This is a genomic window from Thermostichus sp. MS-CIW-25 (assembly GCF_054060015.1).
Map to the genome: position 1 here is coordinate 57385 of NZ_JBSSCS010000002.1, position 55083 is coordinate 112467.

The 55083-nt window shown below is 57.8% G+C and carries 54 protein-coding genes and 1 pseudogene (2 of these 55 cut by a window edge); 17 read left to right on the forward strand and 38 right to left on the reverse strand.

What is annotated here, in order from left to right:
• From ACVWZ1_RS01185 to pyk, 3 genes are all read right to left on the reverse strand, one after another.
• On the reverse strand, positions 1-569 hold the start of the coding sequence (locus ACVWZ1_RS01185) for a RelA/SpoT family protein (RefSeq protein WP_457502318.1). The gene continues 1714 nt to the left of window position 1, outside the view; only the first 569 of its 2283 coding nucleotides appear in the window; the start codon lies at positions 567-569; the stop codon falls past the left edge of the window.
• A 150-nt stretch (positions 570-719) separates the two neighbouring features.
• Positions 720-950, reverse strand: a complete 231-nt coding sequence (locus tag ACVWZ1_RS01190; protein ID WP_414412891.1) for a DUF4327 family protein — start codon at positions 948-950, stop codon at positions 720-722.
• A gap of 137 nt (positions 951-1087) precedes the next feature.
• Positions 1088-2947: a pyruvate kinase gene (gene pyk / locus ACVWZ1_RS01195; RefSeq protein ID WP_414388286.1), complete on the reverse strand. Its 1860-nt coding sequence runs from the start codon at positions 2945-2947 to the stop codon at positions 1088-1090.
• A 170-nt stretch (positions 2948-3117) separates the two neighbouring features.
• On the opposite strand from pyk, the gene ACVWZ1_RS01200 reads away from it, so the two are divergent.
• Entirely contained in the window at positions 3118-3360 is a 243-nt protein-coding gene (locus ACVWZ1_RS01200) for a hypothetical protein (RefSeq protein ID WP_457502319.1), read from the forward strand.
• Positions 3361-3447: 87 nt separating this feature from the next.
• Here the strand turns inward: ACVWZ1_RS01200 and ACVWZ1_RS01205 are convergent, their stop codons facing one another.
• The 4 genes from ACVWZ1_RS01205 to tnpA form a co-directional block, all read right to left on the reverse strand.
• Positions 3448-4110, reverse strand: a complete 663-nt coding sequence (locus ACVWZ1_RS01205) for a hypothetical protein (RefSeq protein ID WP_414423997.1) — start codon at positions 4108-4110, stop codon at positions 3448-3450.
• A 397-nt stretch (positions 4111-4507) separates the two neighbouring features.
• Complete coding sequence (locus ACVWZ1_RS01210) at positions 4508-5254, reverse strand: GvpL/GvpF family gas vesicle protein (RefSeq protein ID WP_011433160.1); 747 nt, start codon at positions 5252-5254, stop codon at positions 4508-4510.
• Positions 5232-6353, reverse strand: coding sequence for a sugar phosphate nucleotidyltransferase (locus tag ACVWZ1_RS01215; RefSeq protein WP_457502320.1), 1122 nt, complete (start codon positions 6351-6353; stop codon positions 5232-5234). Before ACVWZ1_RS01215 ends, ACVWZ1_RS01210 begins: the two co-directional genes overlap by 23 nt.
• 54 nt (positions 6354-6407) lie before the next feature.
• The gene (gene tnpA / locus ACVWZ1_RS01220) at positions 6408-6815 is read right to left on the reverse strand and encodes an IS200/IS605 family transposase (RefSeq protein ID WP_457502321.1); all 408 of its coding nucleotides are present in this window, start codon (positions 6813-6815) and stop codon (positions 6408-6410) included.
• 34 nt (positions 6816-6849) lie between these two features.
• Here tnpA and ACVWZ1_RS01225 point away from each other — a divergent pair, with 34 nt between their 5' ends.
• Both ACVWZ1_RS01225 and ACVWZ1_RS01230 read left to right on the forward strand, forming a co-directional pair.
• Positions 6850-8043, forward strand: coding sequence for an RNA-guided endonuclease InsQ/TnpB family protein (locus ACVWZ1_RS01225; protein ID WP_457502322.1), 1194 nt, complete (start codon positions 6850-6852; stop codon positions 8041-8043).
• A gap of 10 nt (positions 8044-8053) precedes the next feature.
• A complete protein-coding gene (locus ACVWZ1_RS01230) occupies positions 8054-8878 on the forward strand; it encodes an RNA methyltransferase (RefSeq protein WP_457502323.1) in 825 nt (274 codons plus the stop codon).
• 3 nt (positions 8879-8881) lie between these two features.
• Here the strand turns inward: ACVWZ1_RS01230 and ACVWZ1_RS01235 are convergent, their stop codons facing one another.
• The 3 genes from ACVWZ1_RS01235 to pstS all read right to left on the reverse strand — a co-directional run bounded on the left by ACVWZ1_RS01235 (position 8882) and on the right by pstS (position 13333).
• Positions 8882-9841 carry a DnaJ C-terminal domain-containing protein gene (locus ACVWZ1_RS01235; RefSeq protein ID WP_457502324.1) on the reverse strand — a complete coding sequence of 320 codons (960 nt, stop codon included), beginning with the start codon at positions 9839-9841 and terminating at the stop codon, positions 8882-8884.
• Between the two features lie 208 nt (positions 9842-10049).
• Positions 10050-11942 carry a molecular chaperone DnaK gene (gene dnaK, locus ACVWZ1_RS01240; RefSeq protein ID WP_011434322.1) on the reverse strand — a complete coding sequence of 631 codons (1893 nt, stop codon included), beginning with the start codon at positions 11940-11942 and terminating at the stop codon, positions 10050-10052.
• A 290-nt stretch (positions 11943-12232) separates the two neighbouring features.
• The gene (pstS, locus tag ACVWZ1_RS01245; RefSeq protein ID WP_414329476.1) at positions 12233-13333 is read right to left on the reverse strand and encodes a phosphate ABC transporter substrate-binding protein PstS; all 1101 of its coding nucleotides are present in this window, start codon (positions 13331-13333) and stop codon (positions 12233-12235) included.
• A 439-nt stretch (positions 13334-13772) separates the two neighbouring features.
• Here pstS and speA point away from each other — a divergent pair, with 439 nt between their 5' ends.
• A complete protein-coding gene (gene speA, locus ACVWZ1_RS01250) occupies positions 13773-15695 on the forward strand; it encodes a biosynthetic arginine decarboxylase (protein WP_414407052.1) in 1923 nt (640 codons plus the stop codon).
• A 113-nt stretch (positions 15696-15808) separates the two neighbouring features.
• Here speA and ACVWZ1_RS01255 read toward each other — a convergent pair whose 3' ends face one another.
• The 6 genes from ACVWZ1_RS01255 to ACVWZ1_RS01280 all read right to left on the reverse strand — a co-directional run bounded on the left by ACVWZ1_RS01255 (position 15809) and on the right by ACVWZ1_RS01280 (position 19219).
• Positions 15809-16048 (reverse strand): hypothetical protein, encoded by a 240-nt coding sequence (locus ACVWZ1_RS01255; RefSeq protein ID WP_414329398.1) that lies wholly within the window; start codon positions 16046-16048, stop codon positions 15809-15811.
• Between the two features lies 1 nt (position 16049).
• Entirely contained in the window at positions 16050-16424 is a 375-nt protein-coding gene (locus ACVWZ1_RS01260; protein ID WP_414350220.1) for a hypothetical protein, read from the reverse strand.
• 82 nt (positions 16425-16506) lie between these two features.
• Positions 16507-16752: a GlsB/YeaQ/YmgE family stress response membrane protein gene (locus ACVWZ1_RS01265; protein WP_011434318.1), complete on the reverse strand. Its 246-nt coding sequence runs from the start codon at positions 16750-16752 to the stop codon at positions 16507-16509.
• 529 nt (positions 16753-17281) lie between these two features.
• Positions 17282-18586 carry a metallophosphoesterase family protein gene (locus ACVWZ1_RS01270; protein WP_414417917.1) on the reverse strand — a complete coding sequence of 435 codons (1305 nt, stop codon included), beginning with the start codon at positions 18584-18586 and terminating at the stop codon, positions 17282-17284.
• A gap of 123 nt (positions 18587-18709) precedes the next feature.
• Entirely contained in the window at positions 18710-18961 is a 252-nt protein-coding gene (locus ACVWZ1_RS01275; RefSeq protein ID WP_011434316.1) for an RNA recognition motif domain-containing protein, read from the reverse strand.
• Between the two features lie 69 nt (positions 18962-19030).
• Positions 19031-19219, reverse strand: a complete 189-nt coding sequence (locus tag ACVWZ1_RS01280) for a hypothetical protein (protein ID WP_414350215.1) — start codon at positions 19217-19219, stop codon at positions 19031-19033.
• A 119-nt stretch (positions 19220-19338) separates the two neighbouring features.
• Between ACVWZ1_RS01280 and ACVWZ1_RS01285 the strand changes: the two genes are divergently transcribed.
• From ACVWZ1_RS01285 to def, 4 genes are all read left to right on the forward strand, one after another.
• Entirely contained in the window at positions 19339-19515 is a 177-nt protein-coding gene (locus ACVWZ1_RS01285) for an NblA/ycf18 family protein (RefSeq protein ID WP_041437678.1), read from the forward strand.
• A complete protein-coding gene (locus ACVWZ1_RS01290; protein WP_457465452.1) occupies positions 19515-19841 on the forward strand; it encodes a DUF2499 domain-containing protein in 327 nt (108 codons plus the stop codon). The genes ACVWZ1_RS01285 and ACVWZ1_RS01290 overlap by 1 nt, the downstream gene beginning before the upstream one ends.
• A gap of 3 nt (positions 19842-19844) precedes the next feature.
• Positions 19845-20159: a DUF3593 domain-containing protein gene (locus ACVWZ1_RS01295; RefSeq protein ID WP_011434312.1), complete on the forward strand. Its 315-nt coding sequence runs from the start codon at positions 19845-19847 to the stop codon at positions 20157-20159.
• A gap of 142 nt (positions 20160-20301) precedes the next feature.
• Entirely contained in the window at positions 20302-20892 is a 591-nt protein-coding gene (gene def / locus ACVWZ1_RS01300) for a peptide deformylase (RefSeq protein ID WP_414350211.1), read from the forward strand.
• A 38-nt stretch (positions 20893-20930) separates the two neighbouring features.
• On the opposite strand, the gene ACVWZ1_RS01305 is transcribed toward def, so the two are convergent.
• Positions 20931-21284, reverse strand: coding sequence for a hypothetical protein (locus tag ACVWZ1_RS01305; RefSeq protein ID WP_414350209.1), 354 nt, complete (start codon positions 21282-21284; stop codon positions 20931-20933).
• Positions 21285-21483: 199 nt separating this feature from the next.
• Between ACVWZ1_RS01305 and cbiD the strand changes: the two genes are divergently transcribed.
• Positions 21484-22590, forward strand: coding sequence for a cobalt-precorrin-5B (C(1))-methyltransferase CbiD (gene cbiD / locus ACVWZ1_RS01310; RefSeq protein ID WP_457502325.1), 1107 nt, complete (start codon positions 21484-21486; stop codon positions 22588-22590).
• Between the two features lie 277 nt (positions 22591-22867).
• Here the strand turns inward: cbiD and ACVWZ1_RS01315 are convergent, their stop codons facing one another.
• The 3 genes from ACVWZ1_RS01315 to ACVWZ1_RS01325 all read right to left on the reverse strand — a co-directional run bounded on the left by ACVWZ1_RS01315 (position 22868) and on the right by ACVWZ1_RS01325 (position 28627).
• The gene (locus ACVWZ1_RS01315) at positions 22868-25327 is read right to left on the reverse strand and encodes an ExeM/NucH family extracellular endonuclease (RefSeq protein ID WP_457502326.1); all 2460 of its coding nucleotides are present in this window, start codon (positions 25325-25327) and stop codon (positions 22868-22870) included.
• Between the two features lie 306 nt (positions 25328-25633).
• On the reverse strand, positions 25634-27100 hold the full coding sequence (locus tag ACVWZ1_RS01320) for a hypothetical protein (RefSeq protein ID WP_457502327.1): 1467 nt from the start codon (positions 27098-27100) through the stop codon (positions 25634-25636).
• Positions 27101-27274: 174 nt separating this feature from the next.
• Positions 27275-28627 (reverse strand): hypothetical protein, encoded by a 1353-nt coding sequence (locus ACVWZ1_RS01325; RefSeq protein WP_457502328.1) that lies wholly within the window; start codon positions 28625-28627, stop codon positions 27275-27277.
• A gap of 169 nt (positions 28628-28796) precedes the next feature.
• On the opposite strand from ACVWZ1_RS01325, the gene ACVWZ1_RS01330 reads away from it, so the two are divergent.
• On the forward strand, positions 28797-30248 hold the full coding sequence (locus ACVWZ1_RS01330) for a BCD family MFS transporter (protein ID WP_457502329.1): 1452 nt from the start codon (positions 28797-28799) through the stop codon (positions 30246-30248).
• Here the strand turns inward: ACVWZ1_RS01330 and ACVWZ1_RS01335 are convergent.
• The 4 genes from ACVWZ1_RS01335 to ACVWZ1_RS01350 all read right to left on the reverse strand — a co-directional run bounded on the left by ACVWZ1_RS01335 (position 30245) and on the right by ACVWZ1_RS01350 (position 33357).
• Positions 30245-30598 carry a DUF6464 family protein gene (locus ACVWZ1_RS01335; RefSeq protein ID WP_414349734.1) on the reverse strand — a complete coding sequence of 118 codons (354 nt, stop codon included), beginning with the start codon at positions 30596-30598 and terminating at the stop codon, positions 30245-30247. The two genes, ACVWZ1_RS01330 and ACVWZ1_RS01335, sit on opposite strands and share 4 nt — an antisense overlap.
• A gap of 267 nt (positions 30599-30865) precedes the next feature.
• Complete coding sequence (locus ACVWZ1_RS01340; protein WP_457502330.1) at positions 30866-32368, reverse strand: DUF697 domain-containing protein; 1503 nt, start codon at positions 32366-32368, stop codon at positions 30866-30868.
• A 190-nt stretch (positions 32369-32558) separates the two neighbouring features.
• Positions 32559-32738, reverse strand: a complete 180-nt coding sequence (locus ACVWZ1_RS01345; RefSeq protein WP_414349732.1) for a hypothetical protein — start codon at positions 32736-32738, stop codon at positions 32559-32561.
• Between the two features lie 67 nt (positions 32739-32805).
• Positions 32806-33357 (reverse strand): fasciclin domain-containing protein, encoded by a 552-nt coding sequence (locus ACVWZ1_RS01350; RefSeq protein WP_414349731.1) that lies wholly within the window; start codon positions 33355-33357, stop codon positions 32806-32808.
• A gap of 159 nt (positions 33358-33516) precedes the next feature.
• Here ACVWZ1_RS01350 and ACVWZ1_RS01355 point away from each other — a divergent pair, with 159 nt between their 5' ends.
• The 3 genes and pseudogenes from ACVWZ1_RS01355 to ACVWZ1_RS01365 all read left to right on the forward strand — a co-directional run.
• The gene (locus ACVWZ1_RS01355; protein WP_457502331.1) at positions 33517-33834 is read left to right on the forward strand and encodes a hypothetical protein; all 318 of its coding nucleotides are present in this window, start codon (positions 33517-33519) and stop codon (positions 33832-33834) included.
• Positions 33810-35297 (forward strand): phospholipase D-like domain-containing protein, encoded by a 1488-nt coding sequence (locus ACVWZ1_RS01360; RefSeq protein ID WP_457502332.1) that lies wholly within the window; start codon positions 33810-33812, stop codon positions 35295-35297. The genes ACVWZ1_RS01355 and ACVWZ1_RS01360 overlap by 25 nt, the downstream gene beginning before the upstream one ends.
• 68 nt (positions 35298-35365) lie before the next feature.
• Positions 35366-35458: pseudogene (locus ACVWZ1_RS01365) on the forward strand (RNA-guided endonuclease TnpB family protein); the annotation flags it as partial.
• 437 nt (positions 35459-35895) lie between these two features.
• On the opposite strand, the gene ACVWZ1_RS01370 reads toward ACVWZ1_RS01365, so the two are convergent.
• Positions 35896-36873 (reverse strand): acetyl-CoA carboxylase carboxyltransferase subunit alpha, encoded by a 978-nt coding sequence (locus tag ACVWZ1_RS01370; RefSeq protein WP_414341981.1) that lies wholly within the window; start codon positions 36871-36873, stop codon positions 35896-35898.
• Positions 36874-36998: 125 nt separating this feature from the next.
• Here ACVWZ1_RS01370 and ACVWZ1_RS01375 point away from each other — a divergent pair, with 125 nt between their 5' ends.
• Entirely contained in the window at positions 36999-37550 is a 552-nt protein-coding gene (locus ACVWZ1_RS01375; RefSeq protein WP_457502333.1) for a hypothetical protein, read from the forward strand.
• Here ACVWZ1_RS01375 and ACVWZ1_RS01380 read toward each other — a convergent pair.
• The 13 genes from ACVWZ1_RS01380 to ACVWZ1_RS01440 all read right to left on the reverse strand — a co-directional run bounded on the left by ACVWZ1_RS01380 (position 37526) and on the right by ACVWZ1_RS01440 (position 52590).
• Positions 37526-38008, reverse strand: coding sequence for a hypothetical protein (locus ACVWZ1_RS01380; RefSeq protein ID WP_457502334.1), 483 nt, complete (start codon positions 38006-38008; stop codon positions 37526-37528). The two genes, ACVWZ1_RS01375 and ACVWZ1_RS01380, sit on opposite strands and share 25 nt — an antisense overlap.
• A gap of 3 nt (positions 38009-38011) precedes the next feature.
• On the reverse strand, positions 38012-40783 hold the full coding sequence (locus ACVWZ1_RS01385) for a hybrid sensor histidine kinase/response regulator (RefSeq protein ID WP_011434294.1): 2772 nt from the start codon (positions 40781-40783) through the stop codon (positions 38012-38014).
• 1 nt (position 40784) lies between these two features.
• Positions 40785-43022 (reverse strand): methyl-accepting chemotaxis protein, encoded by a 2238-nt coding sequence (locus tag ACVWZ1_RS01390; RefSeq protein ID WP_457465439.1) that lies wholly within the window; start codon positions 43020-43022, stop codon positions 40785-40787.
• Positions 43023-43070: 48 nt separating this feature from the next.
• Complete coding sequence (locus tag ACVWZ1_RS01395) at positions 43071-43520, reverse strand: chemotaxis protein CheW (RefSeq protein ID WP_240527341.1); 450 nt, start codon at positions 43518-43520, stop codon at positions 43071-43073.
• Positions 43521-43726: 206 nt separating this feature from the next.
• Entirely contained in the window at positions 43727-44101 is a 375-nt protein-coding gene (locus ACVWZ1_RS01400) for a response regulator (protein WP_011434291.1), read from the reverse strand.
• Between the two features lie 47 nt (positions 44102-44148).
• Positions 44149-45393, reverse strand: a complete 1245-nt coding sequence (locus ACVWZ1_RS01405) for a response regulator (RefSeq protein WP_011434290.1) — start codon at positions 45391-45393, stop codon at positions 44149-44151.
• A 385-nt stretch (positions 45394-45778) separates the two neighbouring features.
• The gene (locus ACVWZ1_RS01410; RefSeq protein ID WP_457502335.1) at positions 45779-46276 is read right to left on the reverse strand and encodes a bis(5'-nucleosyl)-tetraphosphatase; all 498 of its coding nucleotides are present in this window, start codon (positions 46274-46276) and stop codon (positions 45779-45781) included.
• Positions 46277-46283: 7 nt separating this feature from the next.
• On the reverse strand, positions 46284-47519 hold the full coding sequence (locus ACVWZ1_RS01415; protein ID WP_457502336.1) for a hypothetical protein: 1236 nt from the start codon (positions 47517-47519) through the stop codon (positions 46284-46286).
• Between the two features lie 129 nt (positions 47520-47648).
• Positions 47649-47864: a hypothetical protein gene (locus tag ACVWZ1_RS01420; RefSeq protein ID WP_414329987.1), complete on the reverse strand. Its 216-nt coding sequence runs from the start codon at positions 47862-47864 to the stop codon at positions 47649-47651.
• Positions 47865-47910: 46 nt separating this feature from the next.
• The gene (locus ACVWZ1_RS01425; protein ID WP_457502337.1) at positions 47911-49917 is read right to left on the reverse strand and encodes an argonaute PAZ domain-containing protein; all 2007 of its coding nucleotides are present in this window, start codon (positions 49915-49917) and stop codon (positions 47911-47913) included.
• A 232-nt stretch (positions 49918-50149) separates the two neighbouring features.
• Positions 50150-50626, reverse strand: a complete 477-nt coding sequence (locus ACVWZ1_RS01430) for a hypothetical protein (RefSeq protein ID WP_457502338.1) — start codon at positions 50624-50626, stop codon at positions 50150-50152.
• A 64-nt stretch (positions 50627-50690) separates the two neighbouring features.
• On the reverse strand, positions 50691-51740 hold the full coding sequence (locus ACVWZ1_RS01435; RefSeq protein WP_457502339.1) for a hypothetical protein: 1050 nt from the start codon (positions 51738-51740) through the stop codon (positions 50691-50693).
• 238 nt (positions 51741-51978) lie between these two features.
• A complete protein-coding gene (locus tag ACVWZ1_RS01440) occupies positions 51979-52590 on the reverse strand; it encodes a chromophore lyase CpcT/CpeT (RefSeq protein WP_457502340.1) in 612 nt (203 codons plus the stop codon).
• Positions 52591-53284: 694 nt separating this feature from the next.
• On the opposite strand from ACVWZ1_RS01440, the gene ACVWZ1_RS01445 reads away from it, so the two are divergent.
• The 3 genes from ACVWZ1_RS01445 to ACVWZ1_RS01455 form a co-directional block, all read left to right on the forward strand.
• Positions 53285-53803 (forward strand): globin family protein, encoded by a 519-nt coding sequence (locus tag ACVWZ1_RS01445; RefSeq protein WP_011434282.1) that lies wholly within the window; start codon positions 53285-53287, stop codon positions 53801-53803.
• 193 nt (positions 53804-53996) lie between these two features.
• On the forward strand, positions 53997-54479 hold the full coding sequence (locus ACVWZ1_RS01450) for a globin family protein (RefSeq protein WP_011434281.1): 483 nt from the start codon (positions 53997-53999) through the stop codon (positions 54477-54479).
• 469 nt (positions 54480-54948) lie between these two features.
• On the forward strand, positions 54949-55083 hold the beginning of the coding sequence (locus tag ACVWZ1_RS01455) for a phycobilisome rod-core linker polypeptide (RefSeq protein WP_457502341.1). The gene runs 723 nt beyond the window's last position; 135 of the gene's 858 nt are visible here — the first part of the coding sequence; its start codon is at positions 54949-54951; its stop codon lies beyond the right edge, outside the window.

Consider the following 55083-nt stretch of genomic DNA (forward strand, 5'->3'; position numbering starts at 1 on the left):
TCGGCTGCAATTTGCCGTTGCTTACTGGGGGAGAGATACTGCAGCGTGCGCATGTTGTGTAAGCGATCCGCCAGCTTGACCACGATGACTCGAATATCTTTGGCCATGGCCACAAACATGCGGCGGAAATTTTCCGCTTGCTGCTCGGTTTTGCTGGAGAAATTGAACTTAGAGAGTTTGGTAACTCCTTCTACCAGTAGGCGAACTTCAGAGCCGAATTCAGCTTCCAGGGCTTCTGGGGTAACTTCTGTATCCTCAATAACATCGTGCAAAAGGCCCGCTGCCACCGTCACCGCATCTCCCCCCAGCTCCCGCAGGAGAGTGGCCACGGCTACCGGATGGGCAATGTAGGGATCCCCCGATTTGCGTTTTTGGCCCTGATGCAAACAGTAAGAAAACTCAAAGGCACGGCGCAGCAGATCGGCTTCTTCAGCCGTGTAGGGCCGCAACCCATCGCCGGGATCCTCGGCACCGGAAAGCAGAGCACGCAGCCACCCTGGCACCTCAAAACCGAGGCTATTCAGGTCGAGACCTCCATCTGAGGTGGCAATGACAGCCGTCTGACCCATGCGAACCCGGCGAAAAGGGATGTTTAATTACTGACTATAGTTCATCCAGCTTAACCGCCGACAGATCAAGAGGGAAAAAACGGGTGGAATAGAAAGAAGCATTGGCTGTCTGCCAACGCCGACCGCTTGCCATCCTCGGCAGATCGAGAGTCAGTCTTCGCCCCACTCCTCGCAGTCGCCGATTAAATCGCAGAGAGGATCCGAGGGGCAGTAGTCTTGCAGCTCCAGCTCTTGGGCAATCGCCTGCCACTCCCGCTGGGGGAAGAAGGGTTGCAGGTGGGCAATGGCTTCGGAGCGGCGCAAGACCCCCTGCCGGACAAGGCGACGAGCTTCCTCCTGGATAGCCTCAACCGCATAGTGGGTGGCTTGTAAAGTGGGCATAGCTTAACCTACACGTGGGATGAATGGGACGCACCGAGGGGTCGGGAAAATCTTGCCCTGTCACCCCCATCATAGAACTGGGTCTCGTTTCGTAGCAAGAGATACAAGTTTGTATTGCAGATAACTTCAGAGCCCGGTTAAAAGCCTAGGCCATCGGCTCCCGCAGTCACTATGCCTTTTTCTGCATCCAAAGTGACAATAGACCCATCCCGGATTAAGCGGGTGGCATCCTTGACCCCCACCAGCACCGGCACCCCCAGCCGCAGGCCAATGACCGCCGCATGAGAGGAAGCTCCCTCTTCCTCGGTAATCACCCCGGCTGCCTGCTTGATGGCCTCCACATAGTTGGCGTCGGTGGATTGGGCAACCAAAATGTCCCCGGCGGTGATTTTGCTGGCATCGAGGCTGGATCTCAAGATGCGGGCCGGGCCGCTGACAATGCCTTTGCCAAACCCTTTGCCTTGAGCCACCACCGCTTTCACCACATCCACCTTGATCAGATCGGTGGATCCCGCAACGCCTGGCAGGGTTCCTGCACTGAGCACCACCAAGTCGCCATCCTTGAGCAAGCCATCTTCCTGAGCCAAGCTGATGGCCGCTTGAAAGGTCTGGCGGGTGGTGGCCAAATCCATAACCAACAGCGGATGAACTCCCCAAACCAACTGCAGCCGCCGTGCCACCTCCACATGGGGGGTTACGGCCAGGATGGGAGTGCGGGGGCGAAACTTGGAGACATTGCGAGCAGTAGCCCCTGTTTTGGTCAGGGTCATCACGGCTACAGCATCCAACTCTTGGGCGATCTCCCCCACGGCGCGGCTGATCGAGTCGGTGATCAGGGTTTTGGGCCGCATTCCAGCAGGACTGTTGCCGTTGTTTTGGCTCAGCTCCTGCATGGCAAGGGCGCGAAGGCGTTGTCGTCGGTCGGCGGAGGTCAGGTCAAAGTAATCGCGCTCAGTGCGCACGGCAATGCGGGCCATGGTAGCAACGGCCTCGACAGGGTATTTGCCCACAGCCGTCTCGTTGGAGAGCATGACGGCATCGGTGCCATCCAAAATGGCGTTGGCCACATCGGAGATTTCGGCACGGGTAGGCCGGGGGCTGTGCACCATGCTGTCCAGCATTTGGGTGGCCGTAATCACCGGGATCCCCAGGGAGTTGGCCAGGGCGATCACCCGCTTCTGCAGGATCGGCACCTCTTCCGCGGGCAGCTCTACCCCCAGATCTCCCCGCGCCACCATCACACCGTCGCTGAGGGCCAAAATCTGGGGCAGTTGTTCGATGGCCTCGTGTTTCTCGATCTTGACGATGATGGGTACCCGCTTGTCGGCTGAGCCGGAAGAAGGCCGTTTGGCTGAGGCAATGAGCTCCCGCAGCTCCAGCACATCAGAGGGATCCCGCACAAAGCTGAGGGCCACCCAATCCACCCCTTGGTTGAGGCCGAAGTAGAGATCTTCTTTATCCTTTGGGGTCACGGCGCGGATGCTCAGGCGCACACCGGGGAAATTGACCCCCTTGTTGTTGGAGAGGGTACCCCCGACAATGGTGCGGCAGAAGAGTTCGCCCGCTTCCGGATCCACGGCTTCCACCCGCATCTCCACTCGACCGTCGTCGATGAGGATCGTCGCTCCTTCGGGCACTTCCTGGGCCAGCTTGTCGTAGGTGACCCAACTGCGCTCTTGGGATCCCAAGACGGGCTTACTGGTCAACACAAAGGGATCCCCTGCCTTGAGGGTGATCGAGCCTTCGGCGAACTTGCCCAGGCGGATTTTGGGCCCCTGCAGGTCTTGCAAAATGGCGACCTGGATGCCCAGATCCATCGCGGTTTGGCGGATCAGGCGAATGCTGCGGCGGTGTAGCTCGTGATCCCCATGGGAGAAGTTCAGGCGAAGGGTGGTTGCCCCTTGCAGGATCATCTCCCTGAGAATGGCTGGATTTGAGCTGGCAGGGCCGATGGTGGCAACAATTTTGGTGCGTCGAAAAGAATCCCTCAAATGCATGTCCACTGTTCCCAAGGGAGAGCAGCCCAGATCCTTCCCCCACATAGGGATCTCTCTGATTACGATAACCCGTTATGTCTTTTTTGAGGCACCGCTTTTTTAAAATCCCCAGCGAGAGAGGATGGGAAAATAGGCAAAGCAGAGTGTAGAGATCCATCTGGAGTCGAGCGATGCCGGTTGCCCCCGAATACGCCTTCCCCTTCGAGCACCATCAGAAGTTCTCTCTTGACAACCCCACCATCTCCAGCCCAGGGGTTTCCAAGCGGGAATACATAGCCAGCAAGGTATTGCAAGGTATCGTGAGCAATCCCCAGACTCCTGTTGGCGATTTGTCTCCTGAGCAACGACAGGCTTTGGTCTATACGGCGGTGTTGTTGGCAGATGATTTGTTGGCCGCTCTCAGCGCCCAGTAGATCAGCACCCAGTAGAGAGGCCACCCTCTGCGGTTGAGGTTTAGGCTGAGGTTAGCTGCTTGCGGCAGCGGGCCGTAGGCTCTGCTGCTACCTACGCCGCAGCTGTTGCGTCAACTCTTCCCCCAAGCGCATCCATTTTGCTATCTCTTCGGGACTCACCTGTCGGTCATTTTGCCAAAGAATGAGGTGGGCGCCAGCTCCTTCGGCGCAATAGTTGGGATGCTGCTCCCAAAAACCAAGGACGCCAGGATGGAACCGCAGCCGAACTTGGGCTTCATTCTCTCCTCGCAAGAGATAGCTCCGGGAGAACTTAGGGTGGCTCTCGAAATTGATATCTTGCATGCCAAAAGCTTTGGCGATGCCATGGAAAAGGGCATTTTCGGGGTGCAGCCGAAAACGGGGCAGATGAAGATCCTCGTGATAGGCGTAGAAGACGGACTGGCGATAAGTGCTAGAACTCTTGCCACTGCCGCGGGTGTATTGGTAATCAAAAACGGTAATCTCAGTGCCATCGATCAGCCGCTTGGACATCGAATTATAGAAACGCCGCCCATGGCCTCGTTCAAACAGTCCAAAGCCTGCTTGCAACAAGCGAGATCGAATCTCTTCAGGCAACTGGGCAGAAAAGCGCATTCCTAGCTGTGCAGCTACCCGCTCCAGAGCTTCTCGACGTTTCTTTTCGTGGTAAAGGGCTAGAGCCAAGATCCCGGCAGCCAGAGCTAAAAACAAGATAAAAATAAGCAACCCCATACCGTCTCCCTCGGCTTACAGACTGCAGCGCCCATCCCCACAATACCTGAGCAGATTTCCAAAAGGATCCCTGCCTGGGCAACTGCTTTCGACCATTCAACCGAGCAGTCTTTTCTTATCCTTTGTGGAGAGTTGGGAGAGTTAATGTAGAGAGTTGACCCAAGACAGTAAGGGCTGTCAGCGCTCACCCAGGGTTGTAAGGCATTCAAGAATCCTCACTTTTCAAGCTGGTGAGCATGTTTGTTTCGATTTAGGTTGAGACACTTCCCAACTGCTCCGCCTTGCTTCCGCAACCACCTCCAGGCAAAGGGAGAGAGGAGCCAGGAAGCAATACAACTAAACAGTTTCGTTGCTGCTTAAAGTGATCACTATAAATGATCAGTTTTATATCATGTGTTTAGAGCTTGACGAAATTGTAGGGAGCGGTGAAGTTGTTGTAGCGAATGCGCAGCCGCCCCTGGAAGGTCTGGTCTAGCTCCTCTACTTTTTGGGCAAAAACCGGCTCATCTTCCCAATTGATCAAAAACGAGCCGTTGTAGGCCATGTTTTCGGTGAGCAGATCTCCTTCTACGCGGTCGCTGGCCAAGGGGCTGAGGGCTGCTGTAAAGGTCTGGGCAATGCGCTGACGTCGCTGCTCTAAGAGCTGCTCCAGAGCCCGTCCGATCTCGACTACCGCGTCCAGCCCCAGAGGAGCGCCGGCCATTTCGTCTCGCCGAGCTTTGAGGGCAGGGTTTTCCTCTAGCCCCAGCTTGAGCTCCTGCTCGGGATCCCAGAAGACTTTGACTCCCACCTCCCGCTTGCCCTCCAGGCGCTCCAGCAGAGCCAGCAGATCCGCCAAGCGGGGCTGCACCAAGTCCCGTTCCACCTGCTCCCAGCCGCTCACCACCAGACCAAATTGCAGGGGCAGCAGAGCCCGATGTCCCTCGTTCATCACTTTTTCCAGCACGGCTTCATGGGCAAGCAAGTTGGCCCGGCTGGCCAGGTAGCGCTCTTGTCGAGCCTGGGAATACAAGAAGGCCAGGGATCCCAGCCCATGAACCTGCACCGGCTGCTTGTCCAGCCCCACCACACTCAGATGACGCGGGCCAGGGGCAGCGACGATCCCGTAGAGGTAGAGGGCGCTATGGGGATTTGCCGTTGGCATTGCTGCGGGCATCTCCGATCAGCCACGTGAGGTTGGACTCTTCGGTGTCGATGGCATTGCCATCCGAGGAAATGCAGTAGCGACCCATCACCATCTGGTGGCGTAGGGTCACGCCTGCCGCAATCTGGGTGTAGTTAAAAATCAAGCTGCCATCCAGCGTACACCCTTCATTCAACACACATCCGTAGCCAATTGCCGTGGGGCCGATGAGTTTGACCCCGTCCGCCAAATAGCTGCTGGCCCCGATGTAGACCGGTGGCTCGATGTGGATGCGATCCCAGTTGGCGCGGATGTTGATCCCCGTCCATACGCCGGGTTGAATCTGGATCCCAGGCACCTTGACTCCCTTGATCTCGCCGCGCAGCACTTTTTGCACTGCCAGCCAGTAGTCGTGGGTGCGGCCAATGTCCACCCACTGAAAGTCAGCCGTGATCCCATAAAAGGGAGCGCCCGCTTTCACCAAGGCCGGGAAGAGATCGCTGCCGATGTCGTAGGGGCAGCCGGGGGGAATGTAGTCGAACACTTCCGGCTCGAAAACGTAGATGCCGGTGTTGATGGTGTGGCCGAGGGCCTCTTCCCGCCTGGGCTTTTCTTGGAAGGCAGTGATGCGACCCGTCTCATCGGTTACCACCACTCCGTAGCTGGAGACCTGGCTGGGATCCACCTCCCGCAACACCACGGTGGCCAGCGCTCCCTTGGCTTTGTGGAAGTTGACGATCTGCGTGAGGTTTAGGTCGATTAGCGCATCCCCACAGAGCACCACAAAGGTGCTGTCGAAAAATCCGGAGAAATCCTGGATCTTGCGCATGCCCCCTGCGGATCCCAGGGCCTGGGCCACCGGCTGGCCGTTCTCAAAGTGACCCTCGAACGAAAAGCCGATGTGAACCCCCCACTGCTGCCCATCGCGGAAGTAGTCTTCGATTTGGTGGGCCAAGTGGCTGGTGTTGATCATAATTTGGTTAAACCCATGTTCCCGCAGCAGCTCCACCAAAAATTCCATGACAGGCTTGTGCAAAATGGGGATCATCGGCTTCGGCATCATATAGGTGATGGGCCGCACTCGCGTGCCTTTGCCTGCTGCCAGGATCATGGCTTTCATGCCGTTGTCACTCCTCCGGGCTAACCGTGCTCTGACTTTATCAAAAATTTGGGTCTAAAACCCCGCCCTTGAGGGCGGCTTTTCTTGATTTTGGCTGTAAGCAACTAAGACTTGTAGAGGAGCCCCACCCACACTCGATGCAAAATAGCTAGGGCTCCACAAGGCAGTTTTGCCGTAGGGCTTGGGAAACTTAGCCTGGCCGTACCTGCGACTGGAGACTCTTGAGAGCGTTAACCATCTGGAAATAGACCACTTAGGTGGGTAGAAAATCAAAAGATGAATATGGTCTGCTCCACCGTTAAACTTTAAAATCTCAAAATCCATCGATTGGGCAACGCTCTTAAATGCTGCCGCAATTAAGTCCAAACCTTCCTGCGTTAGTATCCTGCGTTTGTATTGGGTGACAAACACCAAGTGCGCTTGCAAGCTGGAAACGCTGTTGCGGTCTCTCCTTAATCCCATATGCTAAGATGACGCGCCAACCTAACTTCAACCCATGCAAGCCCGCTATAGGTATAGGTTCTACCCTACAGACCAACAGAAGCAAGCCCTAGCCAAAGTATTCGGTTGTGTCAGGTTTGTCTGGAAGGAGGCCCTGGCCCACTGCCAAGCCGTTGGCAAGTATCCAGGGTACAACGCTTTGTCAAAGCGGCTGACAGGGTTAAAGCAATCAGTGGCATGGCTCAAGGAGGTATCCAGTGTTGTCCTACAGCAATCCTTGAGGCACTTAGACCAAGTGTACCGGCGTTTTTTTGAGAACAAAGGAGGTTTTCCACACTTCAAGAAGAAACAATCAAAGCAGTCATTGACTTTAGTGGCCAATAGCTTTTCCCTGAAAGGGGAGCGTGTGCATCTCGCCAAGATAGGAACTATCCAGCCTATCTGGAGCCGTCCGCTGCCAAGTCAACCAAGCTCTGTAACCGTAATCAAGGACTGCGCGGAGCGGTACTTTGTTAGCTTCGTCGTAGAGGTGGAGCCTATGCGTGTTCCTGCTCAGTCTCCCAGCGTTGGGGTGGATTTGGGCATCAAAACCGTTGCCGCTGTAAGTAGCAGAGCTCAGTACCACAGCCCCAACGATGAGCCTTTGTACCGGCGCATCGCTCAGTTGCAAAAGCCATTGGCCAGACGGGTCCAAGGGTCAAAGCGGTGGGAGCGGACAAGGCTGAGGATGGCCAAGTTGCACCGTCGCCTTGCTGACCTGCGGTTGGACTTCCTGCACAAGCTGTCTACCAAGCTCATCAGCGAAAACCAAGTGGTTTGTTTGGAAGACCTGAATGTAAGTGGGATGTTGAAAAACCGCAAACTGTCCAGGGCAATTAGCAGGCAAGGGTGGGGGATGTTTCGCGCTTTGTGCGAGGCAAAAGGGGGCAAGTACGGCAGGGAAGTGCGGGTCATTGACCGCTGGGCAGCAACCAGTCAGCACTGTTCGAAGTGTGGCTGGCATTGGGGCAAGCTTGACCTAGCTACTCGGGTGGTGGTCTGCGACGGTTGTGGCACAGTCCACGACCGGGATGGGAATGCTTCCCGAAGCATAGAGCAAGTCGGGATGGGGCAAAGCGCTCCGCGCCGCCAAGGCGAGCGCCCGACTCTAGAACGGATGTGGAGACTGTTCGCGCCAGCGGGACGGAGTCCTAGTAAGACCAGCTTGCTGGCATCGGTCTGTGAAGCGTCAAGAATCCTTGCTCTTTAGGGCATGGAGTATGTCAACCCACTCTGGCCCTGAACAACTGGCGCAGGTGCGGCTTGTGTTGGTGCAGCCGGCTGGGCCACGCAATTTGGGCGCTGTTGCTCGCATCATGAAAAACATGGGCCTCAGGCAATGGGTGCTGGTGGATCCCCAATGTGATCCCCTGGATGCCGAGGCGCTCACCGCAGCCGTGCATGGGGCGGACTTGCTCCACCAAGCCCAGAAGGTGCATACCTTGCCCGAAGCCCTGCAAGGGTGTGTGCAGGTTTTCGGGACAACGGGACGCAGCCAAACCTACCCACCCGAATGGCAAATTCAGTCTCCTCGCCAAGCCTTCCCTGCCCTGCTGGCCGCCGGCCCTGCTGCCCTCGTGTTTGGCCCCGAAGATCGCGGCTTGAGCAACGAGGAGCTGGCCCTCTGCCATCGCCAGATCCAGATCCCCACCGATGCGACCTATCCCTCTTTGAACTTGGCCCAAGCCGTGGCCATTTGTTGCTATGAGCTGTACACCCTTGCCTGCGAGAGCCCTTCTCCCGCTCCTCCTGTGCCCTCACCGCAAAGGCTTGCCTCCTTCGAGCTGCTGCAAGGCTTTTTCGCTCACCTGGAAGCGCTGTTGCTGCAGATTGGCTACCTGCGCCCCCACACAGCCCGCCGCAAAATGCTCAAGTTTCGCGCCCTGTTCCAGCGGGCCGGCCTAACCGTGGCCGAGGTGGCCTTGCTGCGCGGGATCCTACGGCAACTGCAATGGAGCCGGGGATCCTCCTGTCAAGAACCTCTAGAAGCAAATAGGGATCCTGTCCCGCCGACGCGACCGGGTTCCAGCGGGATCCCATCCTAACTGCTAGAGCTTGAGGGCGGCGCGGGGATTGTAGGATTGAACCTGCTGCAGCTTTTCGTAAAGTTCTCGCTCTTCGCCAGAGACCTGGGTGGGCAAATGGATCTGCACCACCACGTAAAAATCCCCCCGTTCTCCGTTGCCTTTGGGAAATCCCCTTTCCGCCAGCCGCAACTTTCGCCCCGGCTGCATGCCAGGTGGGATCCGCAGCTTCACCACCCCATCCAAGGTGGGCACCTCCACCTGGGCGCCCAAAACCGCTTCGCTGGGGCTGATGGGCAGATCGCAGTAAACGTCGAATCCCTCTAGGCGATAGAAGGGGTGGTCTTTCAGCTCAATTTTAAGGTACAGATCACCGGCACCGCCGTTGGGGTTGGGGTGGCCTTGGCCGCGCAGGCGAATCCGCTTCCCTGGCGTAATTCCCGGCGGGATGTTTACCTCGAGCACGCGATCCCCGCCCACCCGCAGGCGACGCTTGCCCCCCTCAAAAGCTTCTGGAATGCTGATCTGGATGGTGGCCTCAGCATCGTAACTGGTGTTGCCGCTGGATCCCGAAAATCCGCTGCTGCGGTCTGTGGTTTGGCTGCGCACCCGGCCCAGCAGTTGATCGATGAAGTCTTGAAAATCATCAAATTGGCTGAAATCGACGCCACTCCCCCCAAATCCGCTCCCCCCAAAGTCTTGGCTGAAGGGGCTGCTGCTGTAGGTGTAGGCATCGCGGCTGGAGCGAAACCCGCCCTGCTGATAGTATTGGCCAAATTGGTCGTATTGCCTGCGCTTGCTGGGATCCGAGAGAACTTCGTAGGCTTCGTTAATGTCTTTGAATTTCTCTTCAGCCGCTTTGTCGTTGGGGTTGACATCTGGGTGATACTTGCGGGCTAGGCGCCGATAGGCTTGTTTCACCTCATCGGCAGTGGCCGTTTTGCTGACCCCCAAAATCTTGTAGTAGTCCTTAAAGTTTTGCATGGAGGCGTCCGCAGGCAAATCGCTGAGAGTGGGCAGAAAACCACGAGGCTAGGCGTCCCCGGCAAGGGCTCCTTCCCTCCGACCTACTGAAGAAAATGAGGAGGCGGGCTAGACGCCATCGCCCATCCCGTCCCTCCTCATTATCGGCGCTACAAGTAAGGGCGGGATCCGCCCTGGGCCCGCAGCCCACGGAGGGATCCCTGAGCAGTCACTTGCTCTCGGTGAAGTCGGCATCGATCACATCATCGCTGCCGCCGGAGGTTTTCCCTGAGCCGGGAGTGGGGCCAGAGGAGGCCCCCGGCTGTTGATACAGCTCGCTGCTCATGGCGTAGAGAGCCTCTTGCAGCTCCCGCTCTTTGCTCTGGATGGCGCTGTCGTCCTCCCGCTGGATGGCCTCCCGCAGTTCTCGCACCAGAGTCTCGATTTGGCTGCGTTTGCTGGAGGAGATCTTGTCGCCCAACTCCTTCAACTGCCGCTCGGCTTGGTAGGCCAGCGAGTCGGCCTTGTTGCGGCGCTCGATTTTCTCCCGGCGGGCCCGGTCTTCGGCAGCGTATTTCTCCGCCTCGGCAATCATGCGCTCCACCTCTTTGCTGTCCAAAGTAGAGGCACCGGTGATGGAGATGCTCTGCTCTTTGCCGCTGCCTTTGTCTTTGGCCGTCACCTTGAGGATGCCATTGGCGTCGATGTCGAAGGTGACCTCGATCTGGGGCACACCGCGAGGGGCCGGCGGGATCCCGTCCAGCTTGAAGCGGCCCAGAGATTTGTTGTCGCGGGCCAGCTCTCGCTCCCCTTGCACCACGTGGATTTCCACGGAGGTCTGCCCATCTTCGGCAGTGGAGAAGATCTCCGACTTGCGGGTGGGGATGGTGGTGTTGCGCGGGATCAGCTTGGTGGCCACGCCGCCCAAGGTTTCCACCCCCAAGGACAAGGGGGTGACATCCAGCAGCAGCACGTCTTTGACTTCGCCCGCCAGCACACCCGCTTGGATGGCCGCCCCAACGGCCACCACCTCATCGGGGTTGACACTTTGGTTGGGTTCTTTGCCCAGCAGCTCCCTCACCAGCCGCTGCACCGCCGGAATGCGGGTGGATCCCCCCACCAGCACCACTTCGTTGATGTCGGCTTTGGTGAGCTTGGCATCCCGCAGGGCTTGCTCCACCGGCCCCTTGCAGCGCTCCAGCAGGTCGGCACAGAGGTGCTCAAACTGGGCGCGGGAGAGCTTCAGCTCCAGGTGCTTGGGCCCATCGGCAGTGGCAGTGATGAAGGGCAGGTTGATGGTGGTTTCGGAAACGCTGGACAGCTCGATCTTGGCTTTTTCCGCGGCTTCCGTTAGCCGTTGCAGCGCCTGCCGGTCTTGCCGCAGGTCGATCCCTTCCATTTGCTTAAACTGCTCGGCCATCCAATCGACGATCTTCTTGTCGAAGTCATCGCCGCCCAACTGCGTATCGCCGCTGGTGGATTTCACCTCGAAAACACCATCCCCCACTTCCAGGATGGACACGTCGAAGGTGCCGCCGCCCAGGTCGAAGACGAGGATGGTCTCGTTGTTGCGCTTGTCCAAGCCGTAGGCCAAAGAGGCTGCTGTCGGCTCGTTGATGATGCGCAGCACTTCCAAACCGGCAATGCGGCCCGCATCTTTGGTGGCCTGCCGCTGCGAGTCATTAAAGTAAGCAGGAACCGTGATCACCGCTTGGGTGACCGGCTGGCCCAGGTAGCGGCTGGCATCATCCGCTAGCTTGCGCAGCACCATGGCCGAAATCTCTTCCGGCGCAAATTCCTTGTTCAGGCGGGGGGCGTATAACTTGACATTGCCCCGCTCATCCCGCCGTACCTGGTAGGAGACCCGCTTGGAGTCGGCATTCAGCTCATCGTACTTGCGACCGATGAACCGCTTAACGGAGTAGAACGTGTTTTCGGGGTTGAGCACCGCTTGGCGGCGGGCCATTTGGCCCACCAGGCGCTCTCCATCTTTGGTGAAGGCAACCACCGAGGGCGTGGTGCGAGTGCCCTCAGCATTGGCGATGACGGTGGGGACACCCCCTTCCATTACGGCGACAACCGAGTTGGTTGTGCCCAGGTCAATTCCTACAACTTTTCCCATCGGCTCCTTATTCTCCTCTTCTTGAGTACATTGCTTCGGTTACCGCCGCCAGCCTGTGTGAAGTAGCTTGGGCAGCCAATCTGTGAAAATCCGGCAGATGCTTGGTCACTTCCTGGGTCGATCCTAACCAGCTGGTTGGCGAGGCCAGGGCGAGAATGCCGCCCATTTCTCGGGGCTGAAGGGCAGACCGGTTACGGATCTCCGTACCTGCAGCAGCCTTGCTTTCGGTGCCGCTTGGGGTATGGCCTGGGTTGGCAGCTATTGGCAACTCTTGGGGGACTGCTGCCAGGCTAGCTCTGGATAAGCTGCAGCGCCTCCAGGCCGCGGTTCACAACGGTTGCGGCCAGGGGCAGGTAGCCCATCTCCTCGGCCAGGGCTTGTCCTTCGGTAAGGGCCCAGCGGAGCACAGCTTGCAGGGCGGCGGCCATGGCGGGATCCGAGTACCGGCGGTAGGTCAGGATCCAGGTGTAGGTGACGATGGGATACGCTCCAGGGCCAGCGGGATCCGGCACAAAAGCCCGCAGGTTTTCCGGCAGCTCAATTTCGCTCAAGGCCAGGGCCGAGGCTTCCGGGGAGGGGAGAATGAACTCGCCGCGGCGGTTCTCCAGAGCTGCCACCGACAGATCCAGCTCGCGGGCATAGACCGACTCCACGTAGCCGATCACCCCTTCGCTGAGGAGCATTTGGGCGCTCATGCCCTCGTTGCCTTTCACCCCAATGCCCACCGGCCACTCCAGCGACATGCCAACACCGATTTCTGAGGCCCAAGCCGGATCGATGGCCGCCAGGTGGCGGGTAAAGGTATCGGTGGTGCCGCTGCCATCGGAGCGGTAGCAGACGGTGATGGGCAGATCGGGAATGGTTAGCTCCGGGTTCAGGGCCAGGATCTCCGGATCCCGCCACTGGTCGATTTGGCCGCGAAAGATCTTCACCAAAACGGGTCGAGACAGCTTGAGTCCAGAAGGGATCCCCGGCAGGTTGTAGCCTACGGCAATGCTGCCTGCGGTCATCGGGATCATGACCACACCCCGCTTCACCTCGGCGATCTCGGCGTCGGTCATGGCCACGTCGCTGGCGGCAAAGTCCACCGTTTGGTCGATAAATTGCCGGATCCCAGCGGCGCTGCCCACCGGTTGGAAATTGATCTCCACCTTGGGATCCACCTGGCGGTAATCGGAAAACCAGCGCAAGTAAAGAGGAGCCGGAAAGGTGGACCCGGCCCCGTTGATCAGCAAAACTTTGTCGGAGGACTGGCTGCCGGAGGCAGGAACGGGATCCCTGCCGCTGGGTTGGTCAGAACGGGATCCCCTTTGGCAGGCGCTCAAGGTAGCGCCGGTGGCCAATAAAGAAAGCAACACTTCTCGGCGACGGAAGCGGGGCAGTTGAGCCATGGTTCAGGTTCTCCGAGGTCACCGCCCCGATCCTTGTCTTGCCTGCGGGGCCCTGTCAAGGGTTGCCAGTGGGATCCCCTGCGTAGGTCCACTTGCCCCAGGTGGCTGTCTTTTCCCTCTGCGCCATCCCCGTATTCCTCGCTACGCTTCCCAGCAAAACTCAGGATCCAACCCAAGTCCAGAAAGGAAAGACAGAAAATGGAGAATTCAAGAGAAAAACAAAGAAAAACAGCGCAAACAAGAGATTGAGCGAGCTGAGTTCTGCGGCAGTTGCACAGAGATCCCCAAGCCAAAGCCTTGTCTGGCAAGGCTTAGCGGTTTTTGGGCCTGAGTCCCCCCGCACCAGAAAAATCTTGACATATTCTGGAATAAGGCAATATATTGTGGATTCTGTGCAGAAATCCTGCGCTGTTCACATCTCGGTATCTGGGGGACTACTATGCCGACTTTGACTCGTTCTCCCTGGACACTGCGAGACAGCGAAAAGCTCTATCGCATCTCAGGTTGGGGGGATCCCTACTTCCGTATCAACGCCGCCGGTCATGTGGAGGTGACCCCACAGGGCTTACAGCAGCAGGAACCGGGCATTGACCTGTACCACTTGGTGATGGATCTGGTGGCGCGGGGCCTGCAGTTGCCCCTCTTGATTCGCTTTCCCGAGATCGTGGCCGACCGCATGCGGCAAATTTGCGAGAGCTTTCAGCAGGCCATCCAGCGCTTTGGCTACCCCAACGTCTATCGGGGGGTTTACCCCGTTAAGGTGAACCAGCAGCGCCACCTGGTAGAAGAAGTGGTGAAACACGGTCGTGCCTACCACTTTGGCCTGGAGGCGGGATCCAAGCCGGAGCTGTTGATTGCCCTAGCTTTGCTGGATACTCCCGGGGCTTTGCTGATCTGCAACGGCTACAAAGACCGGGATTTTATGGAGACGGCTCTCTTGGCCCAGCGGCTGGGGCGCACACCCATCATCGTTTTGGAGCGGCTGCAAGAGCTGGAGCTGGCGCTGCAGGCTGCCGACCAACTGGGCATTGACCCCATCTTGGGGGTACGGGCCAAGCTCTCCGCCCAGGGCAGTGGACGCTGGGGCACCTCGGCTGGGGATCGGGCTAAGTTCGGCCTGACGGCCACCGAGATTTTGCAAGTGGTGGAACGGCTGCGGGAAGCGGGCAAGCTGCATTGTCTACGCCTGTTGCACTACCACATCGGCTCCCAGATCTCGATGGTGAGCGTGCATGGACGGGCCGTGCGGGAGGCCAGCCAAATCTACATCGAGCTGGTCAAGCTGGGGGCCCCCATGGGCTACCTGGATATCGGCGGTGGCTTGGGGGTTGATTACGACGGATCCCAGTCCCCCAATCCTTTTTCCCAGAGCTACAGCATGGAGGACTACGCCGCCACCGTGGTGCAGACCGTGCTGACCGCCCTAGAACCCCACGGGATCCAGCCGCCGGTACTGGTGACCGAAAGCGGACGCGCCCTGATGTCCCACCAGTCGGTGCTGGTGTTTGACGTGCAAGATGTCAACGCTGCCAGCCCCTACCCGATGCCCACCCAGCTTACTTCCGATGCAGAGGTGATCCAGAAGCTAAACCAGCTCTACTACCAAATCCAGCCCGATACTCTGGTGGTCAACTATCGCCGTTGTCAGGAGCTGAAGGAGGCTGCTCTGCGTCAGTTCACCGAGGGATCCCTCAGCCTGCAGGAGCGAGCTGAAGTGGAGCGGCTGTTCTGGAACTGCTCCGACAAGATCTGCACCTTGGCCTACGAGCAGCACCAAGCGGGGCATCCGGTGGCGGTGGATCTCTTGGATCTGGACGAGATGCTGGCCAGCATCTACTACGGCAATTTCTCCCTGTTCCAATCCCTGCCGGATAGCTGGGCCATCGACCAGGTCTTCCCCATCATGCCCATCCACCGTCTGGATGAGGAGCCACGCCAATGGGCCACCCTGGCCGATCTCACCTGCGACAGCGACGGCAAGATCAACCGCTTCTTCGGCGAAGATGGGCAGATCACCTCGGTCTTGCCGCTGCACGACCCCAACGGACATCCCTACCTGCTGGGGGTGTTTCTGGGGGGCGCTTACCAGGAGATTCTCGGAGATCTGCACAACCTGTTTGGCGATACCAACGCGGTGCATATTCGCTCCCGCCCCGGCGGCTACCACGTTTCCCAAGTCATCAAGGGGGACACCATTGGCGAAGTGCTGAGCTGGGTGCAGTACAACAGCGAAGATCTGGTGGAGACCCTCCACCACGCCACCGAGACCGCCCTGCAGCGAGGGCAGATCACGCTGGATCAAGCCCGCGCCTTGCAGCAGCACTTTGAAGACAATCTGCGGGCCTACACCTACTTGCACTGAAGGTGGTGTTCCTCGAAAAAATCCCTAAAACCAAACAGGGATCCCGGCCTAAAACCGGGATCCTTTTTGCTTCCAGATCAAACCAAATCAAAACCAGATCAAAAATTTGTCGATCACAGACGCACCGGACTGTCCAAAGCCAAGTTAATCGTTTGGTTAGGGCGCAACACCACGACTTGAGGTGCCGTGATATTGCCCACCGCCACTCCGGCTCCAGCTCCGCCAATAACCCCTAAAGCAGAAACGCCTCCTGTGAGCAAGCCCAGCACCGTACCCCCCACAGCACCAATGGCTGCATCTTGAGCAATCGCTTCGGCAGAATAGTGGCGCGGGTCTTTCTCAGTGTGGATCAAATCAGTGGATCAAATCAGAAGACATCTGCACCGAGTAAAGTCGCCCATTGGCAATCAAAGCTGTGCCGAAGAACCTGGCCCCTCCCTGAGTCGGTCGCAAGCTGCCTCGCACCTCGCTGCCTGCTGGAATCGCCAATTGGCCGCTGCCGTTGTAGATGTCCTGGGCTACCCGCAGGGTAAGTGGGTGGGTGCTGTTGGGACTGAAGTACTGGGGCTCTTCTCCCTTGAAGCTCTGGACGGGAATGATGGTGCCCGGCTGCAGTTGGCGCACTCCCAAATCAAACAAGTGCTGGGCAGAAGCAGATGGCATTGTCAACAGACCCATGCTGGGGATGGCTAAGCCAATCATCGCTGCCGAAAGAACACGAATGCTCATAAAAATTCTCCGGTAAATGTTCGATTAAATGTTCGATCAAGATCCCAACGGAAACACAAGCCCTTGCGGGCCATCTTAAAGATCAAGCCTGACGAACGAAGCCAATTAACGCCAACAAAACCAAAGCCCCAACGGTAGCCATCAACAAACTTCCCAAAAGACCTGTAGCCGACAGGCCAAGCAAATCGAAGAGGAACCCGCCAAAAAATGCCCCGCAAACACCAACGATTATGTTGCCTATCAATCCAAATCCGTAACCGCGTCGAATATTCCCTGCCAGCCAACCCGCCAGGGCTCCGATCAAGAGAAACCAAAGGATACTGTCCATAGAACCTACTTCTCCATAGTATGCTGTTTCTACAGCATACCTATTGTTGTGAGAAAATAAATTCCCTGAGAACCAACCTTCTGTACACTTGGCACACTTGACGCCCACTTGACAAATTGGTAGCCTCTGCCGAGAACAGATCGTTATTTGTCTTTTAATATACAGACTCTATAGATTTAATAGACTGACTCTATAGAAAAGAAGATGGGAATTTCATGAATGCTAGAAAGGGATCCCCTGCTTGCTGCAGCTTCACAATACCTAAACCTCAAACAAAAAAAGACTGGCAGTGTGAGGTCTACCAGTCTGAGTCAGTTCCCTGTGAGTGAGCTGATGCCGTCGTTGCCAACGTCTTCAACCCGATTCCCAGTTTGTGTTGCTTTTTGCCATTTCGAAGTGATTCAGATCACTTGAAACTTGAGGAGCCCGCAGCTTTGGCAAGCACTCCTGTCCTGATTTCTTCGTACAGGGATCCCCCATCCCCACCCCTATGAACCCTGAGGCGACAAAGAGAGCATCTCAAAACCAATCAAAACAAAGGCAACTGCTCCTCTTCCACTGGGGCAAGGCTTGAAGATCCCAGCTCCTCCCAGTTGGGGGCCCAGTCTTGTAAAGGATCCACATATTCCTCCAACAACTGACGGGCCGCGGCCAGCAAATCGTTGTGCAAGGGGGCCAGATCGCTGCGGTCGGCCAGATACTGCTCCAGAGCCGTCAGGGGCTCAAGTCGGCTGGGATCCCATCCCGGCAAACGGATACGGCTGGGGCTGACCACTTCTGGGGCGATGGTGTAGCTAAAAGCAGGGGCAAGAGCGTTGTGCAGAGCCCGCTCATCAATGCACTCTAGCTGGTCGGGCCGTATGCGGTAGATCAACCGCAGGATGGAGCCGGCCACGGGGGCCTTGGCGATGGCGGCCAGCAGCTTGGACTGCGCCTGCTGGGGTGGATCTGCGCTCAGATCCAGGCGAATGGTGTGAAAGGTACGGGTTGGCAGGGGCAAAAATTCATAGCTGGCCCCCGTAGGGGTGACTTCCACCAGCACACAGCCTTTTTCCTCTTTTTCTTCGCCAAAATCCACCCGCTCAATGCTGCCGGGATAGAGCATCAAGGGATCCCGACACAGCACCTGGTGACGGTGGACATGCCCCAAGGCAACATATTGATAGGCAGGCCGAGCCAGCAGCGAAAGGGGCACCGTAAATCCTCTGCCCACCGAGAGATGGCGTTCTGCTCCGTAGCGGGCTGTCTCCACCATGACGTGAGCCAACAAAATCGCCGGGATCCCTGGCTGCAGGGTGCGGATCTCCCCTTCTAGGGCTAGGCGGAGGCGCTGCAGGAGCTGATGCGCGAGGATTTCCCCTTCAAGCGCCAAGCTTTCCTGTTGGGCGAGTAGAGCAGAGCGACTCAGCCAAGGTAAAGTGGTCACCTGCACCGGGCCACCGCGAGTTTCGATCCGATGAGTTTCCAGTCTGTCCCCCACAATAAAGCCTGAGACCCCCAAAGCGCGGTAGATAGCCAGGCTGTTGCCTCCCTGTCCCTGCCCGTACTGATCGTGGTTGCCCACCAACAGGACGGTTGGGATCCCTGCATCGGCCAGGCGGCGAAACTGTTGGGCAAAAAGCTCTTGATGGAGAGGGGGGGGTGTCGCATCGGGGAAAGCATCGCCCCCAAACAACACCAGATCCACCGCTTGGTTGAGAGCATGGTCAATGCACAAGCGCAAAGAAGCTACAAAATCTTCCAAACGGGTATTCAGGCCGGTAGCTGGGTTAATGTGGCCGTAGGCAAGACCACTGCCCAGATGAATGTCGGAAAGATGTAGCAACCTTACCATCTTGGGCGCTCTTGGAGACTTTGCAGCTCTCCCATCTGTTGGGATAAACCTTGCCGTTCGCGTTAGCGGGACGGAGTCCTTTGGTTGTCCAGAATGGCAAACCCAGGGTTGAACAATCTTTGCTTAGGCTTGGCGGCGGGGCCTGGCTCGATCCAAACGCAGAGGCCGGCCCATGAATTCCTGCCCGTTCGCGCTCTCGATGGCTTCGTCCTCCTCAGCTTCGGTTGCCAGATCCACAAACGCGAAGCCTCGTGTCTGACCTGTCTCTCGGTCTATCGGGATTGTAACCGACTTAACGTTCCACCTCTGCTGGAAGAAAGCTTTCAGTTCTTCTGTTGAGGCTTTATAGTTTAGGTTCCCCACAAAAATGGTCATGGCAATTCAAGCAAAGTAAGTCACCAATCAGCAAGGGTGGCAACAAAGCTCCAGAGTACTTCACTTCTATCATGGAGCCTTGCTAAGTCGCACAACGTGAAAGGATGTAAAGGGATCCCTGCCGGAAAATCTTCCCCCTTCCCCATCCAAAATGCACCTTTGTCCAACTTGACGGGCCTGTACTTTTTCTGCCACTGGGTTGAGGTTCTCTGCCCTCGCCTCGGCCAAGCTCCCTTCCGGCACGTCGAGATCCGGCATCTTGTCACGTTGTTGCGATTTGTTAAGATATGTATTATCCTGCTTGCACTACCTGGCCAGATCTGCGCTGTTGGAACTCTTTGCAGACCTCTCTACCTGAGCACCCTGAGGTGATAATGATGGATGAAACGCTAGAGCTCTCTTTGGAGCAGCAATTTCGCCAGCGGGCTTTCGAGACCTTGGTTTCTCGCATGAGCCCCGAGCAGGCCAAAGACATTTTGGTCAAACTGCACAAGCAAATGCTGTTGCAGGAGGCCACTTACCGCCAACTGCTGCGTCATTCCCTCAGCGCCTGATGCACGCCCTTTCGCTTCCCACCTGGTGGATTCACATTGCCAGCGTCTTGGAGTGGATCGCTGCTATTGTGCTCGTGTGGCAATTTGGGGAGCGGGTGGGCCAGCCCGAATGGCGAAGTTTGAGCTGGGCGATGCTGCCCGCTTTGTCGGGGGCGATGTGCGCGATCACCTGGCACTGGTTTGACAACGACCCCAAGTTAGACTGGGTGGTGACTGCACAGGCCAGCTTGACCTTGCTGGGCAACTGCACCTTGGCTTGGGCTGCTTACCGCATTTGGCGGGCTGAAAGGGTGGATGAGCCTGCACAGGAGGGGGATCCCGACTAGGCGATGAACAGTTTATTTGCCCTTTCTTTGTTCCCCTACCTGGTCTTTTTATTCTTTCTGTCGCGGCTGCGCCGGATCCCACGTTTGGCTTTGGTTGGATTTTGGCTGTTGTTGCTTTTTGTGGCCGTCAGCATCCCGGCAGGGCTGTACGCTCAGATGCACTACGGCACTTCCCTGGCCAACGTGGATCCCTTGCATGGAGGGGCAGAGGCTTTTCTCACCCTCTCCAATATTTTGGTGGCCTTGGGCTTTAAGCAGGGAATTGACCAACAGGCCCAACGACTTCCAGAGGCTGGCGACGGCAACCCTGAGCCATGATCATCCCAAACAAGCCTCTACCCCCTCTTCAAAATCAAAAAGGAGAAGAGAGTTAGGCAACAGTGGTTTCGGCGCAACTGGGACTGAATGTAGAATGGGGATCCAGGCCTGATACCTGCTGTTATTCTGTGAGATCTGCCGGATGGTGGCTACCCTTTCTGTTGCCGTTCCCAAAGTGAAGCTGAAGCATCCGCCCCTGCACATTTATCGCATGGGGGACAAGGTGCTGCGGCAGCCGGCCAAGCGCATCAGCCAGGTCAACGACGAGATCCGCCAGCTTGCCCGGGACATGCTGCAGACCATGTACAGCTTTGATGGGATTGGTCTGGCGGCTCCGCAGGTTGGCATTCCCAAGCGCATGATTGTGGTGGATCTTTATCCCGATAAGCCGGAGGTGCCACCGCTGGTGCTGATCAACCCGGAGATCCGGGAGTACATTGGCGAGGCCGTTGCCGGGCAGGAGGGTTGTCTAAGCATTCCGGGGGTGTTTTGCGAGGTCGTGCGCCCAGAAGGGATTGTGGTTTCGTTTAAGGATGAAACGGGGCGGCCCCGCACCCTTCGAGCGGACGATTTGCTGGCGCGGGTGATCCAGCACGAAATCGACCACCTCAACGGCGTGTTGTTTGTGGATCACGTGGAAAACGAGCTGGTGCTGGATCAAGAGCTGCGCAAACACGGCTTCCAGATGCAGGATGTGCAACGCAAAGGCAAGCCCTCTGCTGTTCCCCGTTGAAGCCTTTCCAGACCGGTCCGGACGACTGTCGGTTTGGTTTAGTGTTGCAAGCGCTGGGCCAAGAGCTGCTCTTCCAGAGCGGCAATGCGGTTGTAGGCAGCAGTTAACTGGGCGCTCAAGCGCTGTATTTGGGCTTCGGGGGCCAACTCATGCCCCATGCTGCGGTTGCTCACCACAGTAGGTTCATCATCCAGCAGGAAGTTGTGGCTGCCATCTTCCACCAGGTCTGAGATTAGAACGCTGTAACGAGAGGGGGCGGGGGTGTTTTTTTTGGCTTCCTGGGTAGCCAGGAGAACAGCCACCACCTGCTCGGGCATCCGCTCGATGGCAGCTTTTAGCTCCTGTATTTGCGACTCCAGACGCTCAAGGTAGTGCTGCACTGCTTCGCTCATAGCTGCCCCAGTTTTCGACTACCTTCATTGAAAAAGGCAAATTTCGGATCCCCTCTTCTTCCCCCAGATCATTTAACGATTGCTTCCGGGAGGTGTTCCCCGAAACTCCTGGGTTCTCTCACAAGCCACAATTGAGGTGTGCATTTTCCGGAGATTTTGGTTTTCCGGTCATCCATTTCCGAAGCAAAAAGCTGTGCAGATGCAGGATGCTGTTCAGGGATCCCGACCGCGGGGCTATACCTTGCCCGTTTTCGCCGTTGCCTCGGCCAGGGCTGCTCTTCACCACCTTCTGGGGATCCCTTTGGAGAAGGAAGGGGGGCGCTTGGTTGTTGCGGTGCAGGCTGAGCCCCAGTCCCCTGAGGCTCGGATCCACATCCCGGTGGAGCAGGTAGCTGCCTTGGAGAAGGCAACAGCTCTGGCCATTACCCGCTCGGATCCCGGCCCCCACCTGGATCTCACCCGCGACACGCCGGTCTGGGCTTGGGTGAGGTTGGAGGAGAGGGATCCCGAGGATCCCCCCTTGATCTTGGAAGCCGGGGAAGGGCTGGGGCGACGCACCGATGGCAGCCCGGCCATTTATGCCTATGCCCGCCGTTTGTTTGAGATCAATCTTTTGCCCGGGATCCCCCCCGATTGCCGGTTGCGGGTTCGCATTATCTTGCCTGAAGGAAAGCTGCTGGCGGAGCGCACCTCCAATGCCGCTTTTGGGGTGCTGGAAGGGCTGGCCCTGTTGGGAACGCGGGCGGAGGTGGAGCCTTCCTCAAGTGTTGAGAGCTTAGAGCAAGCCCGCCAAGAGCTGCAACAAAAGTTGGAGCGGCACAAGCATTTGATCTTTTGCGTGGGCAGCCATGGGCAGCAAGTGGCGCTGCGGCAAGGGATCCCGGAAGACCAGATCCTGCGAGTAGCCAATTGGATAGGGCCGTTGCTGGTGGAAGCGGCGCTGCGGGGGGCGGAGTCCATTCATCTGATCGGCTACCACGGCAAGCTGATCAAGCTGGCAGGGGGGATCTTCACCACTTCCAGCCACGTGGCCGATGCCCGCTTGGAAATTCTGGCGGCAGCCCTGATCCGGCGTGGGGGAACGGCAGAACAGGCACGGCAAGTGCTGGAGTTGCGGACAGTAGAGGCAGCGGTGCACCATCTGGATGGCCTTGGCTGGGCAGCACCCGTGATGGAGGAGTTGGCCCGTCAAATCCTGGAGCGAGCCGCAGGCTATGTGCAAAAGTATGCCGGTCGATCCCTGCTGTTGGCGGTGACGTTGTTCGACCGACAGGGGCAAATCTGCGCCCAGGTGGGGATCCCATAATGAGGTCATTTCGATTGAGACGAGGACATTGCAATCCCCCCGGATCCTCAACCATTTTTCTCCCGAAGTGTCTTAAGCGCTCCGTGCCGCCAAAGGCAACCACCCCCGGCTCCTCTCCCTTTAGTCCGTGCTCCAAAAGTCAATCCCTCTGCTCGAAACCCGCTGAGCAACGGTGGATCCCGGCCAAGACCACATAGGAGAGCGTTACGGCTGAGGAAGCAGATCCACTTTCCCAGCCACTGCCAATCAGACTCAGGTTGGCACTAGGATCCCACACCTAGTTCCCGGAGATGTTGACACTATCCACCCGCCAGCGAGTGGCCGAGCCGGAAGCTGTACCAGAAGAGCGATAGCGGAAGGCAATGTAAACACGGTTGGAAGGCTGGATCCCAGCCAGAGAAATCGGGCCGGAGTCGACGAAGCTGCCCGTAGAGCCCGTAGAGAGAGTGGGAATCGTCAGAGCAGTCCAAGTGGCTGCATTCACTGCCGCTGGAGTGCCTGCACCGCTGTAGTTGGTGGAGTAAAGAACGCTTAGTTGTTGCGAAGGAGGAAGGCCGTTATCGCTAAAAGAACTCTGATTGCGGAAGGTCAGAACTGGGTTGCTGACGGAAGCCAGGTTCAGAGGAGGAGTGATCAGCCAGTCATTACCCGGTTGCTGACCGTTGAAAGCGTTGGCCTCGGCAAGGGAGTTGACACAACGCCAGGAACGACTGGTGTCGCCGTCCACATCCACAATCTGCCAGCCGGCTGGAGCAGGGTTGCAGTTATCAAAGCCTTCAGTCAAAGGCAGGTTAACGGAAGGAGGAGTTGGTGTCGGTGTGGGCGTCGGCGTCGGTGTGGGCGTGGGCGTCGGTGTGGGCGTCGGTGTCGGTGTGGGCGTCGGCGTCGGTGTTGGGGCCGGAGTCAGGTTCAAGCCAACGAGCACCGGATCGTGGTCGGAAGAGCGGAAGGGATCGCTGGCGTAGAAGAGGCTCTGCTGAGAGGGACTCTTGAAGCTCAGGGTGTAGTCCAAGCTCACGGGCTCATCAGCGTTGATGTGCCACTTAGCTGAGCCTGTAACTTGGGGTCTCAGACTGCTGTTGGCCAGGGCATGATCCAGAGATCCCCACTGTCCTTGGAAGCTAAAGGAGTAGCTGTTGGGGCTATTGAGGTTGGTGAACCCGCCCGCCTCCAGAGTTTTGATCGGATCCTCCATAGCGTAGGAGTTGAGATCCCCCATAATCAACACATCCGGATCGGTGGAGCCAGTTGGATTGGTGGCGAGCCAGCTCAAGAGTTGCTGAGCGGCCCGGGTGCGGTTGCCGTTGCAATTGCCTTGGAAGGGATCGTTGTCAATAGGATCGCAGGGAGAACCCTTGGACTTGAAGTGGTTGACCACAACAGTGAAGGTGGCGTTGTTGCTCCGCTGCCGGAAGGTTACAGCCAGAGGAGGACGATGGAAGCGTCCGGGGCCTTGGGTGAATTCCCCTGTGTCCAGGAAGGCCGGGTTAGTGCCGGGGGCAATTTCAACCGTAGCTGGCTTGTAGATAAAGCCGTTGGTGATGGCATCGCCGCCCAGGTTGGGCACTCCAACATTCACAAAGGCGTAGGTTCCTGCCCCCATGACCTGGTTGAGCCCGTTCACCAAATCCTGAATGGAACTATTCGAACCGTATCCATCGTTTTCTAACTCGTTGAGGCCTACGATATCGGCATCCATGCGGCGAATAGCCTCGATGAGCTTATCCCGCTGGCGGGTGAACTCGGTGGCGTTGCTGGCTCCCCGACAGGAGGAGTTATTGGGGAAGCAGGCGTTGCCGAAGGTGTTGAAGTAGTTGAACAGGTTAAAGCTAGCTACCCTCAGGGAGCCCCCTACTGAGGGTGGGTTTTGCGGGCGAGGGTTGGTGGCTGTAAACCTGGGCAAGTTGTTGGGATCATTGGGGTGGATACGGTAGTCGATGGTCGCATCCACATCGCCACTGACATTCCGGCCTCGCAACTGGGTCATGATCCCGGTGATGTTGCTGACGCGATCGCCGCCGCGCACAGTGTTAGCTGCGCTCAGGCCACCCGGAGTGGGGTAGATAACCGGATCTGGGTTTTGGGTGAGCAGCCGGTCATCAATGCGAATCCGCTTTTGGTCGTTTTCCGCTTGAATGGCAGCTGCCTGGCTGGGAGCCGCAATTTGCGTAGGAGTGAACAACCGCTCTGTGGCCACACTCAGCTCCCCGTGGCGTCCCAGCAAGAAGGAGTCGGTTACAAACAGGGGCTGATTTCCAAATGTGACCAGCATTCCTTCCAGAGCTTCCCTTTGCTCCGCAGTCAGCGGTAGAGAGATCTGCACTGGGGCCGGCAACGGATTGTCAGAGCTACAGACAGTAAAGCTGGTGACGTTGGAGAGCTGGGTTTGCTGGCGGAACTCAGCAACCGTTCCGGTCACCTGAACCCTATCCCCAAGCCTGACGTTATTAGCTGTGCCACTGAAAACGAAGATGCCATCTGATGTGGCGGGATTCCCGTCACCATCATCTTGTAGGTAGTAGCCCTGGAGATAGGTTTGGCCAGCCACCCCCTCATTTTCAAAGTCTCCTACTACGATTCCAGAAACCGTGACTGTTTGGTTCACCAGGGGGGAAGTGAAGCCAGTGCCCTGGACAGTGCCAACTGGGATCAGGTTGGCGTTGGGATCACAGCCTCCCGGCGTGGGCGTCGGTGTTGGCGTGGCTGTGGGTGTTGAAGTCGGGGTCGGTGCTGGCACAGGTGTAAGTATTGGCAAAAGAGTTCTTCTGGAGCCGCGCCCTTGCAGAGAAACCAAAAGCACCAAACCAAAAACTAGCACCGCAATTGATTGGGCAACACGACGCGAAGTAACCCTAGACCACATCTGCTTCACTCCTCCCGAAACTTCAAAGGATCCCGTATTTTTACCGTCTATATGGACTATATGGATACCATCTTCAGGAAGGAATCTGAGTAAAGGGGCAGCTAAGGTACGCTTAAGAAGACAAGAAGTTACCCCCGCCTGAGTCAAAACTCAGGGGAGAACATGGGCAGGCTTTTTCCCCTAATCCCCCAATTCGGGATCCGGTCGTACCCGCACCCCCATCTGGCGCAGCAGGCGTAAAGAGTTTTCTGGCCCATCGATCATCTGCTGCTCGTTGATCCAGTAGGTGGCAATGCCCAGGTCTTCTAGAAATCGCACATAGGGATCTGGCGGTGGCCCATCGAAAACGGCGGCCTTCTGGACGGAAAAGCCCTGCTCGATCCAGGGGCCAAGGGCAAAGCGCTCGTAGTAGAGCAACTGTCCCACCACTTCCTGCAAAGCCTCTGCCGCATCCTTGTGGTGCAGGAGCTTCACTTCGGCCAAAAGCAGATGCCCGTCCGCCACGGCCAAAAAGTCAAAGGTATGCTGATCCTCCCGGACTTCCAATCCTGCCAGGCGGAACCAGCGGCGAAACTGGTGCAAGATCTCGTTGTGGCGCTCGCTGCGCTCCAACTGACGTCGACGGCGGCGTTCTGCCATCAGCGGGTCTGTCCCGGCGCTGTGAGGGATCCCACTGCTGCGGAACTGGGGCGGCTCATCGGGATCCAAAACCACCTTGCCCCCAGCAGGTTGATGCAGGAGGGGCGGCATCTGGGGCAAGAGTTCTGTGGATCCCCACTCCACCTCTGGCTGCTGAGCCCAGGTAAGCAGGTGTCGATTCAAGGGGTGCTCAGGGTGGGTGTCGAACAACAGGTGCAGTTGAGACTGGCTAAACTGAAAATCCAGACGAAATTGCTCGATGGAGAGGCTGCTCCGCCCCTTTTGCAAAGTTTCTTGGCCAAAGTAAAGCATCACCAAGAGCGGGTAAATCGGCAGCGGACGATGGGAGGGAATGAGCATCGCCCACATGTCATCCGTCCAGTGGGGGAGCAGGATCTCGGCCTGTTTGCCTTTGCCCACCACCTGCAACATTTTGGGGTGTCCCGGCTGCCAGCCACAGGGGTGATCGTCAAAGCCGCAAGTCTGTCGCCCTTGATCCACGCTCAAGGGGTAGCGCCCATCATAAAGGCGGAAAGGACAGAGATCCCGGTCTTCGGCCAAAAAGCGCTCGTCTTGCCACAAGTGGGCCGCCAAGGCATGACAGCCGATCCCTTCCTGGCTGTTGCAGGCTTTGAGCCAGCGCCGTTCCGCCAGTTTCCCGCCCACTTTGCTCGGGGCCAGGGGCTGGATCAAGCCGTTTTCCCCCTGGTTGAACAGAGGCCACACCAAAGGCTCGCCGGTTTCGGGTAGGGTCGGCAAAAGAGGATGGGTTTTGCTGTAAAACGGGTCGCAAATGCGCTGGGCCACTTGCTGCAAGGGCAGTCCGCGAGGGGATCCCACCCAAGGCAGCAGGGATCCCGATCCGGCCTGAGCGCGGTGATACTGGATGGCCAGAGCCACCTCTAGCCCTATGGGACGGAGTTCCGGCGTGAGCTGCCGGTAGCGCTGCAGCAGCCGGGAAGCCTGCACAAACAGGTCGTAGCGCCGAACGGGAACTGCGTCAGCCATAGTGTTGCAGGAAAAACTCCCCACTGCCTTGGGCAAGAGCTGGCACAGACAAGCACCATGGCCTCAAGAAATGAGACCTTGGCACCAGGTCAGTTGTCAGTGTAGTAGAGAAACTCTAGGGCGAGAAGATGCTGCCCCTCGCTTGCAGGTTGTGGGAAGAATGCGCAGTAGGCCCTAACGCCACGGCCACCCAGGAAAGGGAAAGGGGCGCTCTGTCTCTGCATCGCGGTCGTACTCCGTAGGTCGGCCTGTGTCCCGCTGAAGCACCAAGCTGCCCACATAGTCGGCCTCTCGATAGACGCGAGCAATTTGATGGTGGATTTGGGCCATGTCTTCAGCAGAGACCACGCCATTGTCGGTGGCTTTGTAGAACTGGACCGTGACCCGAATGGGAAAGCGGGGATCCCGCTCGATGTCCAGGTTGTTGACCTCGGTGAAGGGGCCCTCTACCTCTCCATGTCCGATGACAGCGGCTTCTACATTGCTGAGGCCGGCCAGGTCGGCTGCGGGTCCGAAAAACTTGACAGAGATATCCTCAACTTCCCTTCGCGGCGGCTGCCGCTGATGAAGAGGCACTTGGATCAGCATCACCAGATTCAGGGCTTCTTCTGCTACTTCCGCCGAATGGGGATCTCTGGGGGTTGGGTCGGCGGCTTGCTCAGCCCGAAAATCGCTGAGGCGCTGCCCGGTGAGGCTGGCCCGTTCACCATTTTGATTGAAGAAAAGGCGCTGGCCCCAAATAGCTTCGCCCACCTTATCTACCTTATCTTCGGTGCGGTTCTCGATCACCGTAATGCTGGTGCCCTCGCGGGTGGCCAAAATGGCCAGTACGGCTGGGTTACCGGGATAGGATTGGTAGTTGAACAGCACCGGGTTGAATTGAGCGGATCCCCCGGCAGGGATGGGCAAAAAGGCAGCTTGGGCGCTCACCAACACATGGCTATCCCGTGGAGCCAGCAGGGAGTTCCGGTTGCCGGCCCAAGAGCCGGGATCATGTAAGTAGCGGCGCAGATTCCCCAGCAGCTCTCGCAACGACACGGGTTGCAGGGGTTTTCCTTTTTCATTGCCCACCAGCACCTGCAGGCTGTCGAGGGGCAGGTCGGCAGACAGATCGGTAAAGTTGGGGTAGCGGATCACCGGCATCAAGCTCAGCTCGTAGTGACCCGTTCTGGGGTTGAGCTGGTGTACCTGGATGGTCATGTCGCTGATGTTGGGGCCAAGGGCAGATCCCTTGTGGCGTCCGGTATCTTCCCAGGTGATGTTGACGATATCCAGCCCATACTGCTTTGCCAAGGCTCGCGCTTGCGGATCCCAGGTCATGGAGATCGTCCGGTCGATGACCTGCCTGTAGGCCAAGTACTCTGCCCACTCCGAAGGCGAGGGGGAAGAAAGGGACTGGTGGAGCGGAAAATCCATAGGGGTTGCCTGCGAGGTGGACACCATCAGTGTAGGGACGAGGGCTGCTCCGGCCAGGGAAACGCTCACCCAGCTCAGTGAACTCAGCAGCCAGGGGATGGGGGCGCGCATAGCAATATTCCTGAGGATTGGAAATTGGGGGACTATACCCTGACAATAGCTCCCAAAAGGGGAGAGGACGTGGCGGTTTCGCTTTTGGCAACCCCATGCTTTTGCCGGGATCCCAGGCCGCCTGGGCTACGATAAAAAGCTGTAGCACCCTTTCGAAATATTCCAGATCATGGCCAGTATTCGCCGGGATCCCGAGGTCAACGCTTCTGTAACTTCAACTTCTCCAGAGCCTCAGGTGCAGGTTCAGTCTTTGCCGCTGCATGTCATGTTCCGCCTGGGCCTGTTTCAAATGGGCTTGGGAATGATGTCGCTGCTCACTCTGGGAGTGCTGAACCGCGTCATGATCGACACGGATCTGCTGGCCATCCCGGCAACGGTGGTGGGGGGATCCCTGGCCATGCACCAGTTGGTCTCCCCGGCTCGGGTTTGGTTTGGGCAGCTCTCGGATGCCAAGCCCCTGTTTGGCCTGCATCGCACCGGCTATGTGCGTCTGGGATCGGTGCTGTTTGCGGTCTGCATCTTCCTGGGGGTGCAGGTGGTGTGGGGTTTGGGGGATAGCTTTGCGGCTATGGGTTGGTCTGGAGCCACCTATGGCTGGATAGGCTTGGCCTGTTTGATGTTTGCCCTCTATGGTCTCTGCCTCAGCGCCTGCTCCACGCCTTTTGCGGCTTTGCTGGTGGATGTGTCAGACGAGGACAACCGCTCTAAGTTGGTGGGGATCGTCTGGTCCATGTTGATGGTGGGGATTGCCGGCGGGGCCATTGGCTCGGCAGTTCTGCTGCGGGGCTTGCAGCCAGACAACCTGCAGAGCACCGTCAACCGCCTCTTCGTCATCATTCCAGCTGTGGTGATCCTGCTGGGGGTGATCGCCACCTGGGGAGTGGAAAAGCGCTATTCCCGCTACGGATCCCGTTCCACCTTGGCCGGACGAGAAGACCAAATCACCCTGGGTACGGCCATCAAGGTGCTGACCGCCAGCCGCCAAACCCTGATCTTTTTCGGCTTCTTGGTGTTGATGACCATGGGCCTGTTTATCCAACAGCCGATCCTAGAACCCTATGGCGGCGAGGTGTTTGGCATGACGGTGGCCCAGAGCACCCAACTCAATGCCTTTTGGAGTTTGGGCATTTTGGTGGGGATTGTGCTGACCGGATTTTTCATTGTGCCCAAGCTGGGCAAACAGACAACGGCTCGTCTGGGCTGCCTGCTGGTGGCCATCTCTTTTGGGCTGACCATTGCCTCAGGGTTTACAGGCAATCCACGGCTGTTGCAACTGTGCATGATCCTGTTTGGTTTGGCTTCTGGGATCACCACCAATGGCGCCATTAGCCTCATGTTGGACTTGACGGCAGCGGAGACGGCAGGCACCTTTATCGGGGCTTGGGGTCTGGCCCAGGCCATGTCCCAGGCGGTTTCCACCTTGCTCGGCGGGGCTTTGCTCGATCTGGGGCGCATTCTCTTCCCCACTTCTTCAGTGCTTGCCTATGCCACCGTCTTTGGGGTGGAGGCGGCGGTGATGTTGCTGGCTGTGTATTTGTTGGGGCGGGTGAGCGTGGCTGAGTTTCGCGAAAACACCAACCGTGTGCTCACCCAGGTCATGGCTCTGGAGCTGGAGGGCTAGCAACGCGGGGCCGACTCGTAGTGGGGGCAGCCCTGACAGGGCCCGCTGGGGTTGACGGCACAACGCAGCAAGGGCGAGTGAGCATTAAACCGACAGGAGGGATCCCCCAGGAACCTTCCCACTTCCTGAGGTGGGGTGACCGAACGCACCAGGGCGCGGATCCCACACAGGTGGTATTTGCCTTGCCGGAGCCGGTAGGAATGACGCTTTTCCAGAACTAGGTAGTGCTGCTCTGCCAGTTGGACGTAGGTGCCCGGATGGGGACTGCTCTCCCAAGGGCATTCTTCCACCACCTCTCCCGAATCCGCGTCGATCCACTGAATGGGCAAGGTCGGGTTGATGGAAGACATAAGGCGCAAACGGAGCCAGTTTAGGGCAGCAGACTACAAAATGATGGACTGGGCTTGACTTGTGATTAACAAATTGTGCAACTTTTTCCGGCAACACTGAGTATGGCTGGTACAAATGTTCTCTCTTGTGTGACCTGGAGCCTGCTAATCTACAGAACTTCTACAAAGTTAAGTTAGAAAAAGCTGTACTCAGTGTAATGGATTTTCTGCGGCGGGCGGAGAACGGGATAGGTTGGGCCTGCGGCGGCGAAAAGATGGATGCTTCGACTAGCTATTGGAATGGGCTTGGCGGGCCAGTTGGGTGAGAAAGGCCAGAGGATGACGGTTTTGGAGCTGCTGCCTAACCCGCTCTTGCAGGATTTCCTCTTGCCAGGGATCCCCAGAGGACAGCCACTCTAGGTAACTGAGCCCCGCCACCCGTGTCAGATAGGCCCCCGTCACTGCCTGCAGGGGGATCCCCATAACCATCAAGGGGCTGGCCTTGAGCAGAGAGCCCAAAGCCTGAGTAGCCAGCTCCAGCCCCCCCAGTTGCACCACCATTTGCGCCAAACTCTGGGCAATTTGCTGGGCCCGGCGCAAGGTAATGCGTCGGTCAAACACCTGGTGCAGTTCCCCAATCATGCGCGCCTGAATGGCTACTCCTGCCAGCACATCCAAAGCAGGAAGAGGGTTTGCCGCCAGGGCAGCAGCGGTGGCCCACTGCATCCGTTCCACGATCTGACGACCCTGCTGGCAGCGCTCCTCCTGTAGGGCCTGTTGGGCAGCTTCGGTCAAGGTTCGGGTTTGCAACAGAGCATTGGCCAAGCGCAGGTGGGATCCCTTCTGCTGCAGCAGGTGAGCCATTTGTTGAATGAGGGCCTCTGTCTCGGGGGGCTGCGGCTCCCAAGTTTCCCACACAGAGCCATCTTCGGAGTAGTAGCGAACCTTGAGGGGCTCTGGATCAGCGGCGATGGCCACCACCTGTTCGGCAGGGATAACACCGGCGGTGCGTCGGCGCAAATGGGCCAAGATGGTCTCTACATCCTCCGGCAGCATCTGATCGGTTTTGTTGAGGGCCAGGATGGCGGATTTGCCCAGCCGGGCCAACTCCAGCATTTCGGCATATTCCGAAGCCAGCAGGTCTCCGGCCACCACCAAGATCAGCAGATCCGCCTTCTGGGCCAGGGCGCGGGCTTCCGCTTCACCTGCTCCCCCAATCGTCAGCAGCCCAGGTGTGTCGGTAAGGGAAATGGGGCCGTTCCAGCCCTCCAATTGGTAGGTGTGGATGGATCCCTGCTGGGTGGTGCCCAGGGTGGGGGCTGTTTCGCCCACTGGTCGGCCCATCAAGGCATTGATCAACGAGGTCTTGCCGGCGGAACTGGTGCCGAACACCACCAGATGCAATTCCTCCTGGTTAAGCCGCTGATTGATCTCTTGCAGCTTGGCACGCAGGGCACGGCGACTGATGTCATTCTGCAGCTTCTGGATCAGGCGATCGGCATCTTCCAGATCGGCTTGCACCTGATTCCGAGTTAACTTAACCCGCCGCAGCGGTTGTGTCCGCTGACTTGGAGCACTTTGCCGTCGGCGAGCCTGCTGCCACCAATGGCGCGCTGCCAGACCTGCTGCTGCTGTCCCCCCAAGGATGGCGCCCACCACCAGATCCGCAAGAGGCTCGGAGTGGGGAGCCACGAAGCTGTAGATCCCGCCAACCCACTGCAGATATTGGCTCAGGGCCGCCAAACCCAGCCCTGCCCATAACCACACCCAAGTGGAGCGCGACAACACCATCCCAACCCACAGCCTGCCCAAATCTTCAAATCAAGCAACCCAAAATTGCTGAGCCATCCGAGTCGCTTCTCCAGCATAGGGCTTGCTGTAGCTGAGCATACAGTTTTGTCGAGAGCTTTTTTGTCGAGAGCTTTGCTGAGAAGTAGCTGAGCAAGAGACCAGAGAAGGGAGCGGGGAGTCAAAAGCGCCCTCAGCTCAACCGGCCCAATGAGCCAGGGATCCCCTCTCCCAAAATCGCCGGCGGCTCCAGCGGTGCCGGCAAAAACTCGCCCCCGCGATAATCCAACAGCTGTGCCAGCAGCAAGTAGCCCACCCCCAGAGCAATGGCCAGGATCCCTGTAACGATTGCTACCCACTTAGGCCGCTCCACGCTGAATCTCCCCAATAAAGTGCTGGATCTCGATGCTTCTATGATGCCCGAAGTGGTGGCCCAATTCCTAACGCGGCGGGATCAAGACTGCATCGATGACGTGGATGATGCCGTTGGAAGCTTGAATATCCGCGGCGATCACGTTGGCGTTGTTGATGCGAATCCGTCCGCCCTCAAGAAGCGTGACGGTGACGGGGGATCCCTGCAAAGTCGTTACCTGCTGGCCGGATCTGAGGGCACTGGAAGGAGCCAAGCCAGGAACCACGTGGTAAGTGAGAATGCGCACCAGCTCTGCCCGGTTCTCAGGTCGCAGCAAAGATTCCACCGTGCCAGGGGGCAAAGCGGCAAAAGCAGCATTGGTGGGAGCGAATACCGTGAAGGGACCTTCCCGCTGCAAAGTCCCCACCAAGCCCGCTGCCTGCAGGGCCGTCACCAAGGTACTGAAGTCGGGGTTGGCGGCGGCAACGGCGACGAGGTTGGGCAGCGGCGTAGGGCTGGGAGAGAGAGTTGGGGTAGGCGTCGGCGGGGCAATGGCCGTATCGCTGCTGGAACTGGCACAGCCTACCAAGGCTAAGCAAGCAGCCGCCGTCAGCCCAAGGGTGAGGGCTTTGTAGTTCATAACAAAAGTTAATACTCTAAAACATTTGTCATCATCTTAGGGGTAGCAGCCGCTCTCGCACGGTTAGCTGTAGAGCAGAGCAGGGATCGCCTTCGCGTAGAAGTGGCTGCGATAAAGTTCGGTATCCTGGGGGTGTGATTGCTGGAGAGGAGAAAGGCCATGAACGGGATCCCGTCGTGGTTGCGGCAACTCCGCCGCTGGCTGCCCTGGGTTGCTCTGCTTCTCGTTCTGGTCTTGATCGGCTACTGGGTGGGTCCTCGGCCCAGAGCCTACCCCCAAGAGCCGGAGCTGCCCACCCTGGCCCCTCTGCCGCAGCACCCCCGCATCCGGGTGGTGTTCAACCAAAGCCGCGAGAGCACCTATCGGGATCCCTATCGCCAAATCCGCCGCTATGGTATGGCTACAACCTGGAAGAGTTCATCATTTCCCAGATTCGCTCCGCTCGGCAGTCGGTGGATATTGCCGTGCAGGAGCTGAACCTACCCCTGATTGCCCAGGCTCTGGTGGAGCGGCGGCAGGCGGGGATCCCTGTGCGTTTTATTACTGAAAACACCTACGTGCGAGCCTGGCACCAGCTCACCCCTGACCAAGTGCGGGCGCTGGACGAGCGCAGCCGCAGCAAGTTCGAGGAGTACCGCAACCTGGTGGATGTGAACCGCGATGGACGGTTTTCTCCCGAGGAGATTGCCAGCCGAGATGTGTACGCCTTGCTGGATGGGGGGCGGGTGCCCTGGCTGGATGATACCGCCGATGGCTCCAAGGGCAGCGGCCTGATGCACCACAAATTTGTGGTGATCGACGGGCAGAAAGTCTTGACCGGCTCGGCCAATTTCACCCTCTCTGATATTCACGGGGACTTTGATGCCCCCGACAGCGTCGGCAATGCCAATCACCTGCTGCTGCTGGATAGCCCCGAGCTGGCCCGCCTCTACACCGAGGAATTTGATCTCATGTGGGGCGATGGTCCTGGCGGCCTGCCGGATAGCCGCTTCGGCGTGCAAAAGCTCAAGCGTCCCCTGGAAACGGTGTACCTTGGCGATGCCATTGTGGGGGTTCACTTTTCTCCTGCCAGTCGCTCCCTGCCCTACGAAGCCACCTCCAACGGCATCATCGCCGCCGCCCTGGCCCAAGCCCGGCGACAGGTGGATCTGGCTCTGTTCGTCTTTACGGATCCGGGCATTGCCAACCAGCTCAGGCAACTGCGCCAGGAGCGTAACGTGGAGATCCGCGGGGTGTTCGATCCCGGCTTTGCCTTCCGCGACTACAGCCGCACCCTGGAGATGTGGGGGCTGTTGCTCCCCGACGAAAAGTGCCAGGTGGAGGCGGCGCGCCTGCCCTGGACGCTGCCGGCCCAGTCTGTAGGCATACCCAACCTCGCCCCCGGCGATAAGCTGCACCATAAGTTTGCCATCATCGATCCCGGCACTCCTCAGGCCACGGTGATCACCGGATCCAACAACTGGTCGGTCTCGGCCAACCACCTCAACGACGAAAACTTCCTGATCATCCGCAATGGCCGAGTGGTGGATCACTTTGTGCGGGAGTTCGACCGGCTGATGGCCGAGGCCCGTTTTGGCCCCAGCCGCCGCTTGCAACAGCAGGCAGAAGAGGCGTCCCGTCGCTGCCCCAACCCCGTCCCCGTTGCCGCTTCCTTGCCTGAACCGGAGCCGGAGCTGCTGGAAGTCGAGGTCGTTCTTCCTCCTGAGGCGGGATCCCCTTCCCCGTCGGTTGCTTTTCCGGTGGCGTCTCCTGGGGGATCCCCTCGCGTTAACCTGAATACGGCCACGGCGGCGGAGCTGGAACAGTTGCCCGGCATTGGCCCCGCCCTGGCGCAGCGCATTATCGAGGCCCGCCCCTTCTCCTCTTTGGAGGATCTGCAACGGGTCAATGGCATTGGCCCAGCCCGGATTGAGCAACTGCGGGATCGGGTAACCTGGTAGGAGCATGACTCTAGTCAATAATAAGCTCAACTATACTGAAAATAATGTATAATATGTTCAGTACGGATTACTACCAGTTGATCTTTCTGTTTACTTTCGAGTCTGCCAGCATGGTAGCCAAAGCAAAGCAGAAAATTGGTAGTAAGACGACACGGAAACTGCGCTTTGGGTATTCTACTCAAAGCTTTGCGGGATACCGCCATTCTGTTTGGACTCCGTCCCGCTAACGCGAATGGAAACAAACAGAATGCTATCGCTGCATAGTTGAACGGTGATGTTCAGCAGTGTTCAGCGTAAATGTATCAGTTAGCCCCCTCTTGGTCAGGTTGAGGGCGCGGAGTGCTTTCGGAAGTTTATCCCAGAGCAGCTCCTAAAGGGCCTCTCCCCTCGAATAAACCCCAAATTAAACCCCAAATATAGTCATTTCAGTTCAAACCAGGACACTGCACCCGCGCCTAAAATGTTGGTCGCATCGGCGTTGCAGAGCAATAATGCAGGGGGCCAAAAGGCTTTTCAAGGACTCCGTCCCGCTGGCGCGATCAATGGCCCAGGTGTCTCACCCTAATCTGAAACGACTATAAATCAGGGATGCATAAGTCTATTCAGAAAGCTCCAGAAACGCTCCCATGCGGCGAAACTTTTGGTAGCGCTCCTCGCGCAATTCTCGCCCGCTCAGGCTAGAAAGTTCCTTGAGATGCCTGAGAAGAGCCTCTTTGAGGGTTTGAGCAGCTTCCAAGGGCGCGCGGTGGGCGCCGCCGACCGGCTCTGGCAGGATCTCGTCGATCACCTCCAGTTGCAGCAGGTCTTGGGCGGTAATGCGCAGGGCTGCCGCCGCTTGGGGAGCCTTCTTGGCATCCTTCCAGAGAATAGCCGCGCAGCCTTCCGGCGAGATCACGGAGTAGACGGCGTGCTCGAACATCAGGATGCGGTTGCCCACCCCAATGGCCAAGGCTCCGCCCGATCCCCCTTCGCCGATGACAGTGCAGATGATGGGGATCTCCAGCCGGAAAAGGGTCTGCAGGTTGGTGGCAATGGCCTCTCCTTGGCCCTCGGCTTCCGCCTTAACGCCTGGGTAAGCCCCCGGCGTATCGATGAAGGTGAGCAGGGGCAGGCCGAAGCGGTGGGCATGTTCCATTAGCCGCAGGGCTTTGCGGTAGCCGGCGGGATTGGGCATCCCAAAGTTGCGGTGGATGTTGTCTTTGGTGTCGCGGCCCTTTTGGTGGCCGAGGATCATCACCGGCTGCTCCCCCAGCTTGGCCAACCCGCCCACAATGGCTGGATCGTCCTGGCCGTGGCGATCCCCGTGCAGCTCAAACCAGTCGTCACAGATGGTCTGTACGTAATCCAGGGTGGTGGGGCGGCGGGGGTGACGGGCCACCTGGAGCCGTTCTACTGGCGTGAGCTGGCTGAAGATCTCGCGGCGCAGCTCTTCGGCTTTGGCTTCCAATTGGCGAATCTGCTCAGAAGCATCGATGTCGTTTTCTTCTGCCAAGGCCCGAATTTCCTGAATCCGTTGTTCTAGGGCGGCAACAGGCTGCTCAAACTCCAGCAGCAGGCGGTCGGTGGACTTGGTCATGACCGGTTGGCTAAATTTCGGGAGCGTGCTGTGACCGGCAAAGGCTGCACAGATTTGGGGATGGGACTTTGATCTTCTCACATGTGGATCCCTTAGGCTAGAGGGAGCAGCCCAAGAGGGATCCCTTGTCTGCTTCTGTCTCTTCTCCCCCTTCACCCCTTCCCCCCTGGCTGCGCTGGGGGGTGGTGGGATCCGTCGTTTTGGCCATCGCAGGGGGCGCCTTTTGGCACTACGGGCGGCCCGAGCGGCAAATCCGGGCCCACACCCAGAGATTGCTGCGGGCGGTGGAGCAGCGCAACTGGGATCAGGTGGAGATGTTGGTATCTGAGGCCTATAGCGATGGTTGGGGCCTGAACAAGCAGCGGGCGCTGGCCTACAGCCGCGAGATCTTCGGCCAATTTTTTCGCTTGCGCCTCCAACCCCAAGCGCTGCAGGTGCAGCTCGACCTAGGGGATCCCAGTCGCCAAGGACAGGCCACTCTCTGGTTTGTGATCGAGGGATCCGGCGGCCCCTTGGCCAACCTGACGCGAGATCAGGTGAATGCGCTGGAGCAACCCTTCCAATTGAATTGGCAGCGACGGGGTGGGGAGCCCTTTCGCTGGGAGCTAACCCGCGTGGAGAATCCAGAGCTGCAACTGCCCCTTCTCCCTTCTCAAGAACAGGCAGGCCAGAGATGAGGGTCGAACACCAACAGGGGGAGCTGGCCTTCGGCTGGCGGGATCCACTGCACAATACCCCTTTGGCGGGCCTGAGCTGCATAGCGGCTGGGGAGAGGCTGCAACTGGGAGGATGTCAGGCGGCGCAGGAGGGGCTGAGTGGGAATGGGCAGAGCCCCTGTTTCTGGGTTGTCGATCTGGTCGGACAATCCGTCCTCAGAACTGCCTGGCTGCAACAGAATAACCCCTTCCGGTTGAAAAGGGATCCCTCGGCCCAGCAACAAACGACCGGTATCCAAAAGCTGGGGGCCGCCCTCCTGAGCAAGCTGAAACTCTGCCCAGCTAAAAACTCGCCGCGCCCGATCAACAGGGAGGCCGAAGCAGTAGGAGCCCAGTTGGAAAGTAATCAAGGTCTGCCGGTTTCTCAGTTGTTCTTGCCGAGCCAGACGACGCAGGCGCAGAGGGGAAAGCAGGGGCATGGACTACCTCGCCATCAAAACGCCGGTGGAAGGTGCCGAAGAGGCTGGTTGCAGCAGTTGCCGCAGCTTTTGGATCAGCTCCTGTTCCTGGAAGGGCTTGGAGAGGTAGGCGCTGGCTCCCAGCCGCTGGGCCAGTTGGCGGTGTTTCTCGCCACTGCGGGAGGTGAGCATGACCACGGGAAGCTGGTCATACAGGGGGTGGGCACGAATCTGGGCCAGCAAGCCAAAGCCATCCAGCCGCGGCATTTCAATGTCGGTAATCACCGCTCGGATGGGAATTCCTCTCTGCAAGTGCTCGAGGGCCTCTTGTCCGTCGCGAGCCTGTTCAACCCGGAACCCTGCTCTTTCTAGGGTCATGGCCAAGAAGCGGCGCACGTTGACCGAATCTTCCACCACCAGCAGGGTGGGCTGGGCGGCAAACCTGGGCTGGGGAAGGGGATCCCTTGCCGACTGACAGGGCTGATCCCGCTGGGCGAGCAGCCAGCTCAAGAGGGCAGGCGGATCCACGAAAAGAGCGATTCGCCCATCGGCCAAAACCGTACAGCCGGAGAATCCCGACGGCAGAGGCAGACCTCCCTCCACCGGGCGCAGAGTTACCTCTTGCTCCCGCCAAAAGCGATCCACCAACAGGCCATAGGGCCGGTTGTCTTCTACCACCAGCAGCACCACAGGTCGGTCGAGAAGGGGGGTCTCGTCAATTTCCCGGCGAGGCTGCCAGCGCGCGAAGCGAAACCAGTGGCCCACAGGAATTAAAGGGATCTGCTCCCCTTCCCAGAGAAAGGAATCGGCAGGCAACTGCGGGGGGATAAGCAATTCTTCCACTGCGTTGGCCGGAAAAGCCAACATCAACCCCTGGCATTCTGTCAGCAGCACGCGGGTGACGCTCAAAGAAACGGGCAGAGTGAGGGTAAACAGCGTGCCCCGTCCCGGCCAAGATTCCACCTGCACCTGGCCGCCAATTCGTTGCAGGTTGGTGCGTACCACGTCTAGACCCACTCCCCGTCCAGATAGCTCGCTGACTCGCTCGGCGGTGCTGAAGCCCGGCTGGAAGATCAACTCCAGCAGCTCCTGGGAGCTGGCCTCAGCCAGGTCGGCAGCGGAAAACCCTATCTGCAAGGCGCGGGCCCGGATTTTATCCAGACAGATCCCTGCCCCATCGTCTCGCACCGTGATCAGAGTGCGGTTGCCCCGTTGGCTGGCGGCAATTTCGATGAGGCCCTTGGCCGGCTTGCCCTGGGCCAGGCGGGTGTCTGGAGCCTCGATGCCGTGGTCAAAGGCGTTGCGCACCAAGTGCAACAAGGGATCCGCCAAGGCCTCCAAAATCGAGCGCTCGATTAGGGTGGATCCCCCCAAGACCCGCAGCTCCACGGGCTTGCCATGGGCTAAGCTCAGCTCCCGCAGCGCTCTGGGGAAGCGATCCGTCAAATCCGATAGAGGCTGCATGCGCACCTGGTCGAGACGGGTTTGCATTTGCCTGGAGAGGCGGCTGAGCTGGCGGGCGCTGCCTTCGGTCTCCTGCAGGGTGGTGTCGATATCGTGGGTTACCTCATCAATTTGCACAACGGTTTCCATCACCTCTTGGGTCAGCAGGTGCATCTCTCCATAGCGATCCATCTCCAAGAGGTCAAAGGTATCGGCCAAGGTCAGGCCGGGATCCCCTTCTTTTTTCAAGAGCACAGAAGCAGGCACGGTGGCAGCGACGCGGTCGTAGCTGCTGCGCAGGCGGCTGTTGGTTTCTTCTAGAGTGCGAACCCGCCGTTTGAACAAGCTGACCAGCTCCCGCAGCCGTTGCAGGCGACTGTTTAAGCGGTTGCGCTCCCCTATGAGCTCTCCCAACAGCTCCCCCAACTGTTCCAGAGGGCGAGCCGGCACCCGTAGCATCTCGGCAGCGCTTTTGGCCCCGGCTGGAATCGAATCCGGCAGCTCGGTGGCTCCTGCCATTGCAGGGGGAGGGGCTTCTGGCGGGGGGGAAACTGGAGGCTCTGCCGGATCCCAGGAGCTGGGGAGAAGAGCGACCTGACCGACCAGCACCAGGGCCTGCGAGCGTCGCCAAGCTTGTAAAGCCGCCTGAGCAACGGGCAACACCTGCTCCTTGGCATTTGGCGGCAGCGTCTCCAGAGCTTGGACTACTGAGCCGCACAGGGTGGCAAAGGCAGGCAGATCCAACATTTCCCCCAGCGCCCCCAGCTCTTGGGCAGCAATGAGAAACTCCTCCCGCAAACAGGGCTGCTCGGGGTGGGCCAGCACACCTTCCAACCGCTGCAGACAGGCCTCCACCTCGGTTGCAAACAGCAGCACCCGCATATCGCCCCCGGCCTCTGCTGCCAGGACTTGGACGTTGTCCTCAGGCTGCAACTCTCCCAACTGCTCTCGCAATTGATCGAAAAGAGGCTGCACCCGCTCTGCCAGCCAAGATTCGTCCAAAAGCCGCTGCTGGCGGTGCTGCTGGGCTATTTGGCGCATGCAATCCAACGCCGCCAAGAGGTTGCGCTCCACTGCGGGGTCGGCTTTTTGGGGATCCACCTGCAAGATCTTGAAACCATCTTCCAGGCGATGGGCCAAGTCGCTAAGCACCGGAAAGCCCATCATGGCCGCCCCGCCCTTGATGGAATGAGCAGCCCGCAGCAAGCGATCCAAACGGGGGCGATCCAAACTCTGGGATCCCAGGCCCAACACCCCTGCCTCCAGGGTGTCGAGGTAAGCCTGGGCTTCGTCCAAAAACTGCAGCCTAACCTGCCACTCGCGTGGGTCAAGGGAAGTGGGATTCGGCCCCATGCTAAACCGCCTCCCCCACCTTGAAGGTGGACACAGAAGTCTGCAACTGACGGGCAACCGCCACCGTAGCCTGGAGAGAGTTGGCCACCTGCTGCGAGGCTGCCGCCGTCTGGGCGGCAATGTTGGCGATTTGCTGCATCAACTGGCGCACCGTTTGAGATGCATCTGCCTGGGCATCGGTGGAGCGGGCAATGGCCTGAAAGAGCTGGTTCACCTGCCGCGAGACTTCCACAATTTGTCCCAGGCTCTGCTTGGCTGCTTCCACCAAGCGGGTTCCCTCCACCACCTGGCCGGTGCTGGTTTCCATCGCCTGTACCACCTCGCCGGTTTCCCGTTGGATCCCTTCCACAATGCGCTCGATCTCGCGGGTGGCTTCTGCCGACTGGGCCGCCAGTGCCCCGACCTCCTCGGCGACCACCGCAAAACCTCGCCCTTCTTCGCCGGCACGGGCTGCCTCGATACTGGCGTTCACCGCCAAGAGGTTGGTTTTCAGCGCAATCTGGTTGATCAAGGACACCACCTTGGAAATCTGCTGGGAAGATTCCCCCAGCCGCTTCACCTTCTTGGCCGTTTCGGCCACCGTTTCCCGCAGTTGCAGGATGTTTTGCACTGTGCGATCCATAGTCAAGCTGCTGTTGATGGCCGTGGCGGCGGCAGATTCGGCAACGGTGGCGGCCTGTTGGGCTTTATCGGCTACCTCCTCGATTGAGAGCGTCATTTGCTCGACAGAGCGCAAGGTCTCTTCGATTTGGGTGGCCTGTCGGAGAGCGGCTTCGGCCAACTCGCGAATGGCTGCCTCGTCACGACCAATGGATTGGTTGACTTGACCGGCGGCCTGCTGCACTTGAATCACGATGTCGCGCAAGCTCTCGATAATGACGTTGAAAAAGTCCGCCATGATGCCAACTTGTCCGGCTGTTAGCTGCGCCCGCACCGTGAGATCCCCCCGCGAGGCTTCTGTGACCTCGCTGATAAGCTGCAGCAGCTCTCTTTGCAGCGCTTCCGACCGCTCCCGTTCCTGGGCGGCCACGGCTTTTTGCTCCAGCGCCCCCAGGTTACCCAAAGCTTGACCCAGGCGGTTGGCCAGCTCTGCCAAGGTTTTCTGTTCTTCGTCAGACCAGCTCTGGCTTTGGGCGCGGCCTATTGCCAAAAAACCGTAAAGCTCATCGCCACGCACCACCGGCGCTATCATCTCGGCTTTCAGTTGGGCTGTGGCCAGCCTCTGCAGGTAGTCGGCGCCCAGATCTGGCCTAGGCACCGGGCCAAAAGCGTAAACTTGCCCGCCGTGGAGAGCCTGCTGGATCGGAGCCGGGATCCTGCGGAGGAGGGTGCCCAAGGTGTCGGGCAGGCGGCTGTCGTGAGATTCAGCGATAACCTGCGCCTCTTCGGGAGCGGTCAAGCGATAGAAGGCCACTCGTTCGGCACCGAAGCGCTGGCGCATCTCGCCCAACAAGTCAGTTAGGGGATCGATCAGCTCTTGCTCTTGGCGAATCCGGGCAATATCGGCAAACCGCTGGGCCAGTCGGGTGTCGGAAACTTGTCGCTCGTAGGTGGCGTTGCGTTCCCGCACAAAGTTGCGCACCAGGATCAAAATGATCCCCCAGCTCAGCAGCAGAATCGGGAAGCTGATGCCGGAAAAGATCAAAGCCTGCAGCAGCTCTTGCTCGTAAAGCTGGACCCTGGCCTGAATGTTGCTGCGAATGGCCTCCAGGGTTTGGTTGATCCCTTCGGCGTAGATGCGCTTTTGCTCTTCGTACTCAGGGCTGTGCAGCAAGTTGAAAGCCCGTTCCTGCTCGCCGGCCCGAATCAGATCAAAAGCCTGCACTTCCCACTCCACCAGCTTGATGTTGGCTGCTGTGGTTTTGGCTGCATAGGCTTCGTAAGAGGCGGGATCCAATTGCTGAATCTCCGCCAGCACCTCATCCAACTGAGGGACATGGATGTTGTAGCGCTCTTCCCAGGACAGATCCCCGCTGGCAGCGGCCATGCGGGCAGACATGGTCAAGACTTCATCCAAATAGATCACCTGATCGCTCAGGTTTTGCAGGGTGAACTGCCGCGAGATCGCCGGCTCGAACTCGAAGTAGGTGCGGGCTACGTTGCCGGCAGAGACGGCAAACAGCAGGGAGCTGATGCCCAGAGGAAAACTGATTGCCAGGGCCAGGCGGGATCCCGCGACTTTGCGTTGGGGCCGGGAAGATGGAGCAGGCCTGAGAAAGAGGGGACGGAAGGAAACCATAGAATTTTGCCTTTAAGTGAGGGTAAGTCGGGGAAAAGGTCGCCAAGATCAAGGGTTTGCCGAGGAATCAACTGAGTTGAGCTTTTGGACAATGGCAAGAGGGTCGAGCACCCAGAGAGGCTCATCCCCTTCCAACACCAGCCCTTTGCAAGAGTCGTAAAAGTTCTCCAGTCGAAAGTTGTTTTGTGCTGCCTGGGCTTTTGTTAAGGGTTGGATCTCCTCGGCGGGCACTCGAGCTACTCCTTTCACGTGTTGGGTTGCCAGGCCCAAGCCTGTTCGCACTGGCGATGCAGAGCCCCCAAATTCTGGGCGCATCACCACCAAGTGGTGTTCGGGCTGCCCAAAGTCCAAGGGCTCTAGGCCGAGAAATTGCGGCAGATCCAGTCCCCAGAGAATGCGATTGCGATAGTTGAACAAGCCCAGCACCCATGCGGGCTGGTTGGGGAGAAGGGTAAAGTGGTGCGGGCCAACAATTAGAGCTTCCTGGGCAAATGCCATGGGCAAAAGGGCCCGACAGTCTACCCCCAACTGTAGATGTAAGTACAGCTCGCCGGTACGGGTAGAAGTAGGGCTGTGTGGGGAGAAAGCTACCGCCATTGCCGTTCTCGCTCTGCCAATTCTAAGACATCTCCTAAGAACAATTCGTGATAATCACAGGGATCCTAACTGGAGGCGCAGCTCAGCAAGGACAGGAGTGGCAAAAATCATGAGCTCGGGCTGAGCACTACTGATTTCACGGCCCGCAAAATGTCTTCGCGGGTAAAAGGCTTGGTCAGATAAAGATCGATCCCTTGCTTCATGCCCCAGAGTTTGTCCAGCTCTTGATTTTTAGAAGTACAGGCCACAACGGGCAACTTTTGGGTTTCCGGGTTTTTCTTGATTTGGCGGCACAATTCCAGCCCGCTCATGCCTTCCATGACCAAGTCCGTCAGCACCACATCGGGTTTGTCGTTGCGGATCTGCTGCAATGCCTCTTGGGCGTTGGCCACCGCTACCACCTGATAGCCTTCTGAGCGGAGGTAATCGCTGATGAGCTGTCGCTCCGAGGCCACATCTTCCACCACAAGAACTTTCACCATGATCGACATCTCCTTATCTCTTTTTCGACGAACCTTTAGAGGGATCCCTAGCTGAGATAGCGAAACACCATCTGCAGCAATTCTTCCTGCCGAAAGGGCTTGGTCAGGTAATCGGTGGCACCGGCCAGGCGCGCCTTCACCCGATCGATCAGACCTTTGTGGCCTGTGACCATCACCACCGGCACATCCTTTAACACGGAGGATTTGCGGATGAGGCTGCACAATTGGTAGCCATCCACGTTGGGCATACCCACGTCCAGCAGGATCAAATCTGGCTTGAGGGTGGTCAGCTTCATCAGGGCTTTCAAAGAGTCGCTGATGGTGTGAATGACCAGGTTGTGCCCTTCCAACAACCGCTGCAACTCGCTGAGCATGGCTTCGCTGTCGTCAATACAGGCCACAATCCAGGTTTTCGAGGCTTGGGGAGATGGGCCTAGATCTGCAAGCCCGTTGGCCAGGTGAAGAGGGACGGTGGGAGTTTCTGAGGGCTGTGATTCTGTCTCAAGCTTGGCCGAGTAGGTTTTGGGCAGCCGATCAAAGGGGGGCTGGGGATCCCGCAGGACAAGGATACCGGCTTTGACCAGAGGATGTAGGCGGCGAGCGATCTGGAGGTCGTCTTGATCGAGAAGGGCGCTCAACTGGCGGAAGCTAAACCCCTTCAGTAACCGGCCTAGCCGTTCCTGTTGCTCGGCGGGAAGGCGTTCTGCCTGGGCCCGGCTGGCAAAGTAGGGCCGTTGGTAGGGGGAGGTGATCTCAGGCCCCAAAGATTGCCATGCCCGTAGCCGCTTTTGGATCAGGTCGAGCAGGGATCCCCCATCCCACTGGCCCAGGGTGGGCACGTTGTCCAGTGGGATGATCTCCTGCTGAAAGCCCCCTGGAACCAGCAACAGATTTTGCAGCACCTCCTCGCCGATCCAAGCATTCAACCTGCGCGCAGCTTCCCAAGGCAGCAGTTGCTCCGTTACCATCCAACTCAGCCCCAGAAGGTCTGCAGGTAGAGGCCCAGTCTCCTGAGCCAATAGCGCCTCCACCTGCCGATGGATGCGTAGGCAATTTTGGCGAGTCAGAGAAAAGACTTGATGGCTGAGCCGACGCAGGTGGCGATCCAAGCGCTCCAAGGGCTCCAAGCTGTGGTGAGCAAACCCCAGGCGACCTTGGTGAAACACCAATGACCAAGTGCCCAGCCCCTCCCCTTTGTCCAAGGCACTGAAATACCGAACAACTCCTGTGAAGCTGACCTCTGCGTTCAGCAGATGGGCCGAGACTTCTGTACAGACGGGGGGACGGTTCATGGGTCGAGAGGACGTGCTCGGACAATTTCCTGCGCTGAGGTTGATGACACGACTGAAGTCTTAGCTACCCCACAAGCCGGTGAAAAAATGCTTTCCAGAATACAGTTCAAGCCCAGCCCTGACCCAGACGAGATCTTTAGATGAGCCAAGCCCAACAAGACGGCCAAGGCTGCACGAACTCAAAGGCAGTTTCAGCGTTCAATCCGTATTCAGAAAAACTCTCCTCCTGGGGAGATCGATGACTATTGCTCATCAGCCAATCTCTAAAGGTGAAGGCTAGCCCTCAGATTGTCTGCTGGCTTTCTTACTCGGGAACTTCCCACGGAAAGCCTGCAAGACAAGATAAAGGTAACCCCGATAAACCTCTTCCGTAAAAATACGGAACTTAGGTCTTCTCCAATTTCCAAAGCTGCTCCAGGTGGGCTTGGCAGCGGCGCAGCAGTTGCCGACTTTCTTCAAAGCTGATCTGCTCCAAGGCTTCGGGGTAGGAGCACCAGCGGTAGGCGGCCACCTCCTCTGGTTGCACCTGTAGCTCAGGGGGAGGAAATTGGGGCGGCAGCAAGGCCACGTAGTAGGTAACGGTTTTGGCCACTCGGTTCCCCTCTGGATCCGTAAAGGTGTAGGCTTCCTGCAGCGTCAGAGGGTCAGACTGGCCGGGCAGGGTCAGAAGCTGGTAGTCGGTCAAGCCGGTTTCCTCTCGCAATTCTCGCTGCGCCGCCTCCAGGTCGCTTTCGGAGCTATCCTTGTGCCCTTTTGGGAAAGCCCAATGCCCCTTCTGGTGCTGGATGAGCAGATACAAATGAGAAGAGCCCAGTCTGGGAGCTTCCTGGACGGGTGGGTGGGGCAGGATGGGGATCACCCCATAGGCAGCATCTATCAGCATTGGGGAGCTAATCTCCAAAGAGTTTGATGGCTGGCGGCTTAGGAGCGAAGACCTCATTGGGATCCACCCGCGGGCGCTCCACCCCCTGCAGGGGCGAGAGGGGACGACCGGTGTCGAATTGGAAGAGATAGATGGGCAACTGGCCATTCCCCAGAGGCAAAAGAGCTAAAGTATCGATTTGGGTCAGGGCGTTGCGGCTGGTGGGTCGGGTTAGGTTGAAAGCAACGATTCGGTCTTCCAAGGAATTGTCCGGGCTGGAGCGCCGGCCCAGGCCAATGCTGAACTGCTGGTTGCCCTGCTCATCCACTCCCAAGGCCCGCACATCTCCCAACTCCGCTTGAGGAGCGCTCCCCGGCAGGCCGGCTACCACCGGCGGCGCATCCACCGGCGGCTGCGAAGGCAAAAAGCGCAACTGCGTCCCTTCTGGCAAAATGCGGTAGTCCTGGTAGTCATGCTGGATGGACAGGGATCCCCTGAACACGCGGCGGTTCAGGCCCTCCAGGGTCCAAAAGCCATAGCCCAAATTGATGCGGGTGCTCTCCGGCAGCCAGTAGCGCTCCCCTCCCTCGGGAGCTGGCACCGCCGTAAACCCCATCAGGACATAGGCCTGCCCCCACACCCCCGACAAAAACAGCAACACCTGCCGCGGCAGCCCCGACTGCGGATCCAGCCACAGCTCCCGCAACTGGCCTTCCTGAATGGGCTCTAGACGCAAGTGCTGGACAGGGGATCCAGCCAAATCCACCCGTTCTGAGGAGAGGACGCGGTAGCGGCTGGGATCCGCCTTCAAGTAAAAGCTCACCGAGGGCAAGAGGGCTTCCGGTCGGCTCACATACACCGAGTACAGCTGCAGCAGATCCGACTGGTTCACCACTTCCAATTGGCGCGAATCCAAGAGGCGGATGCGATCCCCTTCGGCTACCCAAGCCTGCCAACTGCCGTCGCGGCGGTAGAGCACATCCAACGTGGCTGTGAAGGTTTGGGATCCCTCCACCCGCACCTGCTGGCGATATTGCAAGTTGGGCAAAGGGGGCAATTGCTCTAGAGCGGCGTTGTAGCGCTCCAGCCAAGCTTGGGGATCCTGCTTAGGGCTGGCAAGAGAAGAGGGATCCGATTGGGCCACGGCTGGATCCCCTGACGGCAGACCGACCAGTCCTGTTGCCAGGAACACCACCCCGCCGAGATAGCCCCAGCCTCGAAGGGATCCCTGCCGCTTCCTAAATTGGGAGGGTTCAGGGAACATCAGCTCACCTCGCAACCCTGCTCTTGTTGCCCTTCTTGCCACTGCTTGTGCCCGGATCAGAGCGCTTCCCACACCTGAGAGAAAGCGTTCGGAAGGGATCCCTAGGATCTGCCCGCCAACTGAGTACGCCTATTCAATGGAAATGGATTGGGGGCCGTCGGAGCGACCGGAAGGCGGGGGCTCCTCCACCCTCAGCCCCTGGGACTCCAGCCAACTGCGCAGCGGATCTTGCTTCACATCCAAACGCAGGAGGCCGCTGAGAAAACCGCCACAGAACGGAACAGGATTGCTCAGAAAGGTCTTCCAGACCTCATTCATCTCCACCATAGCCGCAACACCAACCACCCCCCCAATCCTAGCAAGGCCGGCAGGTGGGGATCCCCTCCCTTGGCTAGACGGCAATCAACTTCTCTCGGTTTATGTTCTGCAGCACACTAAAAATGCTGTTGCCAATGCGCTGGAACTCTTTACTGCTTTTGTCGGCAAAGTGCAATACCCAAGGGAGCCTGCAAGGCTGAAACCCACTAGCAGGATGAAGCTGGGAGAGATGGTAAGTTTGTATAGCCAGAACTTCCAAAGGAGTGTTGCCGTGTTCATGGACAACTCGCAGCGGTCTTGCGCTGCCAATTGGCACCGAGGACTTCTTAATGGGCTGGCTTGTTACGAGCATAAATGACCTTCGTTCATGGTCAAAAATGACAGTGCCCATTTCAGCGTCTCTATAGCTTCTTTTTTCCTCTCTTCCCATTCTGACTGTGCCACTTTTGCGCACTCCGACAATATCCACAGCAATCTTTTCTTTTCTTAGTTCCTCAATTGTTTTATCAAATTCGCCTCTTTGAACTAAGCCATCCCTCATCAAAAGAACCTTTCTAGGGTATCGATGAAATTTGTTGTAGAATCTATTGACGAGCTTGGACACGGTTTGATAAATTGCCTCGCCGGAAAAAGTTTCTCCTCTTTGTATATCGGGCAACTCCCAGCCTAAGCTTTGACCATTGGCCAGTACCGCGAAGGCAGAGGTTCCGTAGTAAAGCTCTCGATTCGTCCCCACATCAAAACCAATGGTAAGCTCGGAGCACTCAGGATGATCGAGGGGTTCAAGCAACACGGGTTGCCACGCAGCTTTACACAGAAGTCCTAGTACGACATTTAGAGCTTTGTAGGGGTCAGCTCCAGGAATCATAAACTGAGTTGCTATTCCTGCTCGAAGTGCTTGCAAGCGGATCTTTTGCTTGTGCTCATTAGGCGACAAGGGCATGACAACCAGAACGGTTTTGATCCCTTTGTCGGCCCAGCTTTGCCAAAACCTCTGTTGAGCAAGGTCGCCTTCAGGCAAATCTTGGCGGGTTGCGTAAAAGTCTATTTCAACTCTTGCTCCGCTCTTTTTAGCTACTTCAAGTAGGCACTTGCGAACCTCAGTAGGATACTCACGTTTATTATCGTCAAGATTTAGAAGTCCAAACTTTGTCTCGCCAACTCTTGCACATCCTTGGTACCTAACTCTGGCTGGGTTCTCGATTGCTTGATTGTTGCGACCCAGTAGTCTTGGCCTTGGCAGGATATAGCCCTCTATTTTCAGAGGCTGAATTCTCTCTTGAGCAATGGGAGATTTGTAGATTCTTCTTATGATAGTCTCTGCAACTTTTTTAGACTCTTGAAGTCTATATTCTAAACTTTTTCTAAAATGCTCGATGACCGAAGCACTGACTTTTTTACCAGGATTTCTAGCATCTTCTATGCTGGCCAGCATCTCCAAAGTTAAGACAGGCGATAGCCTTCGAGACAGATGGGGAAAACACCCTCGACCTGAAGATACTTCGACTACCCAGGAGCTTTCCACTTCCTCTCTAGGTGCACTGTGCTTCTGCAAATGATACTCCGCTAGACTCATGTTCAGCTCTGGCAATTGAATCTCCCACGGCGACTGTTTGGAAAGGATACCCAGATATTCCCAAGTCTGGCGTTTATCGTATGTATTCTGGACCCACTGGATCGGGACATCTGGATAGTTCTCAAGCCACTCATGCAAGGTCCATGGCGTGTAGAAATGGTACTGAACATCTATCTCTATGTACAGCTCACTGTCCTGGTTGACAACAACATCTATTCTTCTTCCTTCGTGGATTTTCCAACCCTTTCCACAATCAACTTCTTCCTTCTTCCACCAAAGTAAGCTGCCTCCTGATGTTTCAACTTCGGTTTTCCCAGAGTACAAAGATTTGAGACACAGCCGTAGCCTCCTACGCTCAAAGCTTTCGAGGGCATCTTTTTCTTGGACATTGGTGCAGTTTAGAACTCTCTGTCCAATTTCCTCTAGTTCCCCGTCCTTTGTCTTAAGTTTATCGGGGTCAACCTTTTCCCGGGCTATAATGCAGCCCTCTAGAGGAACAGCCACTACACCTAGCTGATTACAAACCCTTGCGAGGGCTTTGTGCTCTTCCCCCGGAGCGGGGAGAGGGTTTGGCTTGCAATGGTATCCGTAGAAGGTGAGATCCTCCTGAGTTAGCCTCTTAACAAAGAAGCGATTAAGAGTAACCTCAACTTTCTTCTGGAGTAAATTCATTGGCAGACTCTAGTTTCAAGTTTCTCTCTAGGATCTCTAGGATAAGCTCTAATTCTCCTGCTCTTCACGAGGGATCTCCAAACAACCCTGGCGGAGCCAAATCTCTGCTGATCGCCTCTGCCTGAAACCGACCGCTCATGCCCACCACCTGCCACTCAGCACTGCGATCCCCCTGACGGAAGCGCAGCCGTCGGGCTCGCAAGGGCACCACTTCTACGACTTCTACCGGAAAGTGTTGGTATTCGCCCAAGTACTCCCGGTAATCCGGGGGTAAGTTTGAATGATTGTGGATTTGAATCCAAAACACCCGTCCCGCTTCGTTTCCATAGGCGCGGATCTGCTCTTGACCTCGGTATTGCTCCACCCCCCGCAAGCGCTGTCGCCCCACCGGCATGGGCTGTGCCCATTCGGGCAAGGGATCCCCTAAGCTCACGGCCCACCCTGGCCCACCTAGCCCCAACCAACACAACAACAGCAGTCCCCAAACCCAAGGCCATCTGCGCGGCGTGCTGTTCCCGGTTTTCAAGGCTCGACCGAACATGGCAAGTTTTTCTCCGCAATTGAACCCAACGTTAACGTTTGGGATGGTTCAAAACAACTTTGTCTCAACGCACGCGAAAGCCGATCCGACCGCCTTCAATATCAAAGGCAACGTCGGCGTTGAAAAACAGTGGCATGCCCAACAGTTGCACTCCTTGGTTGCCGTTAACAAAAATCCGATCCCGGCTGGGCGTAATGGGAAAGCCAACCCGAATGCGGTAGTCAAAAGCCCCCTCCAGCACAGCTCGCCATTCAGCGCCGGGGGGCAAGGTCGAGGTGGAGAAGGGAGCTGCCCCCAACAGCCTGACGTTGAGAAAAATGTCGGAAGAACCACTGTCAAAAACGGTGGGGCTGAGAGCATTTTGAATGGAAGTGTTGCTAATGCTGTAGGCCACTTGTAAAGCCTCATCCCGCCAGATGGGTGTGCCATCGGGAAAGCTTCCCACCTGGGGAAACTGCCGGAAATTGAAGCCAGCGGTGTTGGCCGCCGTTAGGCCAACCGTGAACAGGCCCTGGGTGGAGTTGAAGCCCCCCGTTTGAATAATGTACCCAGAGCGGAAATTGCCCGGAAGGCGGGTGAGCGGACTAAACAGCTCGCGGTCGGGGCTGCGCTCATCCAAGGACGTGCCTAGGATCCCAGCAAAAGGCCGTCCTGGCCCAAACAGATTGTCGGAACAGTTGGCCACCAGTGGCTCCACGCAAGTGATTTGGTCGATCAACTGAATTGTTACCGGCTCTCGACTGGGGATCCCGCCTATGCTGAAGGGGGCGCGGGCCAGCACGCCGATAAATTGCGTGCCATCTCCAAACGTCACGGTGGAAGGGATCCCCGTCCGCTCCAGGCCAAAGCGACCTGCTGCTGTCGCTATGATGCGCAAACCTGCCGAGCCGGTATCCAGTAACACCTCAGCTCCGCTCCCGGCCACCCCCACTGTCAGGCCCAGGAGCTTGAAGCGGCTGTTGCCCAGGGTACGCACCGGCATGGGAATCGACTCGGTTCCCGGTTGAGGTGGGAGAGGGATCAACGCAGGGGGGGAAGCTGCAGATTCCCCCTGGCCAGAACAGCCGGCACCGAGCAGCAGCAAGGCCAAGATCCCAACCAGGGCGATCACCATTCCCCAAGGGCTGTGCCAAGCCCACCCAGACCGTGGCTCATCCTTTGGGCCCGACCTCGCCTGCATTGAATACCCACACTGAATTAAAAGGAGCCTAGCCCGGTTGCAACCGGTAAACAGCACGCTCAAACCTGGGGGATTTGGATCCCGGCCAAGGACAGTGTACACAAAGCTGGCTGAGGGAGAGTGCGCAATAGCGCTGTCAACTGTGGAGTTGTGGGGCTGGATGGGCTGCAGCCTACAGCATTAGCTCCGCCTGCCAATCGACTACCTTTTGGAAGCGAAAAGCGCCTGCCAGGGCTCCCCAAACCTGCTGGTGGGTGATGGGATCCATCCCTCGGTCATGGCTGCAAAACTCGCTCTCGCTCAGGTGCAAGGTGGTCTGCAAATAGGTGGCTTGGCCGTTGCGCACCACGCAACACCGGCACCCCGGCTCCGTCGCGCCGATGAAGAGGGATCCCTGCCTCTTCACATGCACATCACACCCCTCTAGATAGGCCAGATCGGCAGCCCTCAGTTGACTCAGTTGGTCTGCCCTCTCCCGAGCACAGCCCCGCCACCGCTGCGGCTCCAGAGGGCGGTAGTTGCGAATCACGATCCCAGCGCTTGCCTGAGTCAATTCCACCACCGCCTGCCGATAGGGATCTTCCAAATGGCCACTGTAGGCTTGCTCCACATAAAAGCCAATCCCGCCCAAAACTTGGGCCGGCAAGGGGCGGTAGGCCACTCGGATTTGGGCAAAAAACGGTGGATTTTCCCAGGCTTGCTCTTGGTTGCTGAAGTCTCCTGCCAACCAGCGCGCCATCTGCAGCAGCTCCGGGGAAGGAGTGCGATCCAACCCAATAGGCATAAGCGGGCATCCAGAACTTCTGTAAAAGGTGTGTACCGAAAATCTTAGGGAATCGAAGAGAACCTTCTCAGATTTTGCCCCAACCTCAGGCCCGACTGAGGATTGCAGCAAGTGTTAAATTATGTATCCTTTATGAGAATGTTCGCTCCGATACTGAAAATGGATCCCTTGCAAGCTGCAAAGCCGCGATCGGGGCTGACATCTTTGTTCATGTTGTAAAGCTAGGCAAAGAAACATTCTCTTTTGTAAAAAACTACTCCCGCGAAGGACAGGGAGAACAGCCTGGGATCCGAGATGGGAAGCAGGTTGGAAACCGATCTAAGACCTTTTGCGCGAGGTAAAGCCGATTTACATTTTTTGATTTCATCGCTTCTTGCCTTCGCGGTAGAAAAAGACTGGAAACAAGGCGAGCCAGCTTCTCCTCGTCTGCCCAGTTGAGGTTGCCAGCAGCGGCTGAGGCTCCTTAGCCCAAGTCCGATCCCTTGGATGAAGGCCTGGATCTGGGAGCGAGCTTCGCTTGCTCATCTTGGTTCTATCGGCTTCGATCCCGTCGGCGGTTCTGTGAGTTAAACAGCACCTCTCGGCACTGGGGATCCAAGCGGTGTTGCATTCCTGGCCGGCAGGTGCTCTCTGGGCCGTTGCAGGGAATGTGGATTCATAACCTCTTTTACTTTTGCTAGGGAGATTCAAAACCATGAACGATGTATTTGGCAAAGTGGTTGCACAAGCTGACTCCAAAGGCGCTTTTTTGGGAGAGAACGAGTTTGCCGCTCTCCAGCAGGTAATTGCCGAGGGGAACAAGCGTTTGGACGCTGTGAACCGCCTCACCAGCAATGCCTCCAAGATCGTGACCGATGCCATCCGTCAGTTGTTCGCCGAGGAGCCCAATTTGAACGCTCCCGGTGGCCCTGCCTACCCCAGCCGCAATGTGGCTGCCTGTATGCGGGACATGGACATTATTCTCCGCTACATCACCTACGCAGTGGCAGCCGGAGATGCCAGTGTGCTGAACGAGCGCTGCCTGAACGGCCTGCGGGAAACCTATCAAGCCTTGGGCACCCCCGGCAGCTCAGTGGCCAACGGTATCCAAAAGATGAAAAAGGCTGCAGTGGCTGTGGTAAACGACCCCAACGGCATCACCCGGGGTGACTGCAGCGCTCTGATTGCCGAAATCGAATCCTACTTCGATCGCGCTGCTGCTGCTGTGGTTTGATCCCTTGTGGACTGAAGTTTCTGTTGTGTCCGGATCCAGTTGTGAAGACCTCTCTGGGATCTAAGACAACTCGGGTTGGCAGGGGATCCCTGGAAAAGTAACCTGTTTTGCAGCGATTTTGCAGTTGAGACTTTGAATCTTTTGCTTTGTTTTTTGCATTGAGCTTGAGTTAAGTAAAGGAGCGTTTTGAATCATGCAAACCCCAATTGTTGACGCCATCGCCACTGCCGACAGCCAAGGGCGCTACCTGAGCAACAGCGAATTGCAGGCCATCAATGGCCGTTTTCAGCGGGCTGCCGCCAGCATGGAAGCCGCTCGAGTTCTGAGCAGCCGTGCCGACGAGCTGGTGCGCGGTGCCACCGAAGCCGTTTACGCCAAGTTCCCCTACACCACCCAACCCGGTGGGCAGTGCCACACCCAAGCTGGCAAAGACAAGTGCGCCCGCGACGTGCGCCACTACCTGCGCTACATCACCTACTGCTTGGTAGCCGGTGGCACCGGTCCTCTGGACGAGTATCAGTTGGCCGGGATCCGCGAAATCAACGCCGCTTTTGAGCTCTCCCCCAGTTGGTTCATCGAAGCCCTGCGCTACATCAAAGCCAACCACGGCCTGACCGGGCAAGCGGCCACCGAGGCCAACACCTACATCGACTACGCCATCAACGCGCTCAGCTAAACCCTTGGCTTGGGATCCCTCTAAAAGGGCGACGCCGGCTAGCCAGTTGGCTCATCCCATAAACCAGGGGGGATGGCGAGGGAAGGTTGTTGAGGGCAACGGTGGTGAGCCTGCTACGTTGCGGAGAGATACGTTTGACCACGTGGGTTTGCGGATCAGTCTCCCCAATAGGAAGGCGCCACTGTTGCTCTTCTGCAGCTTGGGGCTGCCGATTTTTGATTTCTAATTTTAGTTTTCGATTTCTACAGTCGTTTCAGGCTAGGGTGAGACGCCTGGGCTATTGATCGCGCCAGCGGGACGGAGTCCTTGAAAAGCCTTTTGGCCCCCTGCATTATTGCTCCGCAACGCCGATGCGACGACGCAACCAACACTTTATGTGTGGGTGCAATGTCCTAGCTTGAATCGAAATGACCCTAAACGCAAGCTTGTTCTCAATCTGTGTCCATTCAGTTCAATCGGGGGAATTAGCATGAGTGCAATTACAGCGGCAAGCCGGATGGGGATCCGGGGCATTACGGAGACCACCCCACTGGAGTTGCGCCCCAACGCCAGCCAGGATCAGCTCAATGCGGTGCTGCGGGCCATCTATCGTCAGGTGCTGGGC

Excerpts from the sequence above, each read along its gene's own strand:
- ACVWZ1_RS01190 (WP_414412891.1), bottom strand. The coding sequence starts at position 950 with ATGCCCACTTTACAAGCCACCCACTATGCGGTTGAGGCTATCCAGGAG.
- pyk (WP_414388286.1), bottom strand. The coding sequence starts at position 2,947 with ATGCATTTGAGGGATTCTTTTCGACGCACCAAAATTGTTGCCACCATC.
- ACVWZ1_RS01200 (WP_457502319.1), top strand. The coding sequence starts at position 3,118 with ATGCCGGTTGCCCCCGAATACGCCTTCCCCTTCGAGCACCATCAGAAG.
- ACVWZ1_RS01205 (WP_414423997.1), bottom strand. The coding sequence starts at position 4,110 with ATGGGGTTGCTTATTTTTATCTTGTTTTTAGCTCTGGCTGCCGGGATC.
- ACVWZ1_RS01210 (WP_011433160.1), bottom strand. The coding sequence starts at position 5,254 with ATGCCAACGGCAAATCCCCATAGCGCCCTCTACCTCTACGGGATCGTC.
- ACVWZ1_RS01215 (WP_457502320.1), bottom strand. The coding sequence starts at position 6,353 with ATGAAAGCCATGATCCTGGCAGCAGGCAAAGGCACGCGAGTGCGGCCC.
- tnpA (WP_457502321.1), bottom strand. The coding sequence starts at position 6,815 with ATGGGATTAAGGAGAGACCGCAACAGCGTTTCCAGCTTGCAAGCGCAC.
- ACVWZ1_RS01225 (WP_457502322.1), top strand. The coding sequence starts at position 6,850 with ATGCAAGCCCGCTATAGGTATAGGTTCTACCCTACAGACCAACAGAAG.
- ACVWZ1_RS01230 (WP_457502323.1), top strand. The coding sequence starts at position 8,054 with ATGTCAACCCACTCTGGCCCTGAACAACTGGCGCAGGTGCGGCTTGTG.
- ACVWZ1_RS01235 (WP_457502324.1), bottom strand. The coding sequence starts at position 9,841 with ATGCAAAACTTTAAGGACTACTACAAGATTTTGGGGGTCAGCAAAACG.
- dnaK (WP_011434322.1), bottom strand. The coding sequence starts at position 11,942 with ATGGGAAAAGTTGTAGGAATTGACCTGGGCACAACCAACTCGGTTGTC.
- pstS (WP_414329476.1), bottom strand. The coding sequence starts at position 13,333 with ATGGCTCAACTGCCCCGCTTCCGTCGCCGAGAAGTGTTGCTTTCTTTA.
- speA (WP_414407052.1), top strand. The coding sequence starts at position 13,773 with ATGCCGACTTTGACTCGTTCTCCCTGGACACTGCGAGACAGCGAAAAG.
- ACVWZ1_RS01260 (WP_414350220.1), bottom strand. The coding sequence starts at position 16,424 with ATGAGCATTCGTGTTCTTTCGGCAGCGATGATTGGCTTAGCCATCCCC.
- ACVWZ1_RS01265 (WP_011434318.1), bottom strand. The coding sequence starts at position 16,752 with ATGGACAGTATCCTTTGGTTTCTCTTGATCGGAGCCCTGGCGGGTTGG.
- ACVWZ1_RS01270 (WP_414417917.1), bottom strand. The coding sequence starts at position 18,586 with ATGGTAAGGTTGCTACATCTTTCCGACATTCATCTGGGCAGTGGTCTT.
- ACVWZ1_RS01275 (WP_011434316.1), bottom strand. The coding sequence starts at position 18,961 with ATGACCATTTTTGTGGGGAACCTAAACTATAAAGCCTCAACAGAAGAA.
- ACVWZ1_RS01280 (WP_414350215.1), bottom strand. The coding sequence starts at position 19,219 with ATGCCGGATCTCGACGTGCCGGAAGGGAGCTTGGCCGAGGCGAGGGCA.
- ACVWZ1_RS01285 (WP_041437678.1), top strand. The coding sequence starts at position 19,339 with ATGGATGAAACGCTAGAGCTCTCTTTGGAGCAGCAATTTCGCCAGCGG.
- ACVWZ1_RS01290 (WP_457465452.1), top strand. The coding sequence starts at position 19,515 with ATGCACGCCCTTTCGCTTCCCACCTGGTGGATTCACATTGCCAGCGTC.
- ACVWZ1_RS01295 (WP_011434312.1), top strand. The coding sequence starts at position 19,845 with ATGAACAGTTTATTTGCCCTTTCTTTGTTCCCCTACCTGGTCTTTTTA.
- def (WP_414350211.1), top strand. The coding sequence starts at position 20,302 with ATGGTGGCTACCCTTTCTGTTGCCGTTCCCAAAGTGAAGCTGAAGCAT.
- ACVWZ1_RS01305 (WP_414350209.1), bottom strand. The coding sequence starts at position 21,284 with ATGAGCGAAGCAGTGCAGCACTACCTTGAGCGTCTGGAGTCGCAAATA.
- cbiD (WP_457502325.1), top strand. The coding sequence starts at position 21,484 with ATGCAGGATGCTGTTCAGGGATCCCGACCGCGGGGCTATACCTTGCCC.
- ACVWZ1_RS01320 (WP_457502327.1), bottom strand. The coding sequence starts at position 27,100 with ATGGCTGACGCAGTTCCCGTTCGGCGCTACGACCTGTTTGTGCAGGCT.
- ACVWZ1_RS01325 (WP_457502328.1), bottom strand. The coding sequence starts at position 28,627 with ATGCGCGCCCCCATCCCCTGGCTGCTGAGTTCACTGAGCTGGGTGAGC.
- ACVWZ1_RS01330 (WP_457502329.1), top strand. The coding sequence starts at position 28,797 with ATGGCCAGTATTCGCCGGGATCCCGAGGTCAACGCTTCTGTAACTTCA.
- ACVWZ1_RS01335 (WP_414349734.1), bottom strand. The coding sequence starts at position 30,598 with ATGTCTTCCATCAACCCGACCTTGCCCATTCAGTGGATCGACGCGGAT.
- ACVWZ1_RS01340 (WP_457502330.1), bottom strand. The coding sequence starts at position 32,368 with ATGGTGTTGTCGCGCTCCACTTGGGTGTGGTTATGGGCAGGGCTGGGT.
- ACVWZ1_RS01350 (WP_414349731.1), bottom strand. The coding sequence starts at position 33,357 with ATGAACTACAAAGCCCTCACCCTTGGGCTGACGGCGGCTGCTTGCTTA.
- ACVWZ1_RS01355 (WP_457502331.1), top strand. The coding sequence starts at position 33,517 with ATGAACGGGATCCCGTCGTGGTTGCGGCAACTCCGCCGCTGGCTGCCC.
- ACVWZ1_RS01370 (WP_414341981.1), bottom strand. The coding sequence starts at position 36,873 with ATGACCAAGTCCACCGACCGCCTGCTGCTGGAGTTTGAGCAGCCTGTT.
- ACVWZ1_RS01380 (WP_457502334.1), bottom strand. The coding sequence starts at position 38,008 with ATGCCCCTGCTTTCCCCTCTGCGCCTGCGTCGTCTGGCTCGGCAAGAA.
- ACVWZ1_RS01385 (WP_011434294.1), bottom strand. The coding sequence starts at position 40,783 with ATGGGGCCGAATCCCACTTCCCTTGACCCACGCGAGTGGCAGGTTAGG.
- ACVWZ1_RS01390 (WP_457465439.1), bottom strand. The coding sequence starts at position 43,022 with ATGGTTTCCTTCCGTCCCCTCTTTCTCAGGCCTGCTCCATCTTCCCGG.
- ACVWZ1_RS01395 (WP_240527341.1), bottom strand. The coding sequence starts at position 43,520 with ATGGCATTTGCCCAGGAAGCTCTAATTGTTGGCCCGCACCACTTTACC.
- ACVWZ1_RS01400 (WP_011434291.1), bottom strand. The coding sequence starts at position 44,101 with ATGGTGAAAGTTCTTGTGGTGGAAGATGTGGCCTCGGAGCGACAGCTC.
- ACVWZ1_RS01405 (WP_011434290.1), bottom strand. The coding sequence starts at position 45,393 with ATGAACCGTCCCCCCGTCTGTACAGAAGTCTCGGCCCATCTGCTGAAC.
- ACVWZ1_RS01410 (WP_457502335.1), bottom strand. The coding sequence starts at position 46,276 with ATGCTGATAGATGCTGCCTATGGGGTGATCCCCATCCTGCCCCACCCA.
- ACVWZ1_RS01415 (WP_457502336.1), bottom strand. The coding sequence starts at position 47,519 with ATGTTCCCTGAACCCTCCCAATTTAGGAAGCGGCAGGGATCCCTTCGA.
- ACVWZ1_RS01430 (WP_457502338.1), bottom strand. The coding sequence starts at position 50,626 with ATGTTCGGTCGAGCCTTGAAAACCGGGAACAGCACGCCGCGCAGATGG.
- ACVWZ1_RS01435 (WP_457502339.1), bottom strand. The coding sequence starts at position 51,740 with ATGGTGATCGCCCTGGTTGGGATCTTGGCCTTGCTGCTGCTCGGTGCC.
- ACVWZ1_RS01440 (WP_457502340.1), bottom strand. The coding sequence starts at position 52,590 with ATGCCTATTGGGTTGGATCGCACTCCTTCCCCGGAGCTGCTGCAGATG.
- ACVWZ1_RS01445 (WP_011434282.1), top strand. The coding sequence starts at position 53,285 with ATGAACGATGTATTTGGCAAAGTGGTTGCACAAGCTGACTCCAAAGGC.
- ACVWZ1_RS01450 (WP_011434281.1), top strand. The coding sequence starts at position 53,997 with ATGCAAACCCCAATTGTTGACGCCATCGCCACTGCCGACAGCCAAGGG.